We start from the raw sequence: 54,413 nt of genomic DNA on the forward strand, positions 1-54,413 counted from the left end.
GCCCAGCCCGTCGCGATGGCGCCGCCGGAATACCCGATGAGACCGAACCGGGTCTTGTCGTTCATCCCCGTTCCGGGAGACCGCGTCGCGGCGCGGATGGAATCCAGGGTGTTCGTCCCGTATTCCGGCCCGGCGGCGAAGTTCGCCTTCTGGCCTTCGGTGTCGGGAATGACGACGTTGTAGCCCAGCAGCAGGGCGGGCGCGATGAACAGCGACTCCGCGTTGGCGATCAGGCCGCCGAGCGAGACGTCACCGGCGATCGCCCTGGACGGGCCGTGCTCGGGGTTGAGCGAATCGTAGAACGATTGGTACGAAACGGCTTTGGTGCTGTCGCCGGTGAGGCTCCGCAGCACCGAAGTGACGTTGGCGGACGGCTTCCCCTGCGCGTCGGTGGACCGGTACAGCAGCTGGGTCACTTTGAGCGGCGTGGGAATGCCGATGACGTGGTAATTGAGCGTCCGGGTCTTCAACACGGTCCCGGGACTGTACGACGACAGCGGTTCGCTGCCGTCGTAGCTGTAGAACGGATCGGTGGCGGGGGCGGCGGAGGCGGCGGGCGCGGCGGCGAAACCGACGATGAGGGCGATCGCGACGGCCAGCAGACGAGCGGGCTTTCGGGTCATGACTCCCCTTTGAATCATGAAGTGGATCACGTTTGGATGCCCGGAACCTACCAGTCGGTAACGTATGATGTACAGAGACGTACATGATCTATTGTCGCGAATTTGACGGCGTGACGGAGAAATGCACCGAGTTGGGGGCTGATTTGGGGCGGCGCAAGGGCAACTGTGGTGAGAGGTAACCCGGACCGACAGTGGGGTGGTGGCCTTGAGATGACGGGCGCGGGCGATTCCGGCGCCCGTGGTGAGGACCGGGGATCCGGGGATGACGTCGATCTGGTGCGAGCGTACGAAGACGGCGCCACAATCGCGGAACTCGCCACTCGGTTCGGGATGACCTACTACAAGGCGCGTGCCGTGCTCATCTCGGCGGGCGTGGAGCTGAGACAAGTGGGGCCGACTACTCCGTCGGCCCCACCCGGCCTCGTCCAGGCGTACCTCGACGGGGCGACCATTCATGATGTGGCGAAGAGATTCGGGCTGAGTTTCGGTGTCGCCCGAAGGATGTTGCTGCAGAGCGGGGTCCAGCTCAGGCCCAAGGGGGGCCGCTTCTAGTGTTACTGCCTGTGATGACGGAGTCCGGGTTGATCAGTAGGTGCGCCACCAGTCGCTGATCATCAGGGTGGAGACGGTCACGAGAAGCATCGTCATCGCCGGCATGGAACGCATGAACTTGTTCAACTGCAATCCTTCTTCGGGGGTTTGGGAGACTTGCGACCCGGGAAGATCTAACTCGATCATCTCGGATATAGCCGTTAAGTTAGGGCTCGCCGCCGTCTCATGCAAGCGTCAACAGTCATGTCTTGACAGCGCTTGCTCTACGGAAAGTATCCTCCCCGCGCGGGCTAGCTGCGGAAATCAGCCGAAAGACGGGCGGCCGCTACCCGAGGGCGACCGAGCGAGTTCACCTATCCGTGTAGTTTTCGGCTGCCCTGCCGGGACGGCGGCAGCATCGCGACGGTGTCCTCGTCGCCCCTTCGTCTGGCTGCGGGGATGGTGAGCGGCTCGTGGCCGAGTTCGGCGATCCGTGCCTCCAGTTCGGCCGCTTTCGCCTGGCGCCCCCGGTCACGGTAAAGACCTGCCGCGCGTTCGAGAACATCACGGGCGTCAGGGGAGTTTCCCCGATCGGCGAGGATGCGGCCGAGGGTGGCGAGAGCCCGGGCCTCACCGGTCGCGTTGTTGGTGCGCTCGGCGAGGTCGACGGCGTGGTTCGCGTATTGGATTGCCTCGCGGTCCTTGAGTTGCGCATGCGAGAGAGAAGCAAGCACGCTGTACAACTTCATGGTCGCGGGCAGGTGATGTATCTCGTCGGCCATCAGCAAGGCCTTGTTGGCATGCAGAGAGGCTTCGTCGTACCGGCTGAGCTGGGTCAGGACGCCCGCCAAGGCGGTGTGGACGGCCATCTGCCCGGAAGCGTCACCGGTTTCCCGGCGAACCTCCAGCGCACGCCGGTAATGTTCGACCGCGGCATCGTGCTCGCCCGCGACTTCCAATGCGTCTCCCAGCCGGTACTCGGCGGTGCCGAGGTGGCCCGGATCGCGTACGACGTGGGCCAGCGCAAGGCATTCGCTATACCGGGTGATCGCTTCACGCGTCCGGCCGGCGTGGTGGTGGCGCCGGGCCATGTTGAGCAGGACGGCGAGCCTGCCGAAGTCGTCGCCCTGCTCCTGGACGAGGTCGTACGCGGTCCGGAGGTAATGATCAGCCGTCTCGTCGTTTCCGATGAGCATATGGACCTGGCCGAGATCATTGAGCGTGCTCGCCTCGGCCTCCGTGTTCCCGGCGGCCGAGGCCGACCGGGCGGCGATCGCCAGTCCGTTCACGATGTCGTCGTAGAACCCGTACCGGTCGTAGATATCGCTGGTGAGATGGGGGATTCGCCAGGCGTGCTCGTGGAGACCGTGACGGTGGGCATGCTCCACCAAGGCGTTGAGATTGCTTCGCTCGTTCAAACACCATTGGCGGGCGGCGGCGGGGGAATCGAAGTCCAGTGGCACGGTGCCGGGTTCGAGCGGAATCATTGGCGGCCGCGGCTTGTGCGGGTGCACGGTCATGTGCGCGTTGAAGGCCGTGTGCAGGTAGAACGACAGCAATCGCCGTCGGGGCCCGTCGCCGTCGTCTTCACGGTCCGCGAGGGTTGTCGCGTACCGGTGGAGGATGTCGTGCATGCGATAGCGGTCGAGGTCGCCGGGGTGCTGGATCAGATGTGAGGCGAAGAGTGCGTCGAGCGACCTTCGCGCGGCCGGAATGCTGATCGCTCCCGCCGAGGCGAGCGCCGCCGGACTCATCTCCGTGCCGGGATGCAGGCCAAGAAGCCGGAACATGCGCTGTTCGGCCTCCTCCAGCGCGTTGTACGACCACGAATACGCGGCCTGCAGGTGGATTCCGGCGCCGTCTCCGTCATCGCCGATCGTCAGGAGGGTTTCCGCGTCCTTCAGTTGATCGGCGAGCGTCCGCAGGCGTAACCCGCCACGGCTGGCGGCGCGGTCGGCCACGATGCTCAGGGCGAGCGGGATGCAGTCGCACAATCGTGCGAGCGTCTCGAGGAGTTCGGGTTCGTCCGGCCCGCGGTTTCGCATGCGGTGCGCCAGTAGTTCGCACGACTCCGCGGGCGACAAGGGGTCGAGCGATACCGCCGGGACGTCGTGCAGCGCCGTCAGTGGTGTCAGGCGCCGTCGTGACGTGAGGATCACCGTGCACGGCGTCAGTACGTCCAACAGTGGTCGGACGTGGCCGTAGTTCTCCACGTTGTCCAGTACGACGAGCGCCGGCCGCCGGGAGAGGAGCGTGGCCAGTTTCGCCATCCGGCCGGCGGGGCTGACGATCTGATCGACGCGGAAGTCCAAGGCCGAGAGCAGGACGTCGACCACGTCGTTGGCTTCCAAGCGCGGAGTCCGGCTGAACCCGTGCAGATCGATCATGATCCTACCGTTGGTGAAGCGTTCGGCGGAGCGGTGGGCCCAGTGTCCGATGGTCGTCGTCTTGCCGACGCCGGGTGGTCCGGTGACGCAGACGATCGTCGCCAGTGGAGCGCCGGCGGCGTCGAGGGTCAAGTGGTCCAGCTTCGCCAGAACGTCCGCGCGGCCGACGAATCGGTCGATGGCCCGGGGCAACCGGCGTAGTGGGATGACGCTTTCCTCGACTTGCTCGGGTTTTCTGTCGGCGGTGACCTGAATTGATTGTGGAACCGAGGTCGAGAGTTGTTCATGGAATTCGCGGAGTTCGTCGGCCGCCTGCCCGTCGCCGTCGGCGCGAAGAGCCCGGTACTTCCTCAGGTAGGACGCCGTGATTTCGCCATGGCGTCCTGCGGATTTCAGTGCTTTCAGGCGGAGTTTGGCGAAGTCCAGCTCGTTCGGATGGTCGCGATCGAGTTCGTCCAGCCGCTGCAGGGCGGTGAGCGATTGTCCGGTAGCGAGCAGTTCGTCGAGCAGGAAAGTGTTCGCGGGTATCCAATCGGAATGAATGAACGACGTGCGCCAGTCTTCCGCGAGTCTGGTGGTGAGATCGGCCAGCGGATGCTCCCGCCACAGCGCCACCGCCGTCGTGGCCGCCGCGCACGCGCGCAGGTGCTCGTCACTGTCGCCGAACGCTCTGGCGTCCCTCATGGCATCGCGGAAGGCGACGTAGTCGATCAGCGAAGGGTCGACGTCGAGCACGTACCGTCCGTTCGCGGTGACCAGGGCCGCGGGCGCGCGCGTCTCCCGGAAAAGCTGGCGAAGACGGGTGACATATTGGTACATCGTAGCTCGTGGGTCCCGTGGCCGTTGTTCTTCTTCGTCCCAAACCCATTCGACTACGTTTTCGATGGAAAGACGCTTCCCGGGACGTGTTAAGAGAGCCGCGAGGATGCCCTCTTCTCGTGGTCGCCCCCAATTCACGACCAAATTCCCGTGCATTCGCACTGTAGTCTGCCCGAGAACTCCGAAGGCAACTTCCATGGCAGGCCCCTTTCCGACGGCAGTGTCGCTGCCGGCCCCTCGCCTCGGTCACCATTTTCACATTCTTTTTCGTTTCGAACCAGCGCGACCAGCGCGGAGCGGATGAGGAGTGATCCTTTGTCAGTGCCGTCAACCACGATACGAAAGGGTCGTGTCAGGTGCGCGGGCCACTCTCGGTCTCCCAACAGACGGACGAGAGGGGACGCTCGTGAGCAGGGAGATGTGGATCCGGGGGCCGGTCGGGGCGGGTGCGGAGGCCCGGGTGACCCGGGCGGGGTGCCGGACGGCTCTCGTCGTCGTCCCGACGATGACCGCCGGCACGAGACTGCTGGACATCGTGCCGTTGCTCGAATCGGACCACCGGGTCCAGCTGGTGTTCACCGTTCCGCACACCACGGACCACTGGCCGGGGGTGGAGGAGTTCGTCCGAGCGCAGCACGGTCTGCTCATGCCGTGGGAGCAGGCGGTCCACCACACGTTCGACCTCGTCCTGGCCGCCAGTCATCGCCATCTCGAGCAGCTCCGGGGACCGATCCTCCTGGTCGGGCACGGTGCGGGGACCATGAAATCGCATCTGTACAGCCGGAAGGCCGAGACGCCGGTACTTCCCGCCACCGGCCTCGATCGCGAACTCCTGACCTATCGCGGCCGGATTCTCCCCTCGGTGCTCGCGCTGGCCACCGAGGAGGAACGGACGGCGCTCGGTTCCCTGTGCCCGGAAGCGCTGCCCGTCGCGCTCGTGGCAGGCGACATCTGCCTGGATCGGATGATCGACGGCGACCGGTTTCGCGAGCACTACCGGCAGACGCTGGGGCTGAACCCACGCCGGCGGCTGGTGACGATCAGCTCGACGTGGTCGACCGACTCGATCTTCGGCCGGGTCCCGAGCCTCTGCAAGGCGATACTGGACGCCCTTCCCTCGGCAAGGTATTCGGTCGCGGCGGTGTTGCACCCCAACGTGTGGACCGTCCACGGACGCCGGCAGGTGACGGCATGGCTGTCCGACTGCGTCGAGGCGGGGCTGCGGCTCATCCCGCCGGACCGAGGCTGGCAGGCGACCATGATCGCGTCGGACTGGGTGATCGGCGACCACGGTTCGACCACCGCTTACGCCGCCGCGATCGGGCGCCCGGTCACCCTGGCCGCCGAGGCGACCGATCGGTTGCGCCCCGGAAGCATCGCCGAACTCGTCAGGGAGAACGCTCCGATCCTGGAGCCGGGACCGTTGCGGTTCCAGGAGGCCGAAGCCATCCGGCGCCAAGAGCGCTTGTCCTCGGTCGCCAGAGCGGCGATCAGTTCCAGCCCGGGCCGGGCGGCGGGGATCCTGCGGTCTGCCATGTATCGCCTCGTGGGGCTGTCCGAGCCGGAAGGCCCGTCGTCGGTCCCGATGCTGCCCGCCGCGCTGCCGATCGAGGTGTGACGACATGGGCACCGTCTACGCGGTACACAGTCCCGCGCCGGGTGTGGCGCGCATCAGTCTGCGGATCGACGGTCGCGACGGCGACGTCCTGGCGGCCGTGCCGGGAGCCTGGGCGAGGGCGGGGGACATCCTCCTCCTGGAGGACGGCCGGAACGGCGGCCGGGCACGGATCGCCGCCGAGGGCGCGCTGAGACGTCACCCCGGTGCGACGGCCGTGATCGTGGTCCACCCGGACGGCTACGTCATCGCCAACCGGACGAGGACCGCGGTCATGGCGGTGAAACCACGCCGTCCCGAGCGAGAGGACTGGACCTCACGGTTGCGTGCCGTCTCCGGGCTCACCGGTGTGGGCGTCGTCCCGCTCGGGGTAGAGGGCCTGAGCTTCGGCGAGATGGCCGGTGCCTTCCTGCTCTCGGCCGCACTGCAGTTCGATGCGGCCGAGAACGGTCAGGATCTCGGCGGTGTAGTAAGGGGAATCGAGTGCCCGCACCGTCCGTAGTGACTCGGTCAGCCTGCCGATCGCGTCTTCGGCCCGCCCTTCGGCGGCCTGGATGCGGGCGAGGGCCATCGCGGATCGAGCATGCTGGGCGGCATCGCCGATCCCGGCCATCACGCTCGCCGCGGCGGTCAACTCGATCATGGCTTCGCTGTACCGGCCGAGTTCGGCGAGCACCTCCCCCTGCCGACGGCGGCACAACGCCACCCCGCGGGGGATCCCCAGCCGCTCCTGCAGATCCGCCGCCTGACGATAGAAGTCGAGGGCGCCGTCGAGATCCCCCCGTCCTCGTGCGGATCTGCCCAACTGGGAGAGCGCCGTCGCCTGCGTCGGGCCGTCGTTCTCCTGCTGTCCCAGGCGAAGCGCGACGAGGTTCTGTTCGGCGGCCTTGTCGTACCAGCCGAGTTTGGCGTAGGCGTAGCCGAGCTGGGATCTGAGTCTGGCCTGGACCAGGGGAAGGTTCGCCCTCGTGGCCGCCAGCACGCCTCGTTCGTTCATCGCTATCCATGGCCGGTAGTCACGATGGTGCAGGAAATATCCCCATGACGCCTCGCAGAACTGCCACACGATGTCGTCCCAGTCCCGATCGGCGGCCTCGCTGAAGACGGCGCGGATCACCGACAGGTGTTCACGCCACCAGGCGAGGCCGTCGGCGCGTTCGACGAAGTCCCTCGACCGACGCGCGCGCGTGGCGTACCGGGTCCGATGGGGGTGGATCGCCTCGTCGGCGGCCAGGACCCGGTCGAGGTACCACCCGGCGAACGACCGGGCCAGCCGGTCTTGCTCGTCGCCCGGCAAGGTTGTTCGGGCACGTGCGCGCGCGTCACTGTGCAGCACCATGTGCTGGGCGAACCGGTCTTCACCGGTTTCGGTCAGGAGGTTCGCCTCGATCAGCTCGTCGACGTCGTCCTCGACGGAGCCGACAGGACGGCCGAGCGCCGCGGCCAGGGGCTCGGTGGACACGAAAGGCCCGGGGTGCACTCCGCACGCCAGGTAGACCCGTGCCGCGCTCTGCGGCAGCCCTTCGTAGACGACCTCGAAGATCGCGTTCAACGAAAGCGCTTTGTCGGCGGACCTGCCGCCCGTCGACGTCCAACGTCCGTAGGCGGCGGCTTCGCGGGCGAGGGTTCGTCGCGGCCTGGTTCTCAGCCGGGCGGCCGCCACCGAGAGCGCGAGGGGAAGCCCGCCGCACGAAGACACGATCTCCGTGGCCGCGGGGGGATCGGACCGGAGGCGTTCGGTGCCGGTGTACCGCTCGAACAGCGCCCGCGCCTGGGAATCGGTGAGTGGCGGGAGATCGACGAACTGCGCCCCGTCGATACCCAGGTCGGTGAGCCGCCACCGGCTGGTGACGACGACGACCGTCGCCTGCCCGGCGGGCAGGAGCGGGCGGACCTGGGCGACGGAAGCCGCGTCGTCGAGCAGCATCGCCATCCGCCGCGGCGCGGTGGCCGTGCGGAACGCCGCCGCTCGCTGGTCGAGGCTCGCCGGGATCTCGGCGGGCGAACTTCCCAGGGCGGTGAGGAATCCGTGCAAGACTTCGCCGGGATCCTCCGGCGGCTGCTCGCGTGCGCCACCGAGGTCGCTGTAGAGAATGCCGTGGGGAAACCCGTCCGCGCTGCGGTCGAGCCAGTCCAGCGCCAGCGAGGTCTTGCCGACTCCACCCACCCCGCTCACCACCACCAGCCGTCGCCCGGTGCCTTCGTGCCAGAGCCGGTCGAGTTCGGCGGTGAACCGCTCCCGTGCCTCGAACACCGCGGGTGGCGCGGGGATCTGCCAAGGCCGATTCGCGGGGACTCCGAGGTCGGCCGGGGCGGTCATCGTCCGGCCCCACCGCTCTTCCAGGCTTCCGGTCGATGCGAGCGCCGTCCCAGGTAGTCCATGCGGTGTCCCCCCCCGTTTGGTCTCCGAACTGTCCAGTGTCTCCAATAGTGCGGTTGTGCGCGAGAAAGTGTGGGTTGACTATCACACGAACAGACGAATGTGTGCACGTGCGTCCGCACGAGCGTCATTCTTCAGGTTTCCGGGAAATCGTCCTGTATCCACAATGGACGGACGTCCTCCGTCATCGGGTTTGCTCGGCGGTGAGGTTCATGCGATCGAGCGCATTCCGCTCTTTCGGGTCCTTCGGCCCGCCCGGTTCGGTCAGTGAGCGTGATACGAGCCAGCCCAGGAGAGGCAGCGCGATCAACGGGACCAAGGCCGTCCGCAGGGAGGTGTGGTCGGCGACCGTTCCGATGACCGGGCTCGCGAGACCGCCGATGCTGACCGTCAGGCCGAGGGTGACACCACTGGCCGTGCCGACGCGCGTGGGGAGGTAGTCCTGTGCGAGCGTGATCTGCAGGGAGAACGGGATGTACAGGCCCACCGCGGCCAGCAGGACGAAGGGGAAGAACGCGGGGCCCGGCACGAAAACGACACCCGCGACCGCGCCGACGGTGGCCAGGTAAGAACGGCGCACCACGATGACGCGGTCCCGGCGCCCGGCCAGCCTGCTGCCGAGCACCGTGCCCGCGGCGCCGCCGAGATAGAGCAGGAACAGTGCGGCGCTGCCCGTCGCCGGGCCGCCTCCGACCCGTTGCTGCGCGTAGAGCGAGACGAACGTGCTCAGGCCGACGAAGACGATCGAACGGAAGACGACGGCCACCGACAGCTTCGTGAACGATCGCCAGTCGTCGGCTCCCGCCGCCTTCGTCGGCGAGCCAACGGCGCCGGCGGACCGGGAAAGGGCGCGCAGCACGGGCAGGCACAGCACGGAACCGGCCAGGGCCGGTACGACGAGCAACGGTGACATCCGCAGCCCGCCGAGTGTCATGACCGCGGCGACGAGTACCGGGGCGGCGGCGAAGCCGATGTTCCCGCCGAGGGAGAACCAGCCCATGGCCGTATGGCTGCCACCGCCGGCGATCCTCGCGACCCGCGCGGCCTCGGGATGGTAGGCGGCCACCCCGATTCCCGACATGGCGACGAAAACCAGCGTCAACGCATAGGAATCGGCCAGCCCGCCGAGGGCGATGCCGAGCCCGCCGAGGACCGTGGCGGACGGCAGCAACCACGGCATCGCCCAGCGATCGGTCAGCGCGCCGAAAACCGGCTGCGCCACCGACGACAGCAGTGAAGCGGCGAGCACGATGCCCGACACCGCCGCGTAGCCATAGGCGCGCTCGGCGGCGAAGAACGGCACCAGTGCGGCGACCGAACCTTGGTACACGTCCACGCACGCGTGCCCGGCCGACAGCAGGGCGATCGCTTTGTTCTTCGGCACCTCGCCATGCTCGTCGCAGGCCGCTGTGTCGCGCTTCCGATAAAATGACAATCGATGACGGAAATCCGCCATATGCCCGCGGCGCCGACGCAGGTTCGCTCCCTGGCCTCCGGCACGACGATCGACGCGCACCGCCACGACGATCACCAGGTCGCCTACGCCGCTCGCGGTGTACTGGCCATCACCACCGACAGGGGCTCCTGGGTCGCGCCCGCCACGAGGGCCGTCTGGGTGCCCGCCGGGACCGTGCACGCCCATCAGGCGCACGGCGACCTCGAACTCCGTCTCGTCGGCCTGCCCGCCACCGTGAACCCGTTGCGGCTGGACGAACCGGGCGTGCTGGCCGTCGGACCGCTCCTGCGCGAACTCATCCGCGCCTACACCGATCCTCCGCACGAGGACACACCGGAACGACGACGGCTGCGCGCGGTACTGCTCGATCAGCTTCGCGCCTCGCCGCAGCAACCCCTGCACTTGCCGACGCCGTCCGACCCGCGGCTGCGCGCACTGTGCGAAATCCTCAGCGCGGATCCGGCCGACAACCGGACGCTGGCGGCCCTCGGCGCGCGGGTCGGGGCGAGTGACCGCACCCTGGCGCGGCTCTTCAAAGCCGACCTCGGCATGACCTTCCCGCAATGGCGCACCCAGCTGCGGCTTTATCGCGCTCTGGTCCTCTTGGCCGAGGACGCCCCGGTGACCGCGGTGGCGCATACCTGCGGCTGGTCGTCCACCAGCGCGTTCATCGACGTCTTCCGCCGAGCCTTCGGACATACGCCCGGCAGGTACTACGACCGGTGAACGCGAAAGCGGGGCCGGTCCACAAAGGACCGGCCCCGCTCTTCGTTCGGTTCTTACGCCTCGCTACGGCGACGGCGCACCAGCAGCACCATCAGCGCACCCGCGCCGAGAAGCGCGCCACCGATGATCAGCGGCATGGTCGCGGAGGCACCGGTGTTGGCGAGTTCGTCGCCGCCACCCGATTCGGCACCACCGGGGGTGGTGGGGGCCGGGGTCTCGGTGACGGGCGCGCCACCCTGCTTCCAGGTCGCGGTCGCGTTCGCGGCGACCGAGGTCTTCTCGGACTGCGCGACGATCAGCGACTGGGCGGGCACCTTGTCGTAGTTCTCGCCCACGAACAGGCGGCCGGTGTCGAGGTGGCCGCTGACCTTCAGCGAGAACGTGCCGGAGCCGTCCTTGGCGTCCTTGGGGACGTCGACGTAGACCTTGGTGCCGTCCTTGACGTCGGAGGCCTTGATCGCCTTGCCGTCGGCGTCGGTGACCTTGACGCCCTCGGGCAGCTTGCTCGTCAGCTCGGTGATCTCACCGCTGGTGGCGATGCTGAACGGGCCGATCCGGGTACCGGTGGCGCCCGAGGCCTTGGCCGGGCCGATGTCCAGGGTCGGCTTCGGCTGCTGGCCGATGCCGACGTTGTCCTTGCCCACGAGGTAGTCGTAGAGGGCCAGCACGTCGGCGGACTCTTCGGCGGCTCCGCCCGAAATCGGGTTGGCGCGCTTCAGGTCCTTGCCGTCGCTGAAGTGCCAGACCGCGGCCTGCGTCGCGGTGATGGCCTCCTTGACCGAAAGGCCACCGTTGAGCTTGACGTCGCTCTTGCCGAGCGTGCCTTCGAGCGCCTTGGCCGACGCCGCCGGGTAGCCGTGGTGCAGCACCCAGTTGAGCTTCGCGCTGTTCTTGTTGAACGGCGACTTGGTGTCCGGGTACTTGTTCCACGGACGCTCGATCATGTCCTGATCGGTGCGCATGCCGACCTCGACCTGCACGCAGTACATCTTGAGCTTGCTGCCGTCCGACAGCTTCAGCGTGAACAGCACCGTGTCGGCGGGCTTCCCGCTTTCGAAGTTGACGCCGAACCCGCCGTCGCCTTCCTTGCCGACCACCCGGCCCCGCGCCGCGCCGTCGTCGGCGAGGGCGGCCGGAGCGGCCATCGTCAACGCGACGGCCGCGGCGGCCACCGCGATCCCGCCGCGAACCAGAACTGACCTGCCGTGCATGTGTCTCCCATCCGAATACGGACCACGAATGCCAGCGCCGCATGCGACCACAGGCCCCGACCGCAACGGCTCGCCCGATCGGGGGATGACTAATCCCATCGAGCGAGAGCGGAGCATACAGAAGTCTCACAAGTGGCTACTCAGGGGTATGGCTCATGTCCGAATTGCCCTGAACGATAAGTGAACGCCAAGAAACGATCTTGGGCGAGTAGAGAACGAAGCCTCGACGGAAAGAAACCGACGAAAAGCTCGCATATGGAGGTACCGCCGCTCCTCCGGTCGCTGTTGAATTGGACCAGACCATTCACTGGCGATTGGAGTCCTCATGACGCGACGGCACCTCCGCCGGGGGTTGTCCCTGGTGGCCGGGCTCGCCTTGGCCGGCGCGCTGCTCCCTGCCGCGAGCAGCGCGGAACCCCTGGAAGCGCGGGGTGTTCCGCTCAGCGAGCTGACCGCCACCGCGACCAAGGTCGCGTCCGGGCTGGTCAACCCGACCGCGATCACGGCGCTGAACGACGGCAGCGGCCGGATCCTCATCGTGGAGAAGCGCGGCGTGGTCCGGGCCTACCATCCCCGGACCGGGCTCGCCGCCAAGCCGGTTCTCGACATCAGCGCCAAGGTGAACGGCGCCGACGTCGAGCGCGGGTTGCTCGGGCTGGCGATCGCCAAGGACAGGCGGGTCTACGTCGCGTACACCCGTAAGGCCGACAGCGCGGTGACGCTGTCGCGGGTCCGGCTGGACACCGGCGAGCTCACCGAGCTCATCACCCAGCCGCATTCCGAATTCCCCAACCACAACGGCGGCCAGCTCGCGTTCGGCCCGGACGGGTACCTGTACTGGGGGATCGGCGACGGTGGCGGCGGTGGCGATCCGCTGGCCACCGGGCAGCGCCTGGACACGTTGCTGGGCAAGATCCTGCGGATCGACGTCGGCCGCGCGTGCCACCCGCTGAAGTACTGCGTCCCGGCGAGCAATCCGTTCGCCGGCGTGGCGGGCGCGCGGGCGGAGATCTGGTCGTACGGGCTTCGCAATCCTTGGCGATTCTCCTTCGACCCGGCCGATGGTTCGCTGTGGATCGGCGACGTCGGCCAGGGCCGGTTCGAGGAGGTCGATCACCTCGCCAGGGGCAAGGGCGGCGCGAACTTCGGCTGGTCCTGCAAGGAGGGGCCGGTCGTCTTCGACGAAACGCGCTGCAAGGACGGCGTGACCTACACCGAGCCGGTCTTCCACTACATCTCCGGCGCGGAAGGCTGCGCGGTGATCGGCGGGCACGTCTACCGCGGCAAGAAGTACGCCTCGCTGGCCGGTGGCACCTACCTCGCCACCGACTTCTGCCAGGGAACGGCGTGGGCCGTCCGCAAGAAGACCGACGGCACCTACGAAAGCGCCCGGATCGGCGAGTTCCCGCTCGACGCCACCACGTTCGGCACCGACCAGAACGGCGAGCTGTACCTTGCCGACGAACAGCCCGGCGGACTGCACCGGATCTCGTTCGCGCGCAAGGGATAGAGACCGGCCCCGGCCGCGTCCGCCCGGGGCGGCCGGGGCCCCTGATCGCGTTTCATCAAGTTTTCATCATCCCTCCCTAGCGTGAGGTCGTCCGGTGAAAACAGTGATGGAGGGCGACGTGGAGCAAACATTCCCACCCGGAGGGGCGCAGTGGCCGCCGCCGCAGGGCTGGGTCCCGCAACCGGTGCCGGCGCCGCCCGCCCGGAAACCCCGGTGGCTGCTCTTCGGCGGTATCGCCGGACTCGTGTTGGTGCTGGTCGCCGGACTGACGACCTGGCTGCTGTGGCCGTCGAAGGCGGGCCGCGAACCCTTCGAGCAGGCACTCGCCGGGCTTTCCTCGGCGCCTGCGGTCCGGAACAGCACGTCCGCGGTCGGCGGGATGATCAAAACGGACGTCAAGACCACCGCGTTCGGCGAGACGTCCGGCACGATGTCCTTGCGAGGCAAGAAGATGGACATCCTGGTCGTCGGCGGCAAGGTCTACTTCAAGGCGCCGGACGGCATACTGCCCGGCGCGATGGCCGACGCGGGCGGGACCGATGAGCTCAAGGACCGGTGGATCACCGGTGAGGACGCGCTGTTCGGCCCGGCCCTGCAGCAGTTCGAATCGCCGGAGAAGCTCGCGGCCCGGTTGCGCGCGGCGCTGGACCAGGCGGACGAGATCCCCGGGGATCAGAACGAGACCGTCCGGGACGTTCCGGCGCTCAAGGCGAGCACGCCCGCGGGTGACTTGTACGTCTCGAAGGAGGCGCCGCACCGCCTTCTCCGTTACTCGGTGAGGATGCCCGGCGGAGCGGCACCGACGATGCCTTCCCTGCCAAAGATCCCGACGCTTCCGTCGGTGGCGCCGCGGCCTGCGGCGGAGCAGCAGTCATCGGGCGCGCTCGGCGAGTCCGACGTGGACGCCTTGTCGCCCGAGGACACCGACGCCGTCTACGACGACCTCATGGCGAACGCCCGGAAACTGACCAGCGCGGTCGACACCGGGGTGCGGTTCGACGTCAACGGTTCGGCCACCGTGTCGTGCGGCGCGGGCGGCTGCACGGTGACCGCGAACGTGAGCAATTCCGCGTCGGCGAACAGCGGTGGGAAGGTCACCGGCCAGGTCGACGCCACCATGACCGCGAACGTCACGATCGACGGCCGTCCGGCGGGAAGTTGCCAGAGCGCGACGACCCTCCCGCTGAACGGCGCCGGTTCGGTCAGCTGCGTCAACGGCGCGGCCGGTGGTGTCTTCGCTTCCGTCGAAGCGCAGAAGAAGGCCGACGCGGAAGCACGATCGCGGGCCGCGGGCGGAGTGCCCGTGCAGTACCAGATCCAGAGCATCGCGGCGGTTTCCGTGCTGGCGCGCGCGATCGGGCAGGTCGAGGTCACCCGCATCGTCGACGACCTCGGGCAGCGCCGTGACGCGGTCAACAACTGCGGGCGGACCACGAACAGTTTCGCGGCGGGTACCCGGGTGCTCATGGCCGACCGCGCCACCCGGCCGATCGAGGAGATCTCACCCGGCGACCGGATCCTGGCCGTCGATCCGCGCACCGGAAGGCAGGTCGAGGTCCCGGTGCTCGCGAGGATCGCAGGACATGGCGAGAAACTGCTGTACCGGCTGACCGTTCGCGGCGGCGAGGTGACAGCCACGGACAGCCACCTGTTCTGGGACCCGGAACAGCGCGCCTGGGTCGAGGCGGCTTGGGTGCGGCCGGGGCAAGCGCTGTCCACAAGCGACGGTGCGCAGGCCCGTGTCGAGACGGTCCGGTCCTACGAGGAGGACACCTCGGTCTTCAACCTCTCGGTGGCAGGACCGCACACCTTCCAGGTGCTCGCCGGCCCGACGCCCGTCCTGGTGCACAACCAGGGCGGCGAGCTCGACCCGCTCAAGTTCTTCGGTGACTACACCGGCCGGATCGACCGCTTCGACACGGCGGGCCGGTCGGAGTTCGAGATCCACGTCTACTACAAGGGAGTCGAGTACGGTTTCTTCGGCTCGAACGGCTGGTTCCCCAAGCACGGCCTGTCGGTGCCCACCAACCCGCCCGCGCAGCTCGAATCCGTGCTCAAGGGATATGCGATCGACTACATGCGGCGCAGCCAGAGGCTGAAGCCTGACGACGACATCAAGGGCGACGCCTGGAAACGGCCCAGGGTCGCCAGGGGGAATTGCTGAGATGGACTACGTCAAGATCGTCCCGGAGGAGAAGGGGTTCTTTCTCGACCCCACCGAGTACCTGGAGCGGCTGCCCCGGCTCGCGGCGGATCTGCCGCCCGGCGCCGCGGCGTTCGCCACCGATCCGGATCACTACAGCTTCGCCGGTGACCGCTGCATCAAGGATCTGTACCTCACTTCGGTCGAGTTCTCCCGCGAGAACCGGCAGCTGACGGTGACCGCGAGGTTCGCGTGGCGCGAAGGCACGCCGACCGTCCTGACGATCACGTATCGCCAGGTCGCCGAGCTGATCGTCGACTCCGGTGAGGGGCCGGTCCAGCTTGACGAGACCTTGCCGCACGAGCGTGGCTGCCGTCACGAGATCCAGCTGATCGGCGGATCGGTGGTGGTGGTCTGCGCCGACTACGACGCCGTCTGGGCGGAGGACAGCGTCTAGGCTGGGTTCACAGGGGAGCGCCTTACCCTCACGACGAGAACAGCGCCGGGCGAACGGCTTCGATGCCGCGCGCCCGGCGCTTTCGCGTCCCGGTGTTTTCGGGTCAGTCCGTGCCGGATTCGATCGCGGCGTGGTCCAGCAGTTCGTCCTCGGCCGAGGCCTTGCCGCGCGAGGCGATCGCCTGCGCGCCACCCGCGTCCATGGCCCCGATGAGGCCGGTCGACGCGGCCTGCGCGGCGCCGATCAGCGTCGGATGCCCGCCGCCGACCATGCCGAGCCCGGCGTACTGCTCGAGCTTGGCGCGCGAGTCCGCGATGTCGAGGTTCCGCATGGTGAGCTGGCCGATCCGGTCCACCGGGCCGAACGCCGAGTCCTCGGTGCGCTCCATGGACAGCTTGTCCGGGTGGTAGCTGAAGAACGGGCCGGTGGTGTCGAGGATCGAGTAGTCCTCGCCGCGCCGCAGCCGCAGGGTGACCTCGCCGGTGACGGCCGCGCCGACCCACCGCTGCAGCGATTCGCGCAGCATCATCGCCTGCGGGTCCAGCCAGCGGCCTTCGTACATGAGCCTGCCGAGACGACGGCCTTCGTTGTGGTAGCTGGCGAGGGTGTCCTCGTTGTGGATCGCGTTGACGAGCCGCTCGTACGCCGCGTGCAGCAGTGCCATCCCCGGCGCCTCGTAGATACCGCGGCTCTTGGCCTCGATGATCCGGTTCTCGATCTGGTCGGACATGCCGAGCCCGTGCCGCCCGCCGATGGCGTTGGCTTCCAGGACCAGGTCGACCGCGGTGGCGAACTCCTTGCCGTTGATCGTCACCGGGCGGCCCTGCTCGAAGCCGATCGTGACGTCCTCCGGCGCGATCTCGACCTCGGGGTCCCAGAACCGGACGCCCATGATCGGGTTCACGATCTCGATGCCGGTGTCGAGGTGCTCCAGCGACTTGGCCTCGTGCGTCGCGCCCCAGATGTTCGCGTCGGTGGAGTAGGCCTTTTCGGTGCTGTCCCGGTACGGCAGGCCGTGGGCCTGCAACCACTCGGACATCTCCTTACGGCCGCCGAGCTCGCTGACGAACGCGGCGTCCAGCCACGGCTTGTAGATCCGCAGGGACGGGTTCGCGAGCAGCCCATAACGGTAGAACCGCTCGATGTCGTTGCCCTTGAAGGTGGACCCGTCGCCCCAGATCTGGACGTCGTCCTCGAGCATCGCGCGCACCAGCAGGGTGCCGGTGACCGCGCGGCCGAGCGGGGTCGTGTTGAAGTAGGTGCGGCCGCCGTTGCGGATGTGGAAGGCGCCGCAGGCCAGCGCCGCGAGCCCTTCTTCGACCAGCGCGGCCTTGCAGTCGACGGCGCGCGCGATCTCGGCGCCGTAGGCCTTCGCCCGGCCCGGGACCGACGCGATGTCGGGTTCGTCGTACTGGCCGATGTCAGCGGTGTAGGTGCACGGCACTGCACCCTTCTCGCGCATCCACGCGACCGCTACGGAGGTGTCGAGGCCGCCGGAGAAGGCGATCCCGACGCGTTCGCCGACAGGCAGAGAGGTGAGTACCTTGGACATGATGGAAGTATATGCATAGTTGTGTATGACCATGCAAGCCGGGGTGAGCAGGGCAACTCGGGCGGGTGGCGGGTCACGCGTTCGGGGGCGTGTTCGTTTCGTGACCTGTCCGCGGGCCGGTCGGTCACGAATACTGGGCGATGCTCTGTGTGAAGGTGGCTTTTCCCTTGTCGTGAAAGGAAAACCAGTCCGCGGGCCCGGCGGTGCCGAATACCTGGCATGAAGACTTCGCGGACCGGCCGGGTTGCACGCCTCCCTCTCTTCGGGGCGGCGCTGATCGGCGTCGTGGCCCTCGCCGCGGCGCTGGCGGCCGGTCATCTGGTGGCCGGGTTCATCAGCGCCAACGCGTCGCCGTACCTCGCGGTCGGCAACGGGGCGATCGACCTGACGCCGGTGGAGCTGAAGGACTTCGCGGTCCGGACGTTCGGCGTCTACGACAAGCTCGTGCTGCTCGGCGGGATGGCCGTCGTGATGGTGCTCGCCGCCGCCGTGGCGGGCGTCGTCTCGCGCCGGTCACCCGTTCCGGGGGTCGTGCTGATCGCCGCCTTCGGGTTGCTGGGCGGGTTCGCCGTGTCGCAGCGCCCCGACCTCTCGACGGTCGCGCTGCTCGCGCCGCTGGCCAGCCTGATCGCCGGGGTCGGCGTGTTCCTCTGGCTGCATCGCCTGGCCTCGGCCAAGCCGCAGGTCGTGGAGGAGGCTTCCGGTGCCGCGCCGTCCCGCAGGTCGGTGCTGCTGGCCGGAGCCGGTGCCGTCGTCGCCGCGGGTGCGGCGGGGGCCGGCGGCCAGCTTCTCGCCGGGACCAGGGACGCGGAGTCTTCCCGGGCGGCGGTCGGACCGCTCGTTCCCGCCGAGCCGGCGCCGCCCATCCCGGCCGACGCGGATTTCGCCAAACTGGGCACACCGACGTTCCTCACCTCGAACCGCGACTTCTACCGTGTCGACACCGCGCTGTCGGTGCCGCAGGTCCGGGCCGAGGACTGGAGCCTGCGCTTGCACGGCATGGTGCGCGACGAAAAGCGGTACAGCTACGACGACATCCGCAATCGTCCGCTGATCGAGCGCACCATCACCATGACCTGCGTGTCCAATGAGGTCGGCGGGACCTATGTGTCCACGGCGAACTTCATCGGCGTGGACCTCGGGGAGCTGTTGCGGGAGGCCGGAGTCCTCCCCGGAGCCGAGCAGATCTTCTCGACCAGCACCGACGGCTGGACGGCGGGCAGCCCGGTCGTCGCCGCGCTCGATCCGGAGCGGGGCGCGATGCTGGCGATCGGGATGAACGGCGAACCGCTCCCGGTCGAACACGGTTTTCCCGCGCGAATGGTCATCCCCGGCCTCTATGGCTACGTTTCGGCGACGAAGTGGGTCAAGGACCTGGAAATCACCACCTGGAAAGCGCGCCGCGCGTATTGGCTCGACCGCGGCTGGGGTGAACAGGCCCCGATCAAAACGCAGTCCAGGATCGACAGCCCGAAAGGTTTCGAAACGGTGCCCGCGGGCAAGGTCCGGATCTCGGGCGTGGCGTGGGCGCAGCACATCGGTGTCGAGCGGGTCGAGGTCCGCCTCGGCGCGAGCGGGAACTGGCAGCCCGCAACGCTTTCCCGAGAGGTGAACGTCGACACCTGGCGGATGTGGTGGACCGAATTCGACGTCCCGCCGGGCAGCCACCAGGTCACCGTCCGGGCTGTCGACAAATCCGGCTACACCCAGACCGACACTCGCGCCGGAACCGTTCCCGACGGTGCCACGGGCCGGCACGTCATCAGTTTCACCGCACGGTGATCGGTGTCACTCGAAAGAGTGGCAATCCGATTTCATGGCAGATCCGAATACCCGGTAAGAGTCCGAAAAACAAATGGAGTGATTTTCCGTGAGCAAGCTTCGCGTCGCAGGAATCGGTTTCACCGCGGTCACCGCGCTGGCCCTGGCCGCCTGCAGCAGCAACGACAGCGCTTCGTCCGGCAGCTCCAGCAGCGCCCCCGCGCCCGCCCCGTCCTCGTCGATGTCGGCCCCGATGTCCAGCGCCGCCTCGGGTGACGGCGTCACCACGAACGCCGACGTGTTCGGCCCGGCTTGTTCGCAGCTGCCGCAGGGTAGTGCGCCGGGTTCGCTGGACTCGATGGGGCCGCAGCCGGTGGCCAGCGCGGCGTCGACCAACCCGCTGCTGACCAAGCTGGTCGCCGCGGTGAAGGCGACCAACCTGGTGGACACGCTCAACAGCCAGCAGGCGATCACCGTGTTCGCTCCGGCGGACCCGGCGTTCGAGGCCCTGGGTGAGGCCAAGTTCACCGAGCTGGCGGGCAAGCCGGACCAGCTGGCGCCGATCCTGCAGTACCACGTCGTCGGCAAGCGTTACGACGCCAAGGGACTGGAGGCCGCCAAGTCCGTGGAGAGCCTGAACACCGCGGGTGGCCCGGTCAAGATCGAGGGTTCCGGCGAGAACATGACCGTCAACGGCGCGAAGGTGCTGTGCGGCAACATCCCCACCAAGAACGCCACCGTCTTCGTCATCGACAAGGTGCTGACCCCGGGCACCAACAAGAACTAGGTCCCCACACCATGATCGCGGTGGCCACGCTCTCGGGCGTGGCCACCGCGATCTTCGTGTCAGGGAACGAGTGCGGCGGCGTCGACATCGGTCACGACGATCCGCAGACTCGCGTCCTCCCACGGGGTTCCGGTGAGCACCGCGCGCAACGCGGCGCCGGCGACCTCCGTGAGCGGCGGGATCGGCACCTCCAGTGCGACCACGCGGATCTCGACGACGTTTTCGGAGATGTCGACGGCCATCACGTCGAGGTCCCACGGCACCGCCGAGGCGGCGGCGGTGGTGGACGGCGTCGCCGCGCGCAGCCCCGGCACCTCGCGGAGTGTGCTCAGCAGCGACGCGGTCAGTTCGGAACGTGCGGTCACAACAGTCCTCCACGGATTTCTATGTCCAAAATAGACACCGAGACGGCCGACGGGGTGAGCCCGGTCGCCTCGGTGACCGCCGTGCCGACGGCACGTTGCACCGCCTGCGCCGTCGCCGCGGCCTGGTCCAGCCCGGAGAGGGAGAGGTCGATCTCCACCCGGACGTCCGGCGGATCGTGCTCGACGAACGCGCGGACTCCTTCCGTCGGCGCCGGTTCGAGGCCCTTGATCCGCTGCCGCGCGATCCTGGTCAGCGAACCGGCCAGCCCGCGCAGCCCGGGTTCGAGGCGGACCACGCCGGGGACCTTGGCCGCGGCGTGCGCGGCGACGGCCGCGATCACCGGAGGGGCGATCACCGTTTCGGTCCTTGGCCTGGCCGGGGCCTGCTCACGCGTCATAGATGTCCTCCACCGTCAGATCCAGCCGGGCCAGCCGGAGACCCACCCTGGCTCCGGCCGCCGCCGTGACCCGTTCGCGGACCACTTCCAGCGAGTCGCCGTCGAAATCATGGGCGATCGCCAGGTTCAGTTCCACGTTCACGGCCAGCGGGTCGGCGCTGTCCGGCGCGGGCAGGACCCGGCACCGCCGTGCGCGGACGCCGTCCACGGAGTCCGCGGCGAACCTGAGCACCGCCGCGACCGCCTGGTCGCTCACCCGCACGTCGCCCGGCTCCGGGCTGGCCAGTGGCACCAGGTCCCGGCGCCGCACCTCGGCGCGGATCGCGGACATGATCCGGCCGGTGAGATCCGGCGACGGCTCGGCGTCGTCTTCGGCCAGTTCCCTGGTCAGCCCGCGCAGCACCCGGAGGCTTTCGAGGGTCGCCCGGCAGTGCGGGCAGTCGAGTTCGTGCGGATCCGCCCGGCCGGCGTCGACCTCGTCGAGCCGGTCCCAGATCTGTTCCACATCACGGCCGCACGGCAGCAGGTAGTCCCGGGTCGCGTGGTTCATCGCCATGGCGCCATCACCTCCGCCAACTGTGCTCGTGCTCGCGCGATGCGTCCGCGCACCGCGGTGGTGGTCGCCCCGATCGCCTTCGCGATCTCCTCGTAGGAGCGCCCGTGGACCTCGCGCAGCAGCCAGCAGGCCCGTTGCTCGGCGGTCAGCTGGTCCAGCGCCCCGGTGAGCGCCGTCATCTGCGCGCTCGTCTCCGCCGCGCGCTCGGGCCGCCCCGCCGAACCGGCGGACTCCTGCTGGTCCAGCTCGACGTCGGCCACCGGCTTCCTGGCGCGGATCACGTTCAGGCACCGGTTGGTCGTCATCCGGTAGAGCCAGCCGACGAACGCGGCGTCCTCCTGCAACTGGTCGAGCCGTCGCCACGCGACGAGGAACACCTCCTGGACGACGTCCTCGGCGTCCCCTTTGTTCCCGAGCATCCGAAGCGCCAGCCGGTACATCGGCCCCTGGAACCGCAGGACGAGCTGCTCGTACGCGCGGATCTCGCCGTCGCGGGCGCGCGCCACCAAGGTCGCGTCGTCCAGCACGGTTTCGCCTGCCGCGAGCGGTGCGGTTCTCTCCGAAGTCGTCATCGGGCCGCCGCCATGCCGAAGCTCCTTTCAGGTCGCCTACGTCCGGGGACACACGTAGGACACGGCTTCCCCGGAAACGTCACGCGGGAAACTTCGTCCAGCCGACCACGGCACCGCGGATCGCGCACGCCGAAGTCAGGTGATCGCCCGCCGCCGGAACGCCCAGAGCCCCGCGGGGGTGAACACGGCCAGCGCGAAGGCCAGCGCCAGCGTGCAGAGCCACGCGGGCAGATGGGCGATCTGCGGCGTCAGCGCGCCACGCAGGCCTTCGCTGACGTAGGTCATCGGGTTCAGCGCGCAGACCGCCCGGAACCAGGGGACCGCGGCGAGTTCGGGAAAGGGGAACTGGGCGGAACCGGTGAACAGCAGCGGCGGCATCACGAGCGAGAAGGTGATCCCGATCCGGGCGGGGGACACGAGTGAGCCGATCGTCACCCCGGCCGCGCCGCCGGCCAGCGCGCCGAGCACGGTGTAGCCCAGCGCCGCCGGGACGCCGGCCGGCCGCCAGGACAGCTCGCCGAGCACGATCGCGCCGACCGGGACCATGAAGACGGCCGTGACCAGCCCTCGCGACGCCGCCGCGAAGATCTTCTCGACGACGATCCAGGCGAGCGGCACGGGTGCCCGAAGCCTGTTCTCGATGGTGCGGGTGGCGAATTCCATGGCGAGCGGGAAGGACGCGTTCTGTGCGGCGGCGAAGAAGGCGTTCAGTGCGACGAGGCCGGGCAGGAGCAGCCGCGCGTAGCCGGGCGGGGTGTAGCCGAGCGCGCCGAGGACCTTCCCGAACACCAGGAGCATCAGCAGGGGTTGCATGAGCACCTGCGCCAGCACCCCGCCGAGCTGCTTCCGGGTGATGAGCAGATCGTGTTCCAGCAGACCCCAGAACACCCGCCATGGACTCGGAACCATATATGAAGCTTACGCTTGCCAAGTTCGCTCGGGCTGAGCTGCTGGGTCGTCGAGTCCGTGAAGGCCTCCTTGAGGGAATCAGGGTCCATCAAGGAGGCCTTCACGGACTTCGGATCGGGTGCCCGGGTGGGCCGAAGGCGTCCTTCGCTGCATTCGATGCGGTGATGGGCCCTTCGCCCTTGCCACTCACGGCTGAACCGGCGGTTACGCGTGACTGGACGGACGACACGTGTGACTGGACGGACGACACGTGTGACTGGACGGACGACACGCCCGTGACCGGCGTTCCTTCAAGTGCCCCGGAGATCATCGCGGCTCGCTATTGGTAAGTGTTAGCGTTGTATCGTGACTGAAGCAACGCAGACCGCCGAATCGGTGCGCTGGGCCGTTTCGCGGTTGTCGTCCCGCCTTCGGGCCGAGCAACCCGGCGAAGGCCGGAGCCTGAGCAGGCTGGCCGCGTCGGTGCTGGCGAACCTGCGGCACAGCGGTCCGCTGACCGTCGGCGCGCTCGCCGCGATCGAGGGATTGCGGCCGCAGTCGCTGACCAGGGTGTTGAACGCGCTCGAAGCCGAAGGCCGGGTGGCGCGACGCCCCGACGAGCACGACCGGCGGGCTCAGCGGATCGCCATCACCGAGCCGGGCCGCGAAGCCCTGCGAGAGCATGTGCGGGACGGCAACCGCTGGCTGGCCAGTGCGCTCGGCGAAGCGCTGACCCCCGCCGAGCGGGAGGTCGTGCGCGTGGCGGCGGGGCTGCTGCTCCAGGTCGCCGAGCACGGAGCCGGGGGCGAGCGCGGCCACGGTGCCGCGCCACCGCTTTGAATCAGCTCCGCCGGGCGAGCGCGGGGTAGTCGTCGAGGGTGATGTCCGTGGCCAGCTTGTCGGTCATCCACAGCATCGAGCGCAGCAGAAGCCGCCGCCGGAACATCTGGTCACGCAGCTTGATCCGCAGCTTCGTCGGCGGCGCGAGGAACGGGCCGGCGTTGGCGTTGCGGGTCACCTTGGCGTAGCGGAGGAACTTCTCGTCGTACCGCCGGAAGGCGAGTTCGTGGTCGCCGTTCGCCGCGGCGAGCTCACCCGCGATGACGTACGCGGCCACGATCGCCAGTCCGCTGCCGAAGCCGGCCAGGGTGTTGCCGTACGCCGCGTCGCCGAGGAGAGCGACACGTCCGGTGGAATAGCCGTCCATCGCGACCCGGGCGATCGAGTCCAGGTAGACGTCGTCCGAGCGCTTGACCATCTCCATCAGCTCGGGCAGCCGCCAGCCGCCGCCGTCGAACGCGGTGGTCACGATCTCCTTCTGCGGCCCGATGTCGTACCGGTCGTAGCCCAGCTCGGGGGAGGCGAACACGAAGAACGCGGTCGCCTTGGGCCCGCCGGTGGCCGCCATGCGGCCGGGCTCGTTGTACATCACCGCCGGGCCGCCATCGGTCTCGTCGGTCTCGACCAGGGCGTAGTAGTGGCCGAGGTGCTTCACGTAGTCCGCTTCCTGGCCGAACGCCAGCCGTCGCACGGTGGAGTGGATGCCGTCCGCGCCGAAGACGAGGTCGAAGCGCCTCGGGGCACCGCGGTCGAAGGTGACGTCGACGCCGTCGGCCGTCTCGGTCAGCGAAGCGATGGAATCCCCGAAGACGTACTCGCAGTCCCGCTCGGTCCGTTCGTGGAGGATCCGGGCTAGGTCACCGCGGCGGATCTCGACGTCACCGCCGGTGAATTCGCCGGGAAGGACGGCGAGCGGCCGTCCCTCGGCGTCGACGATCGTCTGGTCGAGCCCGCCGGTCTGGTGACGGCGGATCTCGTCGAGGACGCCCATCCGCTCCAGCACGAAGCGGTGGGTGGCGCCCTTGAAGTCGACCGCCTGCCCGCCGGCGCGGAGTTCCGGCGACCGCTCGACGACGGTGACCGCGTAGCCCTGGCGCGAGAGCCAGAAGGCGAGGGCGGGACCGGCGATGCCGGCGCCGGAGATGAGGGCTGTCCTGTTCGTCATGGCCTGAGCTTCGCGGCCGGTGTTGACCAAGCGCTGACGATCCGCTGACGGCTTCCCGTCAGCCCCAGCCGGGCAAGGGAAGGATGAGTTGCCCGGGGGCGTCCGGCGGCGCGGTCTCGTAGCGCGGCGGCGTCGCCGACAGCCCGATCGGGTTGCGGGTCACCCGCACCGAGGTGCCGTCGGGCCGCGGGAGATCGACCGTGGGGCTCAGGCCGAGCCGTTCGGCCAGCGCGAACGCGCCCGCGATGTCGTTGACCTCCCCGGCGGGCACCCCGGCCGCGCTCAACTCCGCCGCCCACTCGGCCGCCGGACGCTTGCCGAAGTGGTCTTCGAGCAGCACGCGGAGTTCGGCCCGGTGCTCGACGCGCGCCGGATTGGTCGCGAACCGGGTGTCGTCCGCGAGCCCCGGCAGCCCGATGACCTCGCACAACGCCGCGAACTGCCGGTCGTTGCCGACGGCGAGCGCGAGTTCGTGATCGGCACAGGGGACGAGTTCGTAGGGCGCGATGCTGGGATGCCGGTTGCCCATCCGCGCCGGGACCGTCCCGCCGGAGGTGTAGGCGCTGCCCTGGTTGACCAGCGCCGCGAGCAGGCTGGACAGCAGGTCGATCTCGACCCGCTGCCCCTGCCCGGTCCGGTCGCGATGGCGCAGGGCGGCGAGGATGCCGACGCTCGCGAACAGCCCGGCCAGGACGTCGACGAGCGCGACGCCGACCTTCTGCGGCTCGCCCGCCGGGTCGCCGGTGATGCTCATCAGCCCGCCGACCGCCTGGATGAGCAGGTCGTAACCGGGCAGCGCGGCGCCGCCGCCGGAGCCGAAACCCGTGACGGAGCACAGGACGAGGCCGGGGTTCGCCGCCAGCAGGACCTCCGGGCCGAGCCCGAGCCGTTCCATCACGCCTGGCCGGAAGTTCTCGACCACGACGTCGGCCTCCAGCGCGAGCGCGCGGGCCTTGGCGAGGTCGTCCGGATCGCCGAGGTCCAGCGCCACGCTCGTCTTGTTCCGGTTCACCGACTGGAAGTACGTCGCCTGACCGGCGGCGTCGTAGGGCGGACCCCAGCTACGGGTGTCGTCGCCGGTGCCCGGCCGCTCGACCTTGATCACCGTCGCGCCGAGGTCGGCCAGCAGCATGGTGGCGAACGGGCCGGCGAGCACCCGCGAGAAGTCGAGGACGCGCAGGGGGCCGAGTGCGGTTTCGGGCATGGGCCCGACCCTAAGCGGCCGTCCCGGTCTTCGAAGTTGTGATCGCGCTCACGAATCCAATACTTTCCTCTAGGTACCTACTATCTGCGGGAAGGTAGCTTCGGTCGCGTCAACGCAGAGCGAACCGAGGAGTGACCATGATCGTGGTGACCGGAGCGACCGGGAACGTAGGACGGCTGCTGGTGGAAAACCTTGCCGCCGCAGGAGAAGAGGTGACGGCGGTGGCACGGCGGATCTCGCCGTCGGACGTGCCGGAGGGCGTGCGGACCGTGCGGGCCGATCTCGCCCGTGCGGAAGGACTGAAGGAGGTCTTCGCCGGAGCGGACCGGGTTTTCCTTCTGACGTCGGGAGAATTCCTGGCGGCGGGCGGAGACGTCGCGGCGGTCGTCGCGGCGGCCGGTGAAGCCGAGATCGTTCTCCTGTCCTCGCAGGGGGTCGCGACCGGACGGCACGCGCCCGCGTTCGAGGAGGCGCTCAAGGCTTCGAGTCCGAAGTGGACAGTGCTGCAGCCGGGCGGTTTCGCGTCGAACGCTTTCCAGTGGGCGCCGGCCATCCGGGCCGATCGGGTCGTCGCCGCGCCGTTCGGCGACGTCGCGCTGCCCGTCATCGATCCGGCGGACATCGCCGACGTCGCGGCGGCCGTGCTGCGGGAACCGGGCCACCGCGGCCGGACCTACGTGCTCACCGGACCCGAGCCGATCTCGCCGCGGCGGCAGGCGGCGGATCTCGGCGACGCGCTCGGCGAGCCGTTGCGGTTCGCCGAGCTGAGCGAAGACGAAGCACGTGCCGCGATGTCGGAGTTCATGCCGCCGGTGGTCGTGGAGGCCACGCTCGCGATCCTCGGCAGGCCGACGGAGGAAGAGCAGCGGGTCAGCCCCGACGTCGAGAAGGTGCTCGGACGACCGGGACGGACCTTCGCCGACTGGGCGGCGCGGAACGCGGCGGCGTTCAAGTGACACTCGGTTCACTTCGACGGTGCCCACTGTGCTTAGACTGAGGTCTAGCTAAGGGGCCCCACGTGGACCAGCTCACTCTCGGCGTCATTTCCCGCTCGCGCAAAGAAAACGAGTGGCGGCTTCCGATCCATCCGCGACATCTCGAGCGGATCGAACCCGGTCTCCGGAAGAACATCCATCTCGAATGCGGCTACGGCGAACGCTTCGGCGTCCCGGACGAAGAACTCGCGCCCCTGGTCGGCGGGATGTGTTCCCGTGAGCGGCTGATCGCGGACTGCGATGTCATCCTCCTGGCCAAACCCCTCGCGGCCGACCTGGCCGAACTCCGGCCGGGGCAGGTCCTGTGGGGCTGGCCGCACTGCGTCCAGGACGACGAGCTCACCCAGCTGGCCATCGACCGGAAGCTGACCCTCATCGCCTTCGAAGCGATGAACCACTGGCGCGGTGACGGTTCCTTCGGTCTGCACGTCTTCCACAAGAACAACGAACTGGCGGGCTACTGCTCGGTGCTGCACGCGCTTCAGCTGATCGGCTCGACGGGTGACTACGGCCGCCGTCTCCGCGCGGTCGTGATCGGCTTCGGCGCGACAGCGCGCGGTTCGGTGACGGCGTTGAACGCGCACGGGATCCACGACGTGCACGTCCTCACCCATCGTGGCGTGACCGCGGTCGGGTCGCCGATCCACTCGGCGAACATCGTGCATCTCGACCACGAAGTGCACAGCACGGGCGATCTCCGCCGCAGTCACGCGATCACCGAGGCCGGTCGCGTGCCGGTGGCCGAGTTCCTCGCCGGGCACGACATCGTCGTCAACTGCGTACTGCAGGACACCAACGCCCCGTTGACGTTCCTCGTCGACGAAGACCTCGCCGCGTTCAAGCCGGGCAGCCTGATCGTGGACGTTTCGTGCGACGAGGAAATGGGGTTCAGCTGGGCGAAGCCGACGACCTTCACCGAACCGGTCTTCCCGGTCGGCGGCGTCACCTACTACGCCGTCGACCACAGCCCGCCCTACCTGTGGGATTCGGCCAGCTGGGAGATCAGCGGCGCCCTGCTGCCGCATCTGAAGCAGGTCCTCGGCGGGCCATCCGCCTGGGTCGCCGACGAAACACTCGATCGGGCCATCGAGATCAGCGAAGGCACGATCCGGAATCCCGACATCCTGGCCTTCCAGCACCGCTCGCCGGAGTATCCGCACGCGCACCGGTGAGGCGCGGGCTCGATGAGAAAGTTCTCATCGAGCCCTCATCGGTGACTCACCGGCGCCGGGCAGCCTGGGTGGTATGCGAGTCCGAATCATCGTCCTGGCCGGGGTCGCCGCCGTCGTGGTGGCGGCCGCCGGCACGTTCGCCGTCATCGCGGCCACCGCGGCCTCGCCACCCGACCTCGGCCCGGCGGTGGTCGCCCCGGCCGGGCAGGCCGTCACCGGGCCGGGTGAAGCGGGTGCCCCGCCCGCCGTCGTCCCGCCCCGGCTGGCCGGGCACGACGACGACGTCGATGATGACCCTGATGACGCCGATGACCACTTCGACCTCGACGACTGAGCAGGCCAGGTGAGCGCCCGCGCCCGGATCCTCGCGTGGGTCCTGCTGGTCGTGCTGCTCGCGCTCGCCGGATCGCTGCTGGCCACCCGCACCGTCCTGCACAACCAGCTGGACCAGCGCCTCGACAACGAGATCGCGCACGAGACCGGCAAACTCAGGGCCTTCCTCGCGTCGCCCGACGCCCGCCCGGCCGGGCAGCCCGCCACCGTCGAGGCGGTCCTCGGCCGTCACCTGGAACGGAACCTGCCCGAGAAGTACGAGACGTTCTTCTCGATCAGCGACGGCGCCGCGTCGAGGCGGAGCGCGATCGAGCCGCCGGTCCGGCTCGACACCGACCCGAAGTTCGTCGCCGAGCTGTCGCGGGCGACGAGTCCGGCGTACGGCACGGTCACCACCGCGGTCGGATCCGCGCGGTACGGCGTCGTCCCGGTGACCATCGAAGGCTCGCCGGGCCGTGGCGCGCTGGTGATCGTCGAGTTCGTCGACCACGCCGCCGGCGAGATCAACGACGTCGTCGGTGTGATGGCCGCGATGTCCGGGGCCGCGCTCGTGCTGGCCGGGCTGATCGGCTGGCTGGTCGCCGGCCGGATCCTCGCGCCGGTGCGGGAGGTCCGGCTGGCCGCCGAGCAGATCGGCGAGACCGATCTTTCGCGCCGGATCGAGGTCCGCGGCTCGGACGACGTCGCCGCGCTCGGGCGCACCTTCAACACGATGCTGGACCGGCTCGAAAGCGCCTTCGCCGGGCAACGCGAGTTCATCGACGACGCCGGGCACGAACTGCGCACGCCGATCACCATCGTCCGCGGCCATCTCGAGCTGATGGGGGACGATCCCGGCGAGAACGCCGCCACCCGGCATCTGGTCCTCGACGAACTCGGGCGGATGCAACGGATCGTGGACGACCTGCTGGTGCTCGCGAAGTCCGGCAGCCCCGACTTCCTCACGCCGGGTGAGACCGACCTCGCCGATCTCACCGTCGAGACGCTCGCCAAATCCCGGCCGCTGGCCGACCGCGTCTGGCGGCTCGACGCGGTCGCGGAGGTGAAGGTCCGCGCGGACGGTCAGCGGCTCGCGCAGGCGTTGCTGCAACTGGTCTCCAACGCCGTCCGGCACACCGCTCCCGGCCAGGAGATCGCCCTCGGCTCGGAGGTGACCGCGACGACGGCGCGGCTCTGGGTCCGCGACACCGGCGAGGGGGTCCCGCCGGATTCGAGAAGCCGGATCTTCGAACGGTTCAAACGCGGCAGCAACTCGAGCGGCGACGACGGCGCCGGGCTCGGCCTGGCGATCGTCGCCGCGATCGCCGAGGCGCACGGCGGCCGTGTCCTGCTCGACACCGCGCCCGGCGAAGGCGCGCGGTTCACCATGGAGATCCCCGTCGCGGAAGGTGCGGACCGGTGACCAGTGTGCTGGTGGTGGAGGATTCCGCCCGGATCGGCGCGTTCGTGGAGAAGGGCCTGCGGGCGCAGGGTTTCGCGACCCGCTGGGTCAAGACCGGCTCCGAAGGGCTGACCGAGGCGTTGACCGGCGCGCACGACCTGGTCGTCCTCGACCTCGGTCTCCCGGACCTCGACGGCTCGGATCTGCTGCGGGCACTGCGGGCGGCGGGCCGGACGGTGCCGGTGATCATCCTGACCGCGCGGGACAGCGTCGTCGACCGCGTCGCCGGGCTGTCCGGCGGCGCCGACGACTATCTGGCCAAACCGTTCGCGTTCGAGGAACTGCTCGCCCGGATCCGCCTGCGGTTGAGGGGGAATCCCGAAGCCGAGCCGGCGGTGCTGCGCGCCGGGGAGCTCTCGCTCGACCTGCGCACGCGGAAGGTTTCGGTGGCGGGGGAGGAGAAGGACCTCACCGCACGCGAGTTCGCGCTGCTGGAGACGTTGCTGCGGAACCGTGGCCAGGTGCTGTCACGGGAACAGCTGCTCGGCGGGGTCTGGGGTTTCGATTTCGACCCGGGTTCCAACGTGGTGGACGTCTACATCCGGTATCTGCGCGGGAAGATCGGCGCCGAGCGGATCGAAACCGTACGGGGGATGGGTTACCGGCTCGGTGAGTCCTGATGAGACGGTTCTCATCCGGCTCTCACGGCGGTCTCTTCTCGTTCCACCACAGTGGTTTCCATGACCACGACACTGCTTCATCTCACCGTCGACCTCGTCGCCGCCGTCATCCTCGCCTACGGCATCTACGCCCGTCGCCACCACCGCGGTGACCTCGCCTGCGCCTACCTCGCGCTGAACGTCGGCGTCTGCGTTTCGGTCGCCGTGCTGCTTTCCGTGTCGACCGCGAGCGCGCTCGGCCTCGGCCTGTTCGGGGTGCTGTCGATCATCCGGCTGCGGTCCGATTCGATCAGCCAGCAGGAGGTCGCGTACTACTTCGTCGCGCTGGTGCTGGGGCTGGTGAACGGGCTGCCGTCCGCGGACTGGCGGATCGTCGCGGTCTTCAACGTCCTGCTGCTCGCCGTCATGTACGTCGCCGACCACCCGTCGCGCACGCGCGGCCCGCAGCGGCGCACGGTCGTGCTCGACACCGTGTACCCCGACGAACAGACGATGCTGATGGAGCTGCGGGCACGGCTCGGCGGAACGGTCGTGCGGCACAGTGTGTCCGAAGTGGACTATGTCCGTGAGGTGACCGTCGTCGACGTCCGGTTCCGCCCGGACGCCGCGGCCGTCGTCCACGGCGCGCCGGCGGGGCATCGGTGAGCGGGCGCGGAACGGCCACCGTCGCGGCGGTGACGAAAGGGCTCCCTTCGCTCTCGCTGGCCGAAGTCGTCGCCACGAGCGGGCTGATGAGCCGGACGGACCGCAAATACGTCCTGCCGCTCAACGACTTCCTGGCCGTCACCGAGGTTCTGCCGCTGCGCTGCCTGGAGATCGACGGGCAACGCGTGTTCGGCTACTCGTCGACGTATTTCGACACCCCGGATCTCGCGATCTTCCGCGCGCACCGGCAGGATCGGCGGCGCCGGTTCAAGATCCGCACCCGGACCTACACCGACTCGGCCGACACCTACTGCGAACTGAAGGTCAGCGGGAAGCGCGACGAGACGGTCAAGGTGCGCCGCCCGCACCCGGCCGAGGCGGCGCACGGCCTGACCGCGCCCGCGCTGGCGTTCCTCGACGACGCGCTCACCGCCGCCTACGGCCGCCCGGCGCCACGGCCACTGACTCCCGCGCTGGTCACCGACTACCGGCGCACCACCCTCGTCGCCGCCGACGCGCGGATCACCTGCGACACGTCGCTGGTGTGGCGTGCGGGCTCGCGGAGCCTCGCGGCCGGAGGCGATCTGGTGCTGTTGGAGGTGAAGTCGGCTTCCGAGCGCAACAGCGTCACCGAGGCACTGGCGAAACTGCGGATCCGGGAGCAGTCGGTGAGCAAGTACTGCGCGGGCCTGGTGGCGCTGGGGCTGGCCACCGGCGGAAACCGGTGGCGTCCGGCGCTGCGGCGGCTCGGCGTGGCGTAACGATCGCGGCACGGGCGCCGACCCTTGCTTTCGGGTTCCGAACGAGGGAGGACGAATGAGGGTCAGAGAGAAGGCCGCGCTCGCCGTGGCGGGGCTGGCCGTCGCCGCGGCCGGGGGCACCGTGTTCGCCGGGACTTCCGGCGCCGTCGGCCCGTCGCCGTCACCGAGCGTGCAGGCCGCGGAGACGTCGTGCGTGACCGACGGCGCCGGGATGTGCACCGTGCAGCACGCGCTGGGCGCGGTCCCGGCGGTGGTGGTCGTCTCGGCGAACACGCCGGGACAGTTCAACGCGTACATGCTGAACACGGTGCAGGGCTCGTACACGGCGACCACGTTCCAGGTGCGGGCGATGTTCGACCAGACCACGCCGAAGGCGGGCGGGGCGATCTGGTTCAGTTTCGCGGCTTACGGCGGTGCGCCGGTGGGGACTCCGACGCCGACGAAATCGTCTACGCCGACAAGACCGACGACGCCGACCACTTCGCCCGCTCCGACCAGTGAGCCCCCGAGCACTCCTCCGGGTGGTGGCTCCGGCCTCGGCGGCTGACCGTCTAAAAAGGACCAACAGTGGCTACTGCGGCGACCGGTCGTCCAGCTCGTCGACACGGAGACCGGCTCGCCGCAGTACCCGGATGCTCGCCCTCGGTAACGCCACGGCGCCGTCCTGAAACCTGGACGAGACGGCTGTGCCCGGTGCCGGAAACCAGCTGATCGGCCTAGTCGATCGTGGCAGGTGAGCGCTGTGATAACTTGGAGCGAACTGGGACTTCTGTGCGTTCGCAAACCCGCTGATCGGGCTGGGACGGCTCCCGCGGAGGTGTCAGGGCACCGTTGGGGCCGGTAGCTCAGTTGGTTAGAGCAGGGGACTCATAATCCCTTGGCCGTCGGTTCGAGCCCGACCCGGCCCACCATATCGACATCGCTGCCGACCTGCGGGGATGTTGGCCCTTCGGCGGCAATTTCTCCTAGGCGTTGATCGTGGCTGGGCTCCGTTTCCTCCGGTGTGCCGATAGGAGAAGCGCTTTTGCGGAGCCGGGTTGGTGGCGTAGCAGTTTTTCTGCTTCCTCGTCACAACCGCTGCGGCGGGGACTTCGGCAGGTCCGGAGTTCTTTGCTTCTACAGCTGGGCAAGCTGGTGTGTTCGCGGGCCAGCTGGTTCGCCGATTGCACATCGCTCCGGCAACAGCTTGCTGTGCCAGGAAGAGCACGAGCGGCTGCTGTGGCGCTCACTCCCAGCTAGATTCTGTCGGTGTGTTCCAGGAGTGCGGAACCGGCCAGCGGGGAGAAGACAGCGCCAGGCTCATCGACGGAATTGAGGTCTGTCGGTAGCCTTGCGCGAGGGTTCGTGCGAGATGTTGATCGCCACGACTTCGGGCGGTGTCCCTATGTTGGTTGTCAACTGGGAGTGGGTTTCCGGAAGGTTCTGGTGTCCTTGGGCGGATGAGGCGTGTGCGACGAGGATTAGGGTCCGTCGCAGTTCGGCCGGGTCGGGGCAGCATTGCGGCACGCCGCAGCCACCGTGAGAGTCCCAGAGCCGATGTATGGGTTCGTGGACGAACAGTTTCCAAGCTTGAAGTGCTTCGGCGGAGGCTCCGGGCCAAAGCCGGTGGGTTCGAGGCGGGCGATGCCGACTCGTCCTCGTATCGGCCCGCTTGGGCGGTGGGGTGTTGGTAGTGGGTGTGGTTGCGGGCATGGCGTAGAGGACGTCGCAGCGTCGTCGGGCGAGGCAGATCAGGGTGCGATGGGTCAGAATGGAATGAGAATCGCCGTTGATAGGTAACTTCATCACCGCGATGCCGAATTCATGCACTAGGGGGTGAGATGATTTCATTTGAATTCCTGCCTCGTATCGACGACCCATCCTGGGATGCCGATGGCCTGTCGGGGCTTTCGGTTCGCGAACTAACGGGCAATGACCTGACTTTTTACTACTTCAGCTCCGACGTAGTTATCGGTGATGGGTGCAACGAGGTTCACTTGAGGACGCCCGGCCTCCCTGTTGTGGACTTCATTCTGATGCTTGTTCAGTTGCGCCGCGAAGTCGTATCGTCTGGTGAATCAGTTGTGGAGACTTCGCAAACTCAGGATTCAATATCGGCTTTGAAGGTGGGTGACGTGGTGGAGCTGTCTTATAGCTTTTCTAGTGTGGTTTCAACGGTCTCTATCTTCGAATTGAGGGAGGCCCCAATCAGGGCTCTGGATTCTGCCTGCGAGGTTCTGTTTTCCGCTCACGACAACTTGAGGTCAAATGCGTATCTAATCGAACTTGCTGACCTCGTCCGATCGGGCTGATTAGATTTCGCGCCTTCCGGAAGAGCTGAAAACGGGAGCCCTGCCGAGTTGTGCTCGGCGGGAAGGGTAACTGGGTTCGTGACCACCAGCAGCCCGCAGGCCGTGCCGAGGGGGCGCGGCACACTGCCTGTCCTCAGTGTGTGACCCCCATGAGGCAACAATGCGGGACCGTACGGCAATTGGGGGCTGATCGCTATGCCTTCTGAGAAAACTGAACTCGAAAACCTGGACATCGAGGTCTAAGGAGGGGGGTTAATTGCGTTCTTTCAGCATGGTTTGCTCGTATTCGAGGACGTGTCCAGTAAGGCAGGCCATGATGCCTGGGATGCCGCCAATGAATCCTTTCATCTCGAGGATGACTCGCTTTATGTGGCAGTGCAGGCTGATGTCGATGGCCCGGTGCGCGTGGATGTTTACCATGGCGATGCTCCCGAATTCGCTTCTTCTGGGCTGGTTTCGAAGTTTGCAGGTGTGCTGAATGTTCCATCAATGGAAGTCAAGGCTCACGACTCTGACGACGTTGTATGTCTGCGCGTGCAGCTAACCGGAAAATCTCGACGAGTCGAAGTATTCATCAATGACGGAGATTGGGTTGATCGAGTGCTCCTCGTCCTGCGCGAACCCGCCATCCCCGAGCATGACCGCCGTGGACAAGACGTCTAGCGCGGCCGTCGCGCTTGCCGGTCTACACCGCACTGGCGTTGACCTGCGAAAAACGGAAAAATTTAGTATTCGACGACACTGGTTGGCTTGCCGGATCTGCGGTCTCAAGGTCCTTTGGCCGTCGGTTCGAGCCCCGAAACCTGAACGCGCATCGCTTGAACGACAAGGGACGTGGGCCGTAACCGCCGCTGAGCTCCCGAAGTGGTCGGCGCCGCGGGGTCGAAAAAGGTACCCAACGCATTTTCGCGCCAGAGCCGGGTCTAGGTGTCCCTTATGGACGATCGGCTGGCGCCCGAAGGCCCGCCTTGACGGTCGACGGGAAGACCACGCGCCGCCGGGCAGGACCGTCCGATGAGGACGGTCCCACCCAAGAGGTCAGAACGGCCAGTCGGCGCTCCGGCCGGCTTCGAGGAGCGGAATCATCCGGAAGGCCTGGTCGGTCAGGCCGCCGAAGGTGTGCCGGTTTCCGTGGCCGGACCTCGAATGGCCGTGCCGGTAGCCCGCGAGGTTCCACGTGTACAGCGCCGTGTCCTTCGGCACCGCCTGGTCGACGTTGCCCGCCGAGTGCTGCTCGTCGGTCAGGATCACGACCCGGTCGTGCTCCGGACGCAGGTGGCGCTGGACCGCGCCGACGGTGTCGGTGCCGGCGCCGATGAAGTAGCCGCCGTTCTTCCATCGGTCGAGCGCACGCAGCAGCGACTCACCGCCGCGCACGTCGAAGGCCTTCGAACCGGTGCCGCCGTAGTAGCCGTTCGAGAACGACACGACATCCGCCGTCTCGCAGCGGGCGCCGAGAGCGATCCCGAAGATCGCGGCCGCGTCCCAGCGCATCAGCGTGCCGTCCTTGCTGAAACCGGCGTTCATCGAACCCGAGGTGTCGACGAGGATCAGTGTCCGCCCGCCGAGGCGGGGCACGTTCGACAGCGACTCCGAGATCGCCTTTTCCAGCGCGTACGACCAGCGAAGCGACGGCGCCGCGCGATACGCCGAGAGGAACCTCATCGGGAACTGCCGTGACTTCGCCACCTGCTCCGGATCGGCCAGACGCGTCGCGACCCGTTCGGCGACCTCGTCGGACACGCCCGCCTGGTCGAAGTTCCGGAGGTTCCGCAGGAGCGCCATGTAGCCCATGGACGGGATCACGGCCTCCCAAGCGCGCGCGTCCACGGGGCCCTGGAGCCAGCCGGCCAGGGACTCCCACGTCATGCCCGCCTGCCGGAGAACCGACCGCGCGGTGTCGAGTTCGGGGCCGCGGAACAGATCGCGTCGCTTCTCCTCGTCCCACGCCATGAGCTCCGCTCGGGCGCCGAGGACCGGCAATTCGGCGGGGACCTCCCTGCCGGGGTTGAACCGGACGTCGACGATGTGCTTGAAGAGAGCGTCCTGCGCCGCGTCCTTCGGGTCCGGGTGGGCCAGGCCGAGGACGTCGGCGAACCGGAAGGCGCGCGCGTCGGAATCCCACTTGAGAAAGGACTTTTCGTGGAAGAGCCGGACGGCGGCGTCGGCGACACCACGCTTGACCGGCTTCGGGATCTTCCTGCCGTACACCGAGGTCCAGTACGCGAGCAGCTCGCCGGGCTCGTCGGCGCGCTGGAGCACGGAACCGACGACGGCGCGGTTCGCGGTGGTGGCGGCGTACGACCGGTCTTCCGTCGCGGCGGTGAGCCGGGCGCGGACGTATTCGGCGGCGCCGACGATCGCGGCGGTGCGCATGTTCGCTTCCGTGCGGAGCCAGCGCAGGAACCGCGCCGTCCACTCGGGATCGGCGAGCGCGGCCTTCCGGACGAGGGCGGCATAACGCGTGTCGCGCTCGTCGCCCGTCTCGTAGAAGGTGTTCTCGCCGACCATGTCGGTGACGGCGAGCAGGAACAGCTCGGACCTGGTGTCCCGCCGGTAGCCGTCCCCGCCTTCGTGGGTGAGGCCGCTCCGAACACCGGTGATCGGTGAGCCCGTCGCCGGGCGGGTGCCCGCGGTGTTGAACTTCGACACCTCGACCCTCGTTTCGTTCGAGGGGAGCTTCGACTCCGGATGTGGCCCGAGAAAAAGTCGGCGACGGTGCTTGTCCAATGCTCTACCGATTGAGCTACCGGCAGGATGCCTGCCGGGCGGGGCTCGAACCCGCGACCCTTGGAATACGGTGAAGTATCCGTCTCCTGCGCACCGGGCACAGCTGAAGTTGTGGGCTCCCGAGAAATAGTCGGTGACGGTGACGAAAGTGACCTTGGCCGCTGGTCGACGCGGGCCGGAGCCCGCGGCGGGATTCGAACCCGCGTCTCTCCTGTGAAAGAGGAAGTAACCGTTACCTGCGCACCGGGAGTGCTCGCCCAAGCTAACAGAGCGCTCGCTTCCACGTCGCCGGAATTACCGGTCCTCTCGTTGTGCGTCAGATGACGCAGACGGCGTGCGTGCCGCCGTGTCACTGTCCTCGAGCCGGCGGGATCAGCAGCCGGGGAGAGGGGAACGGACATGTGCGCTGCCCACAAGACATCGGTTGCCGCGGGAATCGTCCTGGCCACCGCGGTGCTGGCCGGTTGTGCGCCGGATCCGGCACCGTCCGCCCGGCAGCCGGCGCCGTCGCCGTCCGCCGTGGAGCCGGCCGCGGCGGTGGCCTGGATGAACGGTTTCTGCGGCGCGGTCAAGGATTTCGTCGAGGGCAACAACACGATGCCGTCGGCGAGCGGGGAAACCGTAGAGGCCATCAAGAAGAGCACCAGCGCGCAACTCGGGCACTACGCGGGGATCCTGGCCAAGACGGTCGACGGTCTCAGTGCGCTGCCCGCCGCGCCGGTTCCCGCCGGAGACGCAGCGAAGCGCGAGTTCCTCACGAAGTACACCTCGGCACGGGACAAGACCGTGAAAGCGAAGGCGGATCTGGACGCGGCGGGGAAGGACGACACCGCCGCGCAAGGCCGTGCGGTCGACGGGCTCATGGCCGCCCAGAAGGACACGCACGGCGTGCTCGACCCGGTCGCGGCCATCCTGGGGGCTCCCGAGCTGAAGACGGCCGCGGCGACCGCGGAACGCTGCCGCCCGTGAGCCCGTCCTAGCCGAGGCCGCCCAGCCGGGCGGCCTCGTGCTCGACGGCGGGCGGTGCGGTGGCGATCACCTGGTCGAGGGTGCCGCGGGCGGTGGTCAGTTCGGCGATCGCGGCACTGAGCCTGGCGCGTTCCCGATGGAGGTCCAGCAACAGCTCCGGGCAGTCGGCGATGAGCTGACCGCCCGCGGAACCCATACAGGGCAGCAGATCGGCGATCGTGGTGGTGGACAGTCCCGCGGCGAGGAGGTTGCGGATGTGCTCCACGGTGGTGACGTCGTCTTCGGCGTACACGCGATAGCCGCTCGGGAGACGCTCCGGCCGCAGCAGCCCTTGTTCCTCGTAGTAACGCAGAAGACGCTGGCTGACACCGGTCCTGCGTTCCAGTTCGCTGATGCGCACGGCCCCTCCGCAACTCGCCCTTGACTCTCACATCTATGTGAGACTTTAGCGTCACGGTATGTCCGACCGACAACTCGAAATCTCCGCGGGGCCACGGGAATGGCTCGGCCTCGCCGTGCTCGTCCTGCCGACCGCGTTGCTGTCCATGGACGCCACGGTGCTCTACTTGGCGCTTCCCAGTCTTTCCGCCGAGCTGGCCCCGAGCCCGGGCCAGCTGCTGTGGATCTCCGACGCCTACGGCTTCCTGGTCGCCGGTTTCCTCGTCACCATGGGCACGCTGGGCGACCGCATCGGCAGGCGGCGGCTCCTGCTGATCGGCGCGGCGGCCTTCCTGGTCGTTTCGGTACTGGCGGCCTACGCGCCGTCGGCCGAACTGCTCATCGTCGCCCGCGGGCTGCTCGGCATCGCCGGTGCCACACTCATGCCGTCCACCCTCGCCCTGATCGGGAGCATGTTCGTCGATCCTCGACAGCGCGGGGTCGCGATCGGACTGTGGTCCGCCGGCCTGTCCGGCGGCGTGGCGCTCGGTCCGGTGGCGGGCGGGCTGCTGCTCGAGTGGTTCTGGTGGGGTTCGGTGTTCCTGCTCGCCGTCCCGGTGATGATCCTGCTGCTGATCACCGGCCCGTTCCTGCTGCCGGAGCACCGCGACCCCGAGCCCGGCAAGCTGGACCTCGCGAGCGTGGGCCTGTCCCTGGCGACCGTGCTGCCGATCGTCTACGGCATCAAGCATCTCGCGGAGGGCGGGTCAGTGGTGGCGGGCGGGACCGCGCTGCTGCTCGGCGGTGGCGCCGGAATCGTGTTCCTGCGGCGGCAGCGGCGGTTGCGCGTGCCTTTGGTCGACCTCAGGCTGTTCGCGGAGCGCCCGTTCCGGAACGCGCTCCTCGTCCTCCTCGCCGCGCTCACCTGCGTCGCCGGAATCTACCTGTTCGCCGCGCTTTATCTCCAGCAGGAAGCGGATCTGTCTCCGATCGTGGCCGGGATGTGGCTGGTGCCTTCCGCGGTCGCGATGGTGCTCACGTCGGTCGCTGCTCCGGCACTGGCTCGCCGGATCCCGGTCCACCGCCTGTTCGCGTCGTCCTTGGTGGTGTCGGCGCTCGGTTTCGGCGTGCTGGCCCTGACCCCGGCCGAAGAGGGGATCACGCCGCTGGTCGCCGGTCTCGTGCTGATCTACCTCGGCCTGGGCCCGGTGATGGCGCTGAGCACGGAGATCGTGGTCGGCGCGGCACCACCGGGCCGGGCCGGTGCGGCGTCGGCGTTGTCGGAGACCAGCGTGGAGTTCGGGCTGGCGCTCGGGGTCGCGGTCCTCGGCAGCGTCGGCACCTTCGTCCAGCGGGGCCACGGTTTCACCGCCGGACTCGCCGTGGTCGCCGCGATCGGTGTGGTGGTGCTGTGCGGACTCGCCGTACTCGCCGGCAGGCGGCCGGACGCGTGACGATCAGGTATCCGTGAGGATTTTCCGCAAACGCGTCAAAGCCCGGTGCTGCGCCACCCGCACGGCCCCGGGCGTCGAGCCGACCACACCGGCGGTCTCCTCGGCGGACAGGCCGACGACGATCCGCAACACGACGATCTCCCGCTGTCTGTCCGGCAGGATCCGCAGCAGTTCGCCCATGCGGTCGCTCAATTCGTTGTGCAGCGCGTGCTGTTCCGGGCCGGCGGATTCCGAGATCCCGTCGGGGACTTCGGCGACGGGTTCGGTGCGGTTGCGGGCGGCGGCGCGCCGGGCGTCGGCGACCTTGTGGTGGGCGATGCCGTAGACGAAGGCGAGGAACGGACGCCCCCGTTCGCGGTAGGTCGGCAGCGCGCGGAGGATCGCCACGCAGACCTCCTGCGCGACGTCGTCCGCCGAGGCGTAGGTCCGTTCCTGCCTGCCGATCCGCGCCCGGCAGTACCGGATCACGAGCGGGCGGATGGTGGTCAGCAGCTGGTTCAGCGCCCGCCGGTCACCTCGTCCGGCGGCCGCGACGGGTTCGTCGAGGGTGTACCAGCGCGACGGCGTCACCTGTTCGGGTTCCGACTCCGCCGGAGTGCCCGGCGCCACCAGCGCGAGTTCCCTGATCATCGCGCGGTTCTTGATCCGGGACAGGGTGTCGTCGACGTCGAGGCCCGTCCTCAGCGCGTCGATGAAGGCGCTGTTGGCGCTGTCCAGGTGGTCGACGAAGGCGGGGTCGTGCTCCGCCAGACGACCACGCGCGTGGCGGAGGGTCGCGCCGACCGCCTCGTCCGCGATGCCGAGCACCCCGGCGATCTCCCGCGACGAGTAGCCGTCCAGCGCCCACGCCATGCCGAGTTGCTGGCGTTTCGGCAGCCTGCCCAGCATCGTCAGGACGGACGACGCCTCGTCGGCGAGGGCGCTGAGTTTGTCCTCCCGGCCGGCGTCGTCGAAGACCCAGTCGTCCCGGGACGCTGTCCGTTCCTTCGCCCGCCGGTGCCCGACTCGGCGGACCCAGGCCTTCGGTTGAGCGATGCCCTGCCAGCCCTCGTAGGCGTTCAGCATCGCCTCCGCGGCCGCGTCCCGCGCGGGGTCCAGCGCGAAGCCCGCCTTGCACAAGAAGCCGGTGAGCAGCGGAAATTCGGCGTGGAAGAACTCGTCGAACCCGTCGTGGCCCATCACCCGCACTCACCGCTCTCCGCTGCCTGACGCGAATGCCCTCACAGGGACAGGTGCAGTGAGCGGGCCGCTGAGTGTAACGATTCGGTCAAGGTGATGTTTGCGTGGCGTACGGGGCCGGATACCCGGAAGTCGTTTGACGAGGAAGAGAAAATCGGAAAAAAGGAGGTGATAGGAAAATGGAAACGAGGATGGCGGGTGACCTGAGCGAGGCCGCTTGCCGCGGTGAGGATCCCGAACTGTTCTTCCCGGTCACCGAAACCGGCCCCGGCGCACGGCAGGCTGCCAGGGCGAAGGCCGTCTGCGCCCGGTGCCCGGTCACATCGGCCTGCCTGGCTTACGCCGTGGAAAACGGGTTGGCCCATGGCGTCTTCGGCGGGCTGACCGGTAGCGAGCGACGCCACGTGATTCGCGTCGGCAGTGCCGCCTGAAAGCATTCGATCATGTTGCCGAATTTCCGCCGTGGTCTTCGTGCGCGCGAAAAAAGAGGGGCCCGGTTCCGTGAACCGGGCCCCTCTGTCATGGCCGTCAGGCGGCGGCGGTCTCCTCGGCCAGCCGCTCGTTGCCCGACTGGGTCTTGAGCGGCTTGTGCTTGAGGAAGGCGACGGCGACGACGACCAGCAGCGCGATCGGCGCGCTGATCAGGAACAGTTCGCTGGTCGCCTCCCCGTACGCCTCGCGGACGACGTTCGCGACCGGTTCGGGCAGCGTGGCGATATTCGGCACCGCGCCGCCTTCGCCGCCGGGCAGCGGTCCGAGCTTCTCGCTCATCAGCGCGAGGACCCGGTTCGCGAGCACCGCGCCGAGCGCGCTCACCCCGATGGAACCGCCGAGGCTGCGGAAGAACGACAGCGTGGACGTCGCCGTGCCGAGGTCGTGCGCGTCGACGTCGTTCTGGGAAACCAGGACCAGGTTCTGCATCAGCATGCCGACGCCCACGCCCAGCAGCACCATGTACGCGCCGAGGACGACGAGGTTCGTCTTCGCGTCGATGGTGCCCAGCAGGCCGAGGCCCGCGGTCATCAGCGCCGCGCCGAGCAGCAGGTGGCTCTTCCACTTGCCGGTCCGGCTGATCAGCTGGCCGGAGACCGTGGAGGACACGAGGATGCCGAAGATCATCGGCAGGCTCAGCAGCCCGGCCACCGTCGGCGACTTGCCGAGCGAGAGCTGGAAGTACTGCGACAGGAACACCGTGCCGCCGAACATCGCGACACCGACGAGGAAGCTCGCCAGGGTGGTGAGGGCGACCGTGTGGTTGCGGAACAGGCCCAGCGGCAGGATCGGTTCGGCCACCTTCGACTCGACGTAGACGGCGAGGGCGAGGACGATCACGCCGGCGCTCACCAGGCCTGCCGTCCACCAGGAGCCCCAGGCGAACTGGTGCCCGGCCAGCGACGACCAGACCAGCAGCGTCGAGACACCGGCCATGATCAGGAACGCGCCGAGATAGTCGACCTTCACGTCACGTTTGATCGTCGGCAGGTTCAAGGTGCGCTGCAGCAGCAGGATCGCCGCGACCGCGAACGGGACGCCGAGGAAGAAGCACCAGCGCCAGCCGAGCCACGAGGTGTCCACCATGACGCCGCCGATCAGCGGGCCCGCGATGGTCCCGACGGCGAACACGGCACCGAAGATGCCGGAGTACTTACCGAGCTCCCGCGGGGAGACGATGGCGGCCATGATCACCTGCGCGAGCGCGGTGAGCCCGCCGGCGCCGATGCCCTGCGCGACCCGGCTGGCGATCAGGAGCTCGATGTTGCCCGCGAACCCGGCGACCAGCGAACCGATCACGAACAGGCCGAGCGAGAGCTGGATCAGCAGTTTCTTGTTGTACAGATCGGAAAGCTTGCCCCAGAGCGGAACCGTCGCGGTCATCGCGAGCAGTTCGGTGGTGACCACCCAGGTGTAGGAGGCCTGCGAGCCGCCGAGTTCGGAGACGATCCGCGGCAACGCGTTCGCGACCACCGTAGAGGCGAGGATGGCGACGAACATGCCCATCATCAGCCCCGACATCGCTTCGAGGACCTGTCTGCGGTCCATCGAGCCCGCCGGGGCCTCCGGTTCCCGTGGTTCGGTCATGGATACGGACATGGGCGTCCCCCTTCGTGTTCTGTGGTGCCGGGCGCGTCAGCGCGCACGGCCGCCGGGCTCCGGGAGCCCGGCGAGAAGCGTTTCGACGGCGTCGTCCAGCAGATCGAGCGCGGAGACCCGGCCGTCGTGCTGGTACCAGAGCATGAGCACGGCGTTCACCGCGCCGCCGAGCGTGGACAGCAGCAGCGCCGGGTACAGCTCGGCCTTGGGATCCACGCCGGTACGGCGCGCGATCGCCTCGATCAGCGGCGCGATGGTGTCGTGGTTCATGGCCACCGCGCGCGAATGGAGGGTGGCGTTCTCCTGAATGGCCTTCATCCGGCCGATCCACTCTTCGCGGTTCTCGTCGACCTGGGCGAAGTCTTCCTTCAACGCGTCGACGAAAGCACGTGGAGTGCTGACTTCCTTCGGCGTGGCAAGGAACTTGTCGATGGTGCGCTGGGTCCGCTCGGCGTTGTCGGCGTGCGCGATGACGACAGCGTCCTCTTTGGACGCGAAGTAGTTGAAGAAGGTGCGCGGTGAAACCCCCGCCGCCGCGCTGATGTCCTCGACCGTCACCTGGTCCAGGCCGCGTTCGGCGACGAGCCGGACGGCGGTGGTCGCCAGCGCGCGGTGGGTTTCCAGCCGCTTGCGCTCGCGGAGACCTTTGACGGGTTCGGGCATGAGCACCACGATACGCTTAAAGATGCAGATACTGCAAAATTGCAGTCTGTGAAGCGTGCCACTGGCGAACGGCGCCGGGCCGCCTGGCAGACTGCGGCGGGTGAGCGGAACGGTGCTGGTACTGGGCGGACGCAGCGAGATCGGCCTCGCGGTCGCGGAACGGCTCGCCAAGGGCGGGGCGCGCCGGATCGTGCTGGCCGCACGACGGAGCGCGGACCTCGGCGCGGAATCCCGGCGGCTGCTGGCCGCGGGGGCGGAAACCGTCGAAGCCGTCGAGTTCGACGCCGACGACCTCGCCGGGCACGGCCCCTTGCTGGAGAAGGTCGCCTCGGACCACGGGCCGCTCGACGTCGTCGTCACCGCTTTCGGAATCCTCGGCGACCAGGCGCGCGCCGAAGCGGACGCCGCCCACGCCGTCGCGATCGTCCACACGGACTATGTGGCTCATGTGAGTGTGCTGACGCATGTGGCCAATGTGCTTCGTGAGCAAGGAAACGGAAGCCTGGTGGTCTTCTCGTCGGTCGCCGGGGTACGGGTCCGGCGGGCGAACTACGTCTACGGATCGGCGAAAGCGGGTCTCGACGGTTTCGCGAGCGGCCTGGCCGATGCCCTGCACGGCACCGGCGTGCACCTCCTGCTCGTCCGGCCCGGGTTCGTGATCGGGCGGATGACCGAGGGAATGTCGCCCGCGCCGTTCTCCAGTACCCCGGATCAGGTCGCCGACGCGACGGTCGCCGCGCTCCGGAAGGGCCGGGGAACCGTGTGGGTGCCGGGACTTCTGAGGCTGGTGTTCTCGGTGATGCGCGTGGTGCCACGGGCGATCTGGCGACGGATGCCCCGGTAGGGGAGCGCTGCGCGGTCGGTCCGGTACTCGGTGTCGCGGCCGGTTGTCTGCTTGATCACTCCGGCTGCTCCGAACGGGCTTTAAGACCCGGTTATGACACGTTTCTCAGGTAATTCCCAGCTAACGCGGTGATCCTCGAATGCGGGGGATCATTCACGGAAGCGGGGAGAAGTCGTGCTGCTCACGTCGCGAGGACGGCGGATCGGCGGCCGCGTCGCACTGGGCCTGGTGTCGACGGCCGTCCTGGGTGTCACGGGTTTCGCCTGGACCCAGCTGAGCCGTTTGGACCAAGCGATCGTCACTGCCGACGTCATCGCGCCCTCCGCCCAGATGCCCGAAGGCCCGGCGGGGGAACCGCTGAAGGTGGCGCAGAACATCCTGCTCGTCGGAATCGACTCCCGCACCGACACGAACGGGAACCCGTTGCCGCAGAACGTCCTCGACGCGTTGCACGCCGGCGACAGCGACGACGGCGGTGACACCACCGACACGATGATCATCGTCCACATCCCGGCGGGCGGAGCCGGCGCGACGGCCATCTCGATCCCGCGCGATTCCTATGTGGACATCGCGGGCGGGCTCGGCAAGCACAAGATCAATTCGGCGTACAGCCGCGGCAAGAACGCCGCGATGAACTCACTGCGCGCGCAGGGCCTGTCCGGTCCGCAGCTCGAGGTCAAGGCCAACGAGGCGGGCGCCAAACTCACGATCCAGACGATCGAGCGGTTCACCGGTCTGTCGATCAACCACTACGCGGCGGTCAACCTCGCCGGGTTCTCCGCGCTGAGCGAAGCCGTCGGCGGGGTCGAGGTCTGCCTCAACGAACCGGTGCAGGACAAGTTCTCCGGGGCGTCGTTCCCGGCGGGCAAGCAGCTGCTCTCCGGCCCGCAGGCGCTCGCTTTCGTGCGGCAGCGGCACGGGCTGCCCAGCGACCTCGACCGCATCGCCCGGCAGCAGGCGTTCCTTTCGAGCATGGCCAAGACCGTCCTGGACGCCGGGACGTTCACCGACCCCACCCGGCTGGGCGCCCTGGTCGGCGCGATCCAGGGTTCGGTCGTGCTCGACCGCGGCTGGGACGTGCTCAGCTTCGCGCAACAGTTGCGGGGGATGAGTTCCGGGGCGCTGAAGTTCCAGACGATCCCGGTCCAGAGTCTCTCCCTGCCGACGCCGTCGGACGGCGACGCGGTGAAGGTGGACCCTGCCGAGGTGCAGGCGTTCGTGAAGGCCGCGCTGAACGCGACGAGCGTCGCCGCGGTGGGGGAGCCGACCGGCGGGATCGGGATCAAACCGGTCGCGGCCACGTCTTCTGTCGCCGCGCCGCCTTCGTCTTCTGTTGCTTCCACGCCGTCCGCGATGGCGGGTTGCGTGAACTGAGCGGTCGGGCCCGTCGGGGTTCTGTGGTGGGGGAGATGCCGCGGCGGCGCACGCGATGCAGTTCATCGGGGATGCCGGTCGTGCGCCCGGTGACGACGCGAAGTGCCGGAAGGTGTGCTGGCGCCGAGTATCCGCCGGACGAGCGTTTAGTTGCGCCTTCGGGCCGACGCAGCGTGGGGCACGGGCGGACGTTGTACGAGCGGGTTACGGCCTGAGGTGAGCGTTTGGTTGCGCCTTCGGAGCGACGCCGGATTCCGGCCAGGGCGCGAGCGCTGGTCCTTCGGTCGTGGTCGGACCGCTGGTGGTGCACTGTGTGGATTTCGGGACGTTGGATGTCCCGAAATCCACACAGTCGTGCGTGATCGGTCCGGTCACGCACGACTGTGTGGGCATGCCGAGGGGCCCGTCACCGGTGTGGCCGACGGGCTCCTCGCAGGTTCAGCGGTGGTGCAGGGTGTTGCGCCGGGGTTGTCGAAGCGGATCCCGGTATTGAGGTGGGATGAACTCCGGTAACCCATCGGCGGCCATCCGTACTGCCCAGTCACCGTGATGAATCAACCGGTGATGGAATCCGCACAGCAGCACCAGATTCCGAAGATCCGTGGGCCCGCCGTCTGCCCAATGGACGATGTGATGGGCGTGGCAATTCTTCGGTTTCCGATGGCAGCCCGGGAAGGCGCAGCCGCCGTCGCGGATGTTCAACGCGCGTCTTTGGCCTGGGGTGACGAACCGTCGCAGCCGTCCCATGTCCAGGGGTTCTCCGGCGGCGCTCATGACGACGGGGAGCATGAGGCAGTCGCAGGCGGCGAGCCGGGCTTCGCGGGCGGTCATCGTCCCCACGAAATCCAGATACGCCGTCCCGAGACCCGACTTCAACTCATCGAGCCCGATGGTCACGTGCACCAAGGTGCGGTAGCCGCTGGTTCCCGGTTGGTCCGGGCAGGCGATCGCCAAGTCGAGGAGATCGACCCAGGCGTCTCCCAGGCGTTCGCACTTCATCCGCAGATCGGCTTGCCCGAACTCGTCCACCGGCCGCGGCTGAGCGTGCGCCTCCAGTGCGGCGGCGGTGCGAGCCCCGGTCTCATCGTCCAAAAGACCGGTCAGCTTCCAGAACCCGTCCTTACGGCGCTCCAACGTGATTTCCCGGCGCGGTTCCTTCGGTTCGGGATCTTTCGGTTCTTTGCCGTCGGGGTCGAGCCAGCCCAGCAGGTTCGCCTCGGCGTCCGCCAACTGCTGCGGACCGGCCTCCCGGGCAAGGTTCGCGAGGATCTTCTCCGCGGTGGCGCGGTCTTCGGTGGAGGTGTCGGCGGGAAGCCGCTTCAAGATCTCCAGGATCTGATCGATCCGCTCATCCCCGACCAACCCCTGAGCGGCGACCACAGCCGTCGCGGGAGCGACCGGCGGAACCTCGGTGCCATCCAAAGCCCGCGTCGGGTTCAAGGCGAGGGCACGGTTCACCACCGCACGCGCCTCACCCACCGATAGCCCCGCCATATCCGCGAACCACTTATCCGTACGACCATACCCATACAAGTCTTTGGGGCCCCGATTCTCGATCTCCGCCAAAAACTGCCCCAAACCGGCAGTCGCCATCCGAATCACCCGCAAAGACTGCTGCACACCATGCGCAAGCTCCACCTTGCCGGCACGCCACAACTCCTGCGGCAACTCGGGGAGAAAGGTCTCGGACACCTCTCCAGAATACCGCAAACAATAGAACAAATGTTCGTAATTTTAAGCGACAACGAAAAGAGCGAACCAACACTGAAGGGTGATTCGGTCGCGAAACGACGATTACTCTCAAGCACCCAGCCGACTAATTGCGGTCTTCGGGGAACCCGCGCCGTCTCAGGAGGATCGAGTCCAAGAGCAGGGAGACGAACACACCAGTCACCCGGGAACACCCAAGATTCTTTTGAACCGCGCCGCGCCGCCGTCCGTGTCCCTGCCGTCAGGGTGCTCACGGAGACGGGGACGGTGTGATGAAGCGCTGGACGATTCTGATGAGTCTCGCCCTCTGTCTCGCCGGTTGTGCCGCGACCGTGGGCGGAGTGGCGCAACCGGTGGATCCCACCCGGATCGCCGGGCTTGAGATCACCGACGGCCCCAGCGGTCTCAAACCCGGCGTGCTCGACGCCGGTCTCCCGGTCGACGGTGGGGACGGCGGTGAGATCGACAGGCTCGCGGCCAACGCCGTCGCCGACGTCCAGCGGTATTGGCGCGAGCATCTGCCCGCGACCTTCAAGCGCGAGTTTCGGCCATTGGCCACTCTCGTCTCCTACGATTCGGCGGGCCGTGGCCGCGTGCTCTGCGGCGCTTCGACGGCCGGGCTGGTGAACGCCTTCTACTGCTCGGGGCAGGACGTCGTCGCCTGGGATCGCGGGGAGTTGCTGCCGTCGCTCAACGATTCCCTCGGCCCGGCGGCGGTCATGGCCGTACTCGCCCACGAGATCGGCCACGCCGTCCAGTTCCGGCTGGGTCTGCCCGCTTCGAGTCCGTCGATCGTCAAGGAGCAGCAGGCCGACTGCTACACCGGGGCGTACTTCCGCTGGGTGGCCGAGGGCCGGTCGCCGATGTTCCAGGTGTCCACCGGCCGCGGGCTCAACGAGGTGCTCACGGCGTTGTTCCAGATCCGGGACTCCGCGGGCGTGGCTTTCGACGACGACGGCGCGCACGGCAACGCGTTCGACCGGGTGTCCGCGTTCCAGTTCGGCTTCACCGACGGGCCCGCCCGGTGCGCGAAGATCGACGAGCGCGAAATCGAAGGCCGGAGCACCCAAGCCGGATCCGGTTCGTCCACGGAGAACGTCCGGCTCGACGATCGTCGGGCACTCGCCGACCTCACCACCAGCCTGCGGCGGGCCTTCCGCCTCGCGGCCACCCCGCCGACGCTCACCACCGGAGCCGCCTGCGGTGTGACTGCGGAGGACGCGCTCGCGTCGTACTGCTCGGAGTCCAACCAGATCAACCTCGACCTCGACGGCCTGGTCCGCATCGGCACCCCGCCGCGCCGGGGACGACAGGGCGGCATCGGTGATTTCGCCGCGTTCGCCGAGGTCGCGTCGCGCTACACGCTCGCGGTCCAGCAGGAGGGCGGATTCCGGCTCGACGGACCGGTGGCCGCGCAGCGCACCGCGTGCCTCACCGGCTTTTGGGCGTCGACCCTCGTGGACGGCGGGGCCCTCGCGTTGTCACCGGGAGACCTCGACGAGGCGATCGCGGAGATGCTGACGCGGAACAGCCTGATCGCGGCGGACGTCCGGGGCCGGACACTCCCGGCCGGCTTCGCCAGGGTCGCCGCCTTCCGCGACGGTTTCGCCTCCGGCACCCAGGACACCTGCGGCAAGAAGTACCGCGCGTGAAGGCCCCCTTCCCTCGGCTCAGCCGAGGGAAGGGGGCCTTCACGCGCGAAACGAGGCTTACACGAAGGCGCTCTGGCCGGTGATGGCCTTCCCGACGATCAGCGTGTTCATCTCCCGCGTGCCTTCGAACGAGTAGATCGCCTCGGCGTCGGTGAAGAACCGCATGATGTCGTTGTCCAGCACGATCCCGTTGCCACCGAAGATCTCGCGGCCCCAGGCGACGACCTCCCGCATCCGCGAGGTCACGAAGGCCTTCGCCAGCGACGAGTGTTCGTCCTTGAAGATCCCGGCGTCCTGCAGCCTTGCCAGCTGCACCAGCATGCCCCACGACGCGGTGATGTTGCCGAGGCTCTTCACCAGCAGATCCTGCACCAGCTGGAACCGCGCGATCGGACGGCCGAACTGTTCGCGTTCCTTGGCGTAGTCCAGCGCGAGTTCGTAGGCGCCGATCATCACGCCCAGCGCCTGCCAGGCCACGCCGCCGCGGGTCGCGCGCAGGATCTCGGCGACGTCGCGGAACGAATCGATGCCCTGCAACCGGTTGGCTTCCGGCACCCGCACGTCGGTCAGCGTGATCTCCGCGTTCTCCACGATCCGGAACGCGAACTTGTTCTCGATCTTGACCGGCACGAACCCCGGCGAGTCCTTCTCGACCACGAAACCCTTGACGTGGTTGTCCTCCTCGTCGCGGGCCCACACGATGACCAGGTCCGCGAAGGTCGCGTTGCCGATCCACTTCTTGGCACCGTTGAGGATCCAGGTGTCGCCCTCGCGCCGCGCCGTCGTCCGCATGCCGCCCGCGACGTCGGAACCGCCGAGCGGCTCGGTCATCGCGAAGGCACCGATCTTGTCCATCGCCGCCATCGACGGGAGCCAGCGATCGCGCTGCTCCTGGTCGCCACCCGAGTAGATGCTGTACATCGCGAGTCCGTTGTGGACACCGAAGAACGTCGCCACGGACGGGTCCGTGCGGGTCATCTCCATCGCCATCATGCCGCTGAGCAGGTGGCTGGTGGCCGGAAGGTGCTCGCCGTAACCCTCGTAGGGCAGCCCGGCGAGGCCGAGTTCGCGGAACTTGCCGACGAGTTCGTGCGGGAACTCGCCCTTGGCCCAGTACTCGTTGACCAGCGGCTTGACCTCGGTGCGCATGAAGTCACGGGTCTTGAGCAGCAGCTTGCGCTCTTCCTCGGGCAGCAGGTCCTCGTAGGCGTAGAAGTCTGCGGTCATTTCAGTTCTCCTCCCTGGCACTGTCCAAAGCGGACAGCACGGCGAGCTGCTTGCGGTCGCGCGTCTCGGCGAGTTCCGAGTACGTGGAGGAGCCGTAAGCGGATTCGACGGCTTCGATGAGCCGTTCCTGTTCTTCGGGGTTCTGCGAAGGCGTGCCGAGGCCGGCCCACATCTGCTTCATCGATTTGCCGATGTGCTCGGCCATGTGCCGGTAGCCGCCGGGGCCGCCGCCCAGATGCGAGCCGAGGAACGGCCCGACCGTCGACCAGCGGATGCCGAGCGAATTCGTCATCACCGCGTCCACTTCGGATGGTGACACGACACCCTGTTCCACCAGGTAGATCGCCTCGCGGCTCAGCGCGTTCTGCAGCCGGTTGCCGACGAAGCCGGGGATCTCCTTGCGTTCCACCACCGGCGTGCGGCCGGCGAACCGGTAGAACTCGACGGCGCGGTCCACCGACTCGGCGCTGGTGCGTTCACTGGGCACGACCTCGACCAGCGGGATCAGATGCGGCGGGTTGAACGGGTGCCCGATGAGCACCCGCGACGCGTCGTCCAGTTCCGAGGCGAACGCGGACGAAGGGATCGCCGAAGACGAGCTGAGCAGCAGCGCGTGCGACGGCGCCTCGCGGACCAGGGTCGCGAACAGGTCCTTCTTGAACTCGACGTTCTCGGGTCCGTTCTCCTGCACGACATCCGCGTCACGGACGGCTTCGGACACGTCCGCGGCGAGGTGGACGCGAGGAGCGAGGTCCGCGACGGTCCGGCCGAGATGCGGAGCGAACGTCTCCAGCGCGCCGGCGACGGCGTCGGCGAGATCGGGCCGCGGGTCCGAGACCCGGACCTCCATGTCGTGTGCGGCGAACAACGCCGTCCACGAGAGGCCGATGGTGCCTGCGCCGATCACCGCGGCGTTCCGGAAGGTCATGACCGAGCTCCCTTCAAGTAGTCGTAGACCGGCTTGACCGGGGCGAGTGTCAGGTCGGTGAGGATGTGGCTCGCCGAAACGACCTCCAGCACCGGGAGATCGGCGAGCGGGGCCAGCACGTGCTGGAACAGTTGCAATCGGGCCGGTCCGGTCCACGCTTCCTTGACCACCACGTCGGTGATCTCGGTGCGGACCAGCTCGAAGACCCGGGGCGACCCGTCGTAGTCCGGGATGATCTTGAGCATGAACGTCGGCACGGTGATCTGCGCTTCGGCGTCGGTCACGTCCAGCCGGTGGTGCTTGTAGCCCATTGTCGCGGTCGCGACGCGCTGGCTGCCGTGGTCGAGCGTCCCGACGAGCGCGCCGTTCTCGGCGAACAACCGCGGCGAGCCGATGGTCTTCGGGTAGGCGCTGATCTCGCGGCCGGACGCGGTGGCCGGGAAGTTGTCGAGGTACATCGCGTGCAGGTACTCGCCGCGCTCACCCTCGAAACTCACCGGGATCGCCTGTCCGGACTCGGTGTAGGGCCCGTAACCGCTGACGTCGCCCATCTTCATCACCTCGAACCGCACCAGCGGCTCGTCGATCTCCAGCGGCTCCGGCACGACCGCGCGCAGGGCGCCGGCGTCGGTGCGGTAGACGATGTTCAGGTACTCGCGGTTCGTGAACCGGGGCACCACCGGCGCGTAGGCCGGGTTCGTGAGCGGCGTGGTCACCTGCCGGAGAACGTCTTGCTGTTTCATCTCACTCACCTGTCCACTGTGGAGCGCGACGCTCGGCGAAGGCCCGCATGCCCTCGCGGACGTCGGCCGAGTTCATCAGCGCCGGAAGCTCCGAACGCTGGGTGGCAAACGCTTGCGCGTCGGGAACGCCGTCCGCCGCGCGGACGATCTTCTTGACCAGGGCCAGCGCCAGGGGAGCGTTGGCGGCGATCTGTTCGGCCAGTTGCAGCGCGACCGCGGCGGCCTCCCCGCTCGGGACGACCCGGTTCACCAGACCGAGGGTTCCGGCGCGTTCGGCGCCGATCGGCTCGCCGGTGAACAGGAACTCCATCGCCAGGTGGTGCGGGATCCGCTTCGGCAGCCGGATCACGCCACCGCCGGCGGCGATCAGGCCGCGTTTGACCTCGGGCAGCCCGAACTTCGCGTCTTCGGCGGCGACGATCAGGTCGCAGCCCAGCGCCAGCTCGAATCCGCCGCCCATCGCCCAGCCTTCGACGGCCGCGATCAGCGGCTTCGACAGTTCGGCCTCGGTCAGGCCGCCGAACCCGCGGCCGGGGATCTCGGGCGACTCGCCCTTCAACGCCGCCTTGAGGTCCATTCCGGCGCTGAACGAGCCGTCCGCGCCGGTCAGGACTCCGGCCCGCAGCGCGGGGTCGGACTCCAGCAGGTCGAGTGCTTCGGCCAGGCCCGCCGCGACGGCGGCGTTCACCGCGTTGCGGGCCGATGGCCGGTCGATCGTGATCAGCAGCGTGCCGCCGACCCGTTCCGTACGTACTTCGGTGCTCATGGTTTCTTCCTCAGCGAGTGGTGGCGAGTTCGCGCAGGACCTCTTCGGTGTCCTGACCCGGGAGGGGAGCCAGCCGCCGGACGGAACCGGGGGTCCGAGAGAACTTCACCGGGATGCCGATGGTGCGGATCGAGCCCTCGCTCGGGTGCTCGACGACGTCGAGCAGGTGACCCTCGCGGACGTACTCGTCGTCCTGCGCCTTGTCGAGTTCGAGGACGGGGGCCATCGGGATGCTGTGCTTCGCGCAGACCTCGGTCCACTCCTCGGTGGTCAGCGCCGGGGCGCATTCGGCGATCATCGCGGCCAGCGCCTCGTGGTCGGCGCCGTCGATCGCGTCGCCGTTGACCCGCGGGTCCTCGGCCAGTTCCGGCCGCCCGGCGGCGTGGAAGAAGTCGCGGAAGTTCCGCGGGTTGTACGGGATCACGCAGGCCATCCCGTCCTTGGTGTGCACCGCCTGGTGGCCCGGGTTCAGCGACGGGCCGAAGCCGGTCGGGCCCTCCGCGGGCTCGAAGACGTGCCCAGCGAGGTGTTCGACGAGGTTGAACGCGATCAGCGTGTCCGTCATCGGGATCTCGACCCGCTGGCCCTCACCGGTCCGGTCGCGGTGCACCAGCGCGGCGAGCACGGTGTAGGCGATGGTCAGTGAGGAGACCTTGTCGCCGATGATCGTCGGCAGGTAGACCGGTTTGCCCAGCGCGCGGTTCGCGACGTCGACGAGCCCGGACGACGCCTGCACGGTCTCGTCGTAGGCGGCGTGCCCGGCGCGGTCGGAGTCGCCCCGGAAACCCTGCGCGTGGGCGTAGACCAGGCCGGGGTTGCGCGCGGCGAGGTCGGCGTAGTCCATGCCGAGCCTGCTCAGCGCTCCGGGGCGCATGTTGGTGATCAGTACGTCCGCGGTGTCGATCAGCTCGAGCGCCTGATCGCGTTCCTCTTCGTCCTTGAGGTTGAGGGCGACGCTGCGCTTGTTGCGGTTCACGTTCAGGTTGAGCGGAGTCATCCCCGGCGTCGTGCGGAACTTGCCCACCCGCACGGTGTCGGCGGGGGACTCGATCTTGATCACGTCGGCGCCGAGGTCGCCGAGGATCTGCGCGGCGTACGGGCCCATGACCACCGTCGAGAGGTCGATCACGCGAACGCCGTCCAGTGGTCCGGTGGCGGTCTGAGTCATTTTGCTTCCCTTCGCCGTTGTTCGCTCTACAACCGAAGTTAGGAGTGAATCGAGGGAAAGGGAATGATCAAGAAACGAAGAATGGTATGACCGCGGTGGTCATACCATTCTTGGGGTGGGATCGTGGTCGCGAGTGTGCGGTTATTCGGAGTGGGCGCCGTGTCGTTGTGTCGTGGCTGCCCGAGTGCCGGCCCCGGATGTTGCGAAAGCCACTTTCGCGACATCGGAGAACCCCGTGCAGTGCGTCTGGCCGTCGCTGGAAGCGTTGGGGAATCCACAATAGCCACCATGAAACGTTGGGAAGAGGCGTTGCCCACACCCGCGGACCCGCGG

49 protein-coding genes, 3 tRNA genes and 1 pseudogene (1 of these 53 cut by a window edge) are annotated in these 54,413 nt (G+C 68.3%); 26 read left to right on the top strand and 27 right to left on the bottom strand.

All coding sequences use genetic code 11. From position 1 onward, the window contains the following. A protein-coding gene (locus tag ACZ3HL_RS02885) for a lipase family protein (protein WP_465528413.1) crosses the window boundary here: on the bottom strand, positions 1 to 623 show its start. Its footprint begins 688 nt before the window's first position; the window shows 623 of its 1,311 coding nt (coding positions 1-623); the start codon lies at positions 621 to 623; its stop codon lies off the left edge, out of view. A gap of 210 nt (positions 624 to 833) precedes the next feature. Here ACZ3HL_RS02885 and ACZ3HL_RS02890 point away from each other — a divergent pair, with 210 nt between their 5' ends. Further along, positions 834 to 1,175, top strand: a complete 342-nt coding sequence (locus ACZ3HL_RS02890; RefSeq protein ID WP_465416127.1) for a helix-turn-helix domain-containing protein — start codon at positions 834 to 836, stop codon at positions 1,173 to 1,175. 353 nt (positions 1,176 to 1,528) lie between these two features. Here ACZ3HL_RS02890 and ACZ3HL_RS02895 read toward each other — a convergent pair whose 3' ends face one another. Then, a complete protein-coding gene (locus tag ACZ3HL_RS02895; RefSeq protein ID WP_465528415.1) occupies positions 1,529 to 4,360 on the bottom strand; it encodes an ATP-binding protein in 2,832 nt (943 codons plus the stop codon). 406 nt (positions 4,361 to 4,766) lie between these two features. Here ACZ3HL_RS02895 and ACZ3HL_RS02900 point away from each other — a divergent pair, with 406 nt between their 5' ends. Further along, positions 4,767 to 5,978 carry a hypothetical protein gene (locus ACZ3HL_RS02900; protein ID WP_465528417.1) on the top strand — a complete coding sequence of 404 codons (1,212 nt, stop codon included), beginning with the start codon at positions 4,767 to 4,769 and terminating at the stop codon, positions 5,976 to 5,978. 313 nt (positions 5,979 to 6,291) lie between these two features. Here the strand turns inward: ACZ3HL_RS02900 and ACZ3HL_RS02905 are convergent, their stop codons facing one another. Then, complete coding sequence (locus tag ACZ3HL_RS02905; RefSeq protein ID WP_465528419.1) at positions 6,292 to 8,295, bottom strand: tetratricopeptide repeat protein; 2,004 nt, start codon at positions 8,293 to 8,295, stop codon at positions 6,292 to 6,294. 244 nt (positions 8,296 to 8,539) lie between these two features. After that, positions 8,540 to 9,739, bottom strand: coding sequence for an MFS transporter (locus tag ACZ3HL_RS02910; protein ID WP_465528421.1), 1,200 nt, complete (start codon positions 9,737 to 9,739; stop codon positions 8,540 to 8,542). A gap of 54 nt (positions 9,740 to 9,793) precedes the next feature. Here ACZ3HL_RS02910 and ACZ3HL_RS02915 point away from each other — a divergent pair, with 54 nt between their 5' ends. Continuing rightward, positions 9,794 to 10,537, top strand: a complete 744-nt coding sequence (locus ACZ3HL_RS02915) for an AraC family transcriptional regulator (RefSeq protein ID WP_465416116.1) — start codon at positions 9,794 to 9,796, stop codon at positions 10,535 to 10,537. A gap of 53 nt (positions 10,538 to 10,590) precedes the next feature. On the opposite strand, the gene ACZ3HL_RS02920 is transcribed toward ACZ3HL_RS02915, so the two are convergent. Then, complete coding sequence (locus ACZ3HL_RS02920) at positions 10,591 to 11,748, bottom strand: thioester domain-containing protein (protein WP_465528423.1); 1,158 nt, start codon at positions 11,746 to 11,748, stop codon at positions 10,591 to 10,593. Between the two features lie 325 nt (positions 11,749 to 12,073). Here ACZ3HL_RS02920 and ACZ3HL_RS02925 point away from each other — a divergent pair, with 325 nt between their 5' ends. From ACZ3HL_RS02925 to ACZ3HL_RS02935, 3 genes are all read left to right on the top strand, one after another. Further along, the gene (locus ACZ3HL_RS02925) at positions 12,074 to 13,258 is read left to right on the top strand and encodes a PQQ-dependent sugar dehydrogenase (protein ID WP_465528425.1); all 1,185 of its coding nucleotides are present in this window, start codon (positions 12,074 to 12,076) and stop codon (positions 13,256 to 13,258) included. A 118-nt stretch (positions 13,259 to 13,376) separates the two neighbouring features. Continuing rightward, positions 13,377 to 15,422, top strand: a complete 2,046-nt coding sequence (locus ACZ3HL_RS02930; protein WP_465528427.1) for a Hint domain-containing protein — start codon at positions 13,377 to 13,379, stop codon at positions 15,420 to 15,422. Position 15,423: 1 nt separating this feature from the next. After that, positions 15,424 to 15,858 (top strand): hypothetical protein, encoded by a 435-nt coding sequence (locus ACZ3HL_RS02935; protein WP_465528429.1) that lies wholly within the window; start codon positions 15,424 to 15,426, stop codon positions 15,856 to 15,858. 103 nt (positions 15,859 to 15,961) lie between these two features. Here the strand turns inward: ACZ3HL_RS02935 and argG are convergent, their stop codons facing one another. Next, a complete protein-coding gene (gene argG / locus ACZ3HL_RS02940) occupies positions 15,962 to 17,410 on the bottom strand; it encodes an argininosuccinate synthase (protein WP_378436634.1) in 1,449 nt (482 codons plus the stop codon). A 219-nt stretch (positions 17,411 to 17,629) separates the two neighbouring features. Here argG and ACZ3HL_RS02945 point away from each other — a divergent pair, with 219 nt between their 5' ends. Both ACZ3HL_RS02945 and ACZ3HL_RS02950 read left to right on the top strand, forming a co-directional pair. Next, the gene (locus tag ACZ3HL_RS02945; RefSeq protein ID WP_465528431.1) at positions 17,630 to 19,192 is read left to right on the top strand and encodes a molybdopterin-dependent oxidoreductase; all 1,563 of its coding nucleotides are present in this window, start codon (positions 17,630 to 17,632) and stop codon (positions 19,190 to 19,192) included. Between the two features lie 88 nt (positions 19,193 to 19,280). Further along, complete coding sequence (locus ACZ3HL_RS02950; RefSeq protein ID WP_465416105.1) at positions 19,281 to 19,958, top strand: fasciclin domain-containing protein; 678 nt, start codon at positions 19,281 to 19,283, stop codon at positions 19,956 to 19,958. A 59-nt stretch (positions 19,959 to 20,017) separates the two neighbouring features. On the opposite strand, the gene ACZ3HL_RS02955 is transcribed toward ACZ3HL_RS02950, so the two are convergent. The 5 genes from ACZ3HL_RS02955 to ACZ3HL_RS02975 all read right to left on the bottom strand — a co-directional run bounded on the left by ACZ3HL_RS02955 (position 20,018) and on the right by ACZ3HL_RS02975 (position 22,758). Then, complete coding sequence (locus ACZ3HL_RS02955) at positions 20,018 to 20,323, bottom strand: hypothetical protein (RefSeq protein ID WP_465528433.1); 306 nt, start codon at positions 20,321 to 20,323, stop codon at positions 20,018 to 20,020. Beyond that, positions 20,320 to 20,721 carry an Asp23/Gls24 family envelope stress response protein gene (locus ACZ3HL_RS02960; protein WP_465528434.1) on the bottom strand — a complete coding sequence of 134 codons (402 nt, stop codon included), beginning with the start codon at positions 20,719 to 20,721 and terminating at the stop codon, positions 20,320 to 20,322. Before ACZ3HL_RS02960 ends, ACZ3HL_RS02955 begins: the two co-directional genes overlap by 4 nt. Beyond that, a complete protein-coding gene (locus tag ACZ3HL_RS02965; RefSeq protein WP_465416098.1) occupies positions 20,711 to 21,277 on the bottom strand; it encodes an Asp23/Gls24 family envelope stress response protein in 567 nt (188 codons plus the stop codon). Before ACZ3HL_RS02965 ends, ACZ3HL_RS02960 begins: the two co-directional genes overlap by 11 nt. Further along, positions 21,268 to 21,849 carry an RNA polymerase sigma factor gene (locus ACZ3HL_RS02970; protein WP_465528436.1) on the bottom strand — a complete coding sequence of 194 codons (582 nt, stop codon included), beginning with the start codon at positions 21,847 to 21,849 and terminating at the stop codon, positions 21,268 to 21,270. The genes ACZ3HL_RS02965 and ACZ3HL_RS02970 overlap by 10 nt, the downstream gene beginning before the upstream one ends. Before the next feature lie 135 nt (positions 21,850 to 21,984). Continuing rightward, positions 21,985 to 22,758, bottom strand: coding sequence for an ABC transporter permease (locus ACZ3HL_RS02975; RefSeq protein WP_465528438.1), 774 nt, complete (start codon positions 22,756 to 22,758; stop codon positions 21,985 to 21,987). Positions 22,759 to 23,103: 345 nt separating this feature from the next. Here ACZ3HL_RS02975 and ACZ3HL_RS02980 point away from each other — a divergent pair, with 345 nt between their 5' ends. Further along, positions 23,104 to 23,577 (top strand): MarR family winged helix-turn-helix transcriptional regulator, encoded by a 474-nt coding sequence (locus tag ACZ3HL_RS02980; RefSeq protein ID WP_465416092.1) that lies wholly within the window; start codon positions 23,104 to 23,106, stop codon positions 23,575 to 23,577. A 1-nt stretch (position 23,578) separates the two neighbouring features. Here the strand turns inward: ACZ3HL_RS02980 and ACZ3HL_RS02985 are convergent, their stop codons facing one another. Both ACZ3HL_RS02985 and ACZ3HL_RS02990 read right to left on the bottom strand, forming a co-directional pair. Next, positions 23,579 to 24,742 carry an FAD-dependent monooxygenase gene (locus ACZ3HL_RS02985; RefSeq protein WP_465528440.1) on the bottom strand — a complete coding sequence of 388 codons (1,164 nt, stop codon included), beginning with the start codon at positions 24,740 to 24,742 and terminating at the stop codon, positions 23,579 to 23,581. Positions 24,743 to 24,800: 58 nt separating this feature from the next. Then, the gene (locus ACZ3HL_RS02990) at positions 24,801 to 25,946 is read right to left on the bottom strand and encodes a CaiB/BaiF CoA transferase family protein (protein ID WP_465528442.1); all 1,146 of its coding nucleotides are present in this window, start codon (positions 25,944 to 25,946) and stop codon (positions 24,801 to 24,803) included. 137 nt (positions 25,947 to 26,083) lie between these two features. On the opposite strand from ACZ3HL_RS02990, the gene ACZ3HL_RS02995 reads away from it, so the two are divergent. From ACZ3HL_RS02995 to ACZ3HL_RS03045, 11 genes are all read left to right on the top strand, one after another. Then, the gene (locus tag ACZ3HL_RS02995; protein ID WP_465528444.1) at positions 26,084 to 26,902 is read left to right on the top strand and encodes an NAD(P)H-binding protein; all 819 of its coding nucleotides are present in this window, start codon (positions 26,084 to 26,086) and stop codon (positions 26,900 to 26,902) included. Positions 26,903 to 26,964: 62 nt separating this feature from the next. Then, on the top strand, positions 26,965 to 28,113 hold the full coding sequence (locus tag ACZ3HL_RS03000) for a N(5)-(carboxyethyl)ornithine synthase (protein WP_465528446.1): 1,149 nt from the start codon (positions 26,965 to 26,967) through the stop codon (positions 28,111 to 28,113). Positions 28,114 to 28,186: 73 nt separating this feature from the next. Further along, positions 28,187 to 28,447, top strand: coding sequence for a hypothetical protein (locus ACZ3HL_RS03005; RefSeq protein ID WP_465416081.1), 261 nt, complete (start codon positions 28,187 to 28,189; stop codon positions 28,445 to 28,447). 9 nt (positions 28,448 to 28,456) lie between these two features. After that, complete coding sequence (locus tag ACZ3HL_RS03010; RefSeq protein WP_465416079.1) at positions 28,457 to 29,848, top strand: sensor histidine kinase; 1,392 nt, start codon at positions 28,457 to 28,459, stop codon at positions 29,846 to 29,848. Beyond that, the gene (locus ACZ3HL_RS03015) at positions 29,845 to 30,507 is read left to right on the top strand and encodes a response regulator transcription factor (RefSeq protein ID WP_257488182.1); all 663 of its coding nucleotides are present in this window, start codon (positions 29,845 to 29,847) and stop codon (positions 30,505 to 30,507) included. The genes ACZ3HL_RS03010 and ACZ3HL_RS03015 overlap by 4 nt, the downstream gene beginning before the upstream one ends. A 60-nt stretch (positions 30,508 to 30,567) precedes the next feature. Beyond that, positions 30,568 to 31,152: a DUF4956 domain-containing protein gene (locus ACZ3HL_RS03020; protein WP_465416076.1), complete on the top strand. Its 585-nt coding sequence runs from the start codon at positions 30,568 to 30,570 to the stop codon at positions 31,150 to 31,152. Positions 31,153 to 31,181: 29 nt separating this feature from the next. After that, on the top strand, positions 31,182 to 31,913 hold the full coding sequence (locus ACZ3HL_RS03025; protein WP_465528448.1) for a polyphosphate polymerase domain-containing protein: 732 nt from the start codon (positions 31,182 to 31,184) through the stop codon (positions 31,911 to 31,913). A 55-nt stretch (positions 31,914 to 31,968) separates the two neighbouring features. Continuing rightward, positions 31,969 to 32,460 (top strand): hypothetical protein, encoded by a 492-nt coding sequence (locus ACZ3HL_RS03030; RefSeq protein ID WP_465528450.1) that lies wholly within the window; start codon positions 31,969 to 31,971, stop codon positions 32,458 to 32,460. Between the two features lie 287 nt (positions 32,461 to 32,747). Further along, positions 32,748 to 32,824 (top strand) — tRNA-Ile (locus ACZ3HL_RS03035). A gap of 909 nt (positions 32,825 to 33,733) precedes the next feature. Beyond that, on the top strand, positions 33,734 to 34,204 hold the full coding sequence (locus ACZ3HL_RS03040) for a hypothetical protein (protein ID WP_465528452.1): 471 nt from the start codon (positions 33,734 to 33,736) through the stop codon (positions 34,202 to 34,204). A gap of 294 nt (positions 34,205 to 34,498) precedes the next feature. Further along, positions 34,499 to 34,867 (top strand): hypothetical protein, encoded by a 369-nt coding sequence (locus ACZ3HL_RS03045; RefSeq protein ID WP_465528454.1) that lies wholly within the window; start codon positions 34,499 to 34,501, stop codon positions 34,865 to 34,867. Between the two features lie 375 nt (positions 34,868 to 35,242). Here the strand turns inward: ACZ3HL_RS03045 and ACZ3HL_RS03050 are convergent, their stop codons facing one another. The 3 genes from ACZ3HL_RS03050 to ACZ3HL_RS03060 all read right to left on the bottom strand — a co-directional run bounded on the left by ACZ3HL_RS03050 (position 35,243) and on the right by ACZ3HL_RS03060 (position 37,179). Next, positions 35,243 to 36,856 (bottom strand): TROVE domain-containing protein, encoded by a 1,614-nt coding sequence (locus tag ACZ3HL_RS03050; protein WP_465528456.1) that lies wholly within the window; start codon positions 36,854 to 36,856, stop codon positions 35,243 to 35,245. A gap of 106 nt (positions 36,857 to 36,962) precedes the next feature. Then, positions 36,963 to 37,110 (bottom strand) — tRNA-OTHER (locus ACZ3HL_RS03055). 6 nt (positions 37,111 to 37,116) lie between these two features. Continuing rightward, positions 37,117 to 37,179: transfer RNA gene (locus tag ACZ3HL_RS03060), tRNA-OTHER, on the bottom strand. Between the two features lie 154 nt (positions 37,180 to 37,333). On the opposite strand from ACZ3HL_RS03060, the gene ACZ3HL_RS03065 reads away from it, so the two are divergent. Continuing rightward, positions 37,334 to 37,903, top strand: coding sequence for a hypothetical protein (locus tag ACZ3HL_RS03065; protein WP_465528458.1), 570 nt, complete (start codon positions 37,334 to 37,336; stop codon positions 37,901 to 37,903). Between the two features lie 7 nt (positions 37,904 to 37,910). Here the strand turns inward: ACZ3HL_RS03065 and ACZ3HL_RS03070 are convergent, their stop codons facing one another. Beyond that, on the bottom strand, positions 37,911 to 38,303 hold the full coding sequence (locus ACZ3HL_RS03070; RefSeq protein WP_465416063.1) for a MerR family transcriptional regulator: 393 nt from the start codon (positions 38,301 to 38,303) through the stop codon (positions 37,911 to 37,913). Between the two features lie 58 nt (positions 38,304 to 38,361). On the opposite strand from ACZ3HL_RS03070, the gene ACZ3HL_RS03075 reads away from it, so the two are divergent. After that, positions 38,362 to 39,735 carry an MFS transporter gene (locus ACZ3HL_RS03075; protein ID WP_465528460.1) on the top strand — a complete coding sequence of 458 codons (1,374 nt, stop codon included), beginning with the start codon at positions 38,362 to 38,364 and terminating at the stop codon, positions 39,733 to 39,735. Between the two features lie 3 nt (positions 39,736 to 39,738). Here ACZ3HL_RS03075 and ACZ3HL_RS03080 read toward each other — a convergent pair whose 3' ends face one another. Together ACZ3HL_RS03080 and ACZ3HL_RS03085 are read right to left on the bottom strand one after the other, a co-directional pair. Beyond that, positions 39,739 to 40,365: a sigma-70 family RNA polymerase sigma factor gene (locus ACZ3HL_RS03080; RefSeq protein WP_465529093.1), complete on the bottom strand. Its 627-nt coding sequence runs from the start codon at positions 40,363 to 40,365 to the stop codon at positions 39,739 to 39,741. A 129-nt stretch (positions 40,366 to 40,494) separates the two neighbouring features. Continuing rightward, positions 40,495 to 40,914: pseudogene (locus tag ACZ3HL_RS03085) on the bottom strand (RNA polymerase sigma factor); the annotation flags it as partial. Between the two features lie 179 nt (positions 40,915 to 41,093). Between ACZ3HL_RS03085 and ACZ3HL_RS03090 the strand changes: the two are divergent. Then, positions 41,094 to 41,345, top strand: a complete 252-nt coding sequence (locus tag ACZ3HL_RS03090; protein ID WP_465416059.1) for a WhiB family transcriptional regulator — start codon at positions 41,094 to 41,096, stop codon at positions 41,343 to 41,345. 97 nt (positions 41,346 to 41,442) lie between these two features. On the opposite strand, the gene ACZ3HL_RS03095 is transcribed toward ACZ3HL_RS03090, so the two are convergent. Next, the gene (locus tag ACZ3HL_RS03095) at positions 41,443 to 42,954 is read right to left on the bottom strand and encodes an MDR family MFS transporter (RefSeq protein WP_465416692.1); all 1,512 of its coding nucleotides are present in this window, start codon (positions 42,952 to 42,954) and stop codon (positions 41,443 to 41,445) included. 87 nt (positions 42,955 to 43,041) lie between these two features. Then, on the bottom strand, positions 43,042 to 43,668 hold the full coding sequence (locus ACZ3HL_RS03100; protein ID WP_465528462.1) for a TetR/AcrR family transcriptional regulator: 627 nt from the start codon (positions 43,666 to 43,668) through the stop codon (positions 43,042 to 43,044). A 100-nt stretch (positions 43,669 to 43,768) separates the two neighbouring features. Here ACZ3HL_RS03100 and ACZ3HL_RS03105 point away from each other — a divergent pair, with 100 nt between their 5' ends. Together ACZ3HL_RS03105 and ACZ3HL_RS03110 are read left to right on the top strand one after the other, a co-directional pair. Further along, a complete protein-coding gene (locus ACZ3HL_RS03105; RefSeq protein WP_465528464.1) occupies positions 43,769 to 44,512 on the top strand; it encodes an SDR family NAD(P)-dependent oxidoreductase in 744 nt (247 codons plus the stop codon). 174 nt (positions 44,513 to 44,686) lie between these two features. Further along, positions 44,687 to 45,886 carry an LCP family protein gene (locus ACZ3HL_RS03110; protein ID WP_465416052.1) on the top strand — a complete coding sequence of 400 codons (1,200 nt, stop codon included), beginning with the start codon at positions 44,687 to 44,689 and terminating at the stop codon, positions 45,884 to 45,886. Between the two features lie 438 nt (positions 45,887 to 46,324). Here the strand turns inward: ACZ3HL_RS03110 and ACZ3HL_RS03115 are convergent, their stop codons facing one another. Next, the gene (locus ACZ3HL_RS03115; protein ID WP_465528466.1) at positions 46,325 to 47,578 is read right to left on the bottom strand and encodes an HNH endonuclease signature motif containing protein; all 1,254 of its coding nucleotides are present in this window, start codon (positions 47,576 to 47,578) and stop codon (positions 46,325 to 46,327) included. A 311-nt stretch (positions 47,579 to 47,889) separates the two neighbouring features. Between ACZ3HL_RS03115 and ACZ3HL_RS03120 the strand changes: the two genes are divergently transcribed. Beyond that, complete coding sequence (locus ACZ3HL_RS03120; protein ID WP_465528468.1) at positions 47,890 to 49,248, top strand: neutral zinc metallopeptidase; 1,359 nt, start codon at positions 47,890 to 47,892, stop codon at positions 49,246 to 49,248. Positions 49,249 to 49,305: 57 nt separating this feature from the next. Here the strand turns inward: ACZ3HL_RS03120 and ACZ3HL_RS03125 are convergent, their stop codons facing one another. Genes ACZ3HL_RS03125 through ACZ3HL_RS03145 form a run of 5 tightly spaced genes read right to left on the bottom strand, consistent with a single transcriptional unit; the run spans position 49,306 to position 54,080 of the window. Next, positions 49,306 to 50,475: an acyl-CoA dehydrogenase family protein gene (locus ACZ3HL_RS03125; RefSeq protein ID WP_465416046.1), complete on the bottom strand. Its 1,170-nt coding sequence runs from the start codon at positions 50,473 to 50,475 to the stop codon at positions 49,306 to 49,308. A gap of 1 nt (position 50,476) precedes the next feature. Then, positions 50,477 to 51,403, bottom strand: a complete 927-nt coding sequence (locus tag ACZ3HL_RS03130; RefSeq protein WP_465528470.1) for a 3-hydroxyacyl-CoA dehydrogenase NAD-binding domain-containing protein — start codon at positions 51,401 to 51,403, stop codon at positions 50,477 to 50,479. Next, positions 51,400 to 52,146 carry an acetoacetate decarboxylase gene (locus tag ACZ3HL_RS03135; RefSeq protein WP_465528472.1) on the bottom strand — a complete coding sequence of 249 codons (747 nt, stop codon included), beginning with the start codon at positions 52,144 to 52,146 and terminating at the stop codon, positions 51,400 to 51,402. The genes ACZ3HL_RS03130 and ACZ3HL_RS03135 overlap by 4 nt, the downstream gene beginning before the upstream one ends. A gap of 1 nt (position 52,147) precedes the next feature. Further along, positions 52,148 to 52,912, bottom strand: coding sequence for a crotonase/enoyl-CoA hydratase family protein (locus ACZ3HL_RS03140; protein WP_465416040.1), 765 nt, complete (start codon positions 52,910 to 52,912; stop codon positions 52,148 to 52,150). A 10-nt stretch (positions 52,913 to 52,922) separates the two neighbouring features. Further along, entirely contained in the window at positions 52,923 to 54,080 is a 1,158-nt protein-coding gene (locus ACZ3HL_RS03145) for a CaiB/BaiF CoA transferase family protein (RefSeq protein ID WP_465416038.1), read from the bottom strand. Positions 54,081 to 54,413: the final 333 nt, after the last annotated feature.

It is taken from the genome of Amycolatopsis sp. NPDC000009, assembly GCF_055563465.1.

Coding starts and splice junctions, on each gene's coding strand:
- ACZ3HL_RS03145 (WP_465416038.1), bottom strand. CDS start 54,080: ATGACTCAGACCGCCACCGGACCACTGGACGGCGTTCGCGTGATCGAC.
- ACZ3HL_RS03005 (WP_465416081.1), top strand. CDS start 28,187: ATGCGAGTCCGAATCATCGTCCTGGCCGGGGTCGCCGCCGTCGTGGTG.
- ACZ3HL_RS03075 (WP_465528460.1), top strand. CDS start 38,362: ATGTCCGACCGACAACTCGAAATCTCCGCGGGGCCACGGGAATGGCTC.
- ACZ3HL_RS02970 (WP_465528436.1), bottom strand. CDS start 21,849: ATGACGACTTCGGAGAGAACCGCACCGCTCGCGGCAGGCGAAACCGTG.
- argG (WP_378436634.1), bottom strand. CDS start 17,410: ATGTCCAAGGTACTCACCTCTCTGCCTGTCGGCGAACGCGTCGGGATC.
- ACZ3HL_RS02965 (WP_465416098.1), bottom strand. CDS start 21,277: ATGGCGATGAACCACGCGACCCGGGACTACCTGCTGCCGTGCGGCCGT.
- ACZ3HL_RS02895 (WP_465528415.1), bottom strand. CDS start 4,360: ATGTACCAATATGTCACCCGTCTTCGCCAGCTTTTCCGGGAGACGCGC.
- ACZ3HL_RS03130 (WP_465528470.1), bottom strand. CDS start 51,403: ATGACCTTCCGGAACGCCGCGGTGATCGGCGCAGGCACCATCGGCCTC.
- ACZ3HL_RS03065 (WP_465528458.1), top strand. CDS start 37,334: ATGTGCGCTGCCCACAAGACATCGGTTGCCGCGGGAATCGTCCTGGCC.
- ACZ3HL_RS02920 (WP_465528423.1), bottom strand. CDS start 11,748: ATGCACGGCAGGTCAGTTCTGGTTCGCGGCGGGATCGCGGTGGCCGCC.
- ACZ3HL_RS02945 (WP_465528431.1), top strand. CDS start 17,630: ATGAAGACTTCGCGGACCGGCCGGGTTGCACGCCTCCCTCTCTTCGGG.
- ACZ3HL_RS03040 (WP_465528452.1), top strand. CDS start 33,734: ATGATTTCATTTGAATTCCTGCCTCGTATCGACGACCCATCCTGGGAT.
- ACZ3HL_RS03030 (WP_465528450.1), top strand. CDS start 31,969: ATGAGGGTCAGAGAGAAGGCCGCGCTCGCCGTGGCGGGGCTGGCCGTC.
- ACZ3HL_RS02915 (WP_465416116.1), top strand. CDS start 9,794: ATGACGGAAATCCGCCATATGCCCGCGGCGCCGACGCAGGTTCGCTCC.
- ACZ3HL_RS03095 (WP_465416692.1), bottom strand. CDS start 42,954: ATGGACCGCAGACAGGTCCTCGAAGCGATGTCGGGGCTGATGATGGGC.
- ACZ3HL_RS02960 (WP_465528434.1), bottom strand. CDS start 20,721: ATGACGCGTGAGCAGGCCCCGGCCAGGCCAAGGACCGAAACGGTGATC.
- ACZ3HL_RS02925 (WP_465528425.1), top strand. CDS start 12,074: ATGACGCGACGGCACCTCCGCCGGGGGTTGTCCCTGGTGGCCGGGCTC.
- ACZ3HL_RS03120 (WP_465528468.1), top strand. CDS start 47,890: ATGAGTCTCGCCCTCTGTCTCGCCGGTTGTGCCGCGACCGTGGGCGGA.
- ACZ3HL_RS02995 (WP_465528444.1), top strand. CDS start 26,084: ATGATCGTGGTGACCGGAGCGACCGGGAACGTAGGACGGCTGCTGGTG.
- ACZ3HL_RS02990 (WP_465528442.1), bottom strand. CDS start 25,946: ATGCCCGAAACCGCACTCGGCCCCCTGCGCGTCCTCGACTTCTCGCGG.
- ACZ3HL_RS03090 (WP_465416059.1), top strand. CDS start 41,094: ATGGAAACGAGGATGGCGGGTGACCTGAGCGAGGCCGCTTGCCGCGGT.
- ACZ3HL_RS03080 (WP_465529093.1), bottom strand. CDS start 40,365: ATGATCAGGGAACTCGCGCTGGTGGCGCCGGGCACTCCGGCGGAGTCG.
- ACZ3HL_RS03135 (WP_465528472.1), bottom strand. CDS start 52,146: ATGAAACAGCAAGACGTTCTCCGGCAGGTGACCACGCCGCTCACGAAC.
- ACZ3HL_RS02905 (WP_465528419.1), bottom strand. CDS start 8,295: ATGACCGCCCCGGCCGACCTCGGAGTCCCCGCGAATCGGCCTTGGCAG.
- ACZ3HL_RS03125 (WP_465416046.1), bottom strand. CDS start 50,475: ATGACCGCAGACTTCTACGCCTACGAGGACCTGCTGCCCGAGGAAGAG.
- ACZ3HL_RS03020 (WP_465416076.1), top strand. CDS start 30,568: ATGACCACGACACTGCTTCATCTCACCGTCGACCTCGTCGCCGCCGTC.
- ACZ3HL_RS02975 (WP_465528438.1), bottom strand. CDS start 22,758: ATGGTTCCGAGTCCATGGCGGGTGTTCTGGGGTCTGCTGGAACACGAT.
- ACZ3HL_RS02890 (WP_465416127.1), top strand. CDS start 834: ATGACGGGCGCGGGCGATTCCGGCGCCCGTGGTGAGGACCGGGGATCC.
- ACZ3HL_RS03140 (WP_465416040.1), bottom strand. CDS start 52,912: ATGAGCACCGAAGTACGTACGGAACGGGTCGGCGGCACGCTGCTGATC.
- ACZ3HL_RS03100 (WP_465528462.1), bottom strand. CDS start 43,668: ATGCCCGAACCCGTCAAAGGTCTCCGCGAGCGCAAGCGGCTGGAAACC.
- ACZ3HL_RS02985 (WP_465528440.1), bottom strand. CDS start 24,742: ATGACGAACAGGACAGCCCTCATCTCCGGCGCCGGCATCGCCGGTCCC.
- ACZ3HL_RS02935 (WP_465528429.1), top strand. CDS start 15,424: ATGGACTACGTCAAGATCGTCCCGGAGGAGAAGGGGTTCTTTCTCGAC.